The sequence below is a fragment of the Sediminicoccus rosea genome, assembly GCF_033547095.1.
Classification (GTDB): Bacteria; Pseudomonadota; Alphaproteobacteria; order Acetobacterales; family Acetobacteraceae; genus Roseococcus; species Roseococcus rosea.
In genome coordinates, this window is the sequence record NZ_CP137852.1 from 168,654 (window position 1) to 225,357 (window position 56,704).

49 protein-coding genes (2 of these 49 only partly in view) are annotated in these 56,704 nt (G+C 71.7%); 29 read left to right on the forward strand and 20 right to left on the reverse strand.

The genetic code is table 11. The annotated features are described in order from the left end of the window. Positions 1-161: the 5' end (the start) of an NAD(P)-dependent oxidoreductase gene (locus tag R9Z33_RS00760; RefSeq protein WP_318649386.1), read on the reverse strand. The gene continues 775 nt to the left of window position 1, outside the view; the window shows 161 of its 936 coding nt (coding positions 1-161); the start codon lies at positions 159-161; its stop codon lies off the left edge, out of view. Between the two features lie 227 nt (positions 162-388). Here R9Z33_RS00760 and R9Z33_RS00765 point away from each other — a divergent pair, with 227 nt between their 5' ends. Continuing rightward, positions 389-1,375: a Bug family tripartite tricarboxylate transporter substrate binding protein gene (locus R9Z33_RS00765; RefSeq protein WP_318649387.1), complete on the forward strand. Its 987-nt coding sequence runs from the start codon at positions 389-391 to the stop codon at positions 1,373-1,375. Between the two features lie 31 nt (positions 1,376-1,406). Here R9Z33_RS00765 and R9Z33_RS00770 read toward each other — a convergent pair whose 3' ends face one another. The 4 genes from R9Z33_RS00770 to R9Z33_RS00785 are packed head-to-tail and all read right to left on the reverse strand — an operon-like array spanning position 1,407 to position 5,249. After that, positions 1,407-2,681, reverse strand: a complete 1,275-nt coding sequence (locus tag R9Z33_RS00770; protein WP_318649388.1) for a leucine-rich repeat-containing protein kinase family protein — start codon at positions 2,679-2,681, stop codon at positions 1,407-1,409. A 38-nt stretch (positions 2,682-2,719) separates the two neighbouring features. After that, entirely contained in the window at positions 2,720-3,496 is a 777-nt protein-coding gene (locus tag R9Z33_RS00775; RefSeq protein WP_318649389.1) for an ABC transporter ATP-binding protein, read from the reverse strand. Continuing rightward, entirely contained in the window at positions 3,493-4,248 is a 756-nt protein-coding gene (locus tag R9Z33_RS00780; RefSeq protein WP_318649390.1) for an ABC transporter permease, read from the reverse strand. The genes R9Z33_RS00775 and R9Z33_RS00780 overlap by 4 nt, the downstream gene beginning before the upstream one ends. Next, entirely contained in the window at positions 4,245-5,249 is a 1,005-nt protein-coding gene (locus R9Z33_RS00785) for an ABC transporter substrate-binding protein (RefSeq protein ID WP_318649391.1), read from the reverse strand. The genes R9Z33_RS00780 and R9Z33_RS00785 overlap by 4 nt, the downstream gene beginning before the upstream one ends. 192 nt (positions 5,250-5,441) lie before the next feature. Here R9Z33_RS00785 and R9Z33_RS00790 point away from each other — a divergent pair, with 192 nt between their 5' ends. From R9Z33_RS00790 to R9Z33_RS00810, 5 genes are all read left to right on the forward strand, one after another. Then, positions 5,442-7,004: an AMP-binding protein gene (locus R9Z33_RS00790; RefSeq protein WP_318649392.1), complete on the forward strand. Its 1,563-nt coding sequence runs from the start codon at positions 5,442-5,444 to the stop codon at positions 7,002-7,004. Continuing rightward, positions 7,001-7,600 (forward strand): 2-hydroxychromene-2-carboxylate isomerase, encoded by a 600-nt coding sequence (locus tag R9Z33_RS00795; RefSeq protein WP_318649393.1) that lies wholly within the window; start codon positions 7,001-7,003, stop codon positions 7,598-7,600. Before R9Z33_RS00790 ends, R9Z33_RS00795 begins: the two co-directional genes overlap by 4 nt. Positions 7,601-7,691: 91 nt before the next feature. After that, positions 7,692-8,681 carry a TRAP transporter substrate-binding protein gene (locus tag R9Z33_RS00800; RefSeq protein ID WP_318649394.1) on the forward strand — a complete coding sequence of 330 codons (990 nt, stop codon included), beginning with the start codon at positions 7,692-7,694 and terminating at the stop codon, positions 8,679-8,681. 202 nt (positions 8,682-8,883) lie between these two features. Continuing rightward, complete coding sequence (locus R9Z33_RS00805) at positions 8,884-9,429, forward strand: TRAP transporter small permease (RefSeq protein WP_318649395.1); 546 nt, start codon at positions 8,884-8,886, stop codon at positions 9,427-9,429. 3 nt (positions 9,430-9,432) lie between these two features. Beyond that, positions 9,433-10,734 (forward strand): TRAP transporter large permease, encoded by a 1,302-nt coding sequence (locus tag R9Z33_RS00810; protein WP_318649396.1) that lies wholly within the window; start codon positions 9,433-9,435, stop codon positions 10,732-10,734. A 136-nt stretch (positions 10,735-10,870) separates the two neighbouring features. On the opposite strand, the gene R9Z33_RS00815 is transcribed toward R9Z33_RS00810, so the two are convergent. From R9Z33_RS00815 to R9Z33_RS00825, 3 genes are all read right to left on the reverse strand, one after another. Continuing rightward, the gene (locus R9Z33_RS00815; protein ID WP_318649397.1) at positions 10,871-11,410 is read right to left on the reverse strand and encodes a dihydrofolate reductase family protein; all 540 of its coding nucleotides are present in this window, start codon (positions 11,408-11,410) and stop codon (positions 10,871-10,873) included. Between the two features lie 17 nt (positions 11,411-11,427). Next, positions 11,428-11,751: an NIPSNAP family protein gene (locus R9Z33_RS00820; protein WP_318649398.1), complete on the reverse strand. Its 324-nt coding sequence runs from the start codon at positions 11,749-11,751 to the stop codon at positions 11,428-11,430. Positions 11,752-12,042: 291 nt separating this feature from the next. Continuing rightward, complete coding sequence (locus R9Z33_RS00825) at positions 12,043-12,849, reverse strand: ferredoxin--NADP reductase (RefSeq protein ID WP_318649399.1); 807 nt, start codon at positions 12,847-12,849, stop codon at positions 12,043-12,045. Positions 12,850-12,903: 54 nt separating this feature from the next. Between R9Z33_RS00825 and R9Z33_RS00830 the strand changes: the two genes are divergently transcribed. From R9Z33_RS00830 to R9Z33_RS00845, 4 genes are all read left to right on the forward strand, one after another. Next, the gene (locus tag R9Z33_RS00830; RefSeq protein ID WP_318649400.1) at positions 12,904-13,614 is read left to right on the forward strand and encodes a GNAT family N-acetyltransferase; all 711 of its coding nucleotides are present in this window, start codon (positions 12,904-12,906) and stop codon (positions 13,612-13,614) included. Positions 13,615-13,713: 99 nt separating this feature from the next. Then, positions 13,714-15,105, forward strand: a complete 1,392-nt coding sequence (locus R9Z33_RS00835; RefSeq protein WP_318649401.1) for an esterase-like activity of phytase family protein — start codon at positions 13,714-13,716, stop codon at positions 15,103-15,105. Positions 15,106-15,296: 191 nt separating this feature from the next. Further along, positions 15,297-16,499, forward strand: a complete 1,203-nt coding sequence (locus tag R9Z33_RS00840) for an amidase (protein ID WP_318649402.1) — start codon at positions 15,297-15,299, stop codon at positions 16,497-16,499. Further along, on the forward strand, positions 16,496-17,014 hold the full coding sequence (locus tag R9Z33_RS00845) for a GNAT family N-acetyltransferase (protein ID WP_318649403.1): 519 nt from the start codon (positions 16,496-16,498) through the stop codon (positions 17,012-17,014). The genes R9Z33_RS00840 and R9Z33_RS00845 overlap by 4 nt, the downstream gene beginning before the upstream one ends. Before the next feature lie 27 nt (positions 17,015-17,041). Here the strand turns inward: R9Z33_RS00845 and R9Z33_RS00850 are convergent, their stop codons facing one another. Both R9Z33_RS00850 and R9Z33_RS00855 read right to left on the reverse strand, forming a co-directional pair. After that, positions 17,042-18,109, reverse strand: a complete 1,068-nt coding sequence (locus tag R9Z33_RS00850) for a glycosyltransferase family 4 protein (protein WP_318649404.1) — start codon at positions 18,107-18,109, stop codon at positions 17,042-17,044. Positions 18,110-18,111: 2 nt separating this feature from the next. Continuing rightward, a complete protein-coding gene (locus tag R9Z33_RS00855) occupies positions 18,112-20,070 on the reverse strand; it encodes a glycosyltransferase family 2 protein (RefSeq protein ID WP_318649405.1) in 1,959 nt (652 codons plus the stop codon). A 199-nt stretch (positions 20,071-20,269) separates the two neighbouring features. Between R9Z33_RS00855 and R9Z33_RS00860 the strand changes: the two genes are divergently transcribed. Both R9Z33_RS00860 and R9Z33_RS00865 read left to right on the forward strand, forming a co-directional pair. Beyond that, positions 20,270-21,268 (forward strand): glycosyltransferase, encoded by a 999-nt coding sequence (locus tag R9Z33_RS00860; protein ID WP_318649406.1) that lies wholly within the window; start codon positions 20,270-20,272, stop codon positions 21,266-21,268. A 3-nt stretch (positions 21,269-21,271) separates the two neighbouring features. Further along, the gene (locus R9Z33_RS00865) at positions 21,272-23,323 is read left to right on the forward strand and encodes a glycosyltransferase family 2 protein (RefSeq protein WP_318649407.1); all 2,052 of its coding nucleotides are present in this window, start codon (positions 21,272-21,274) and stop codon (positions 23,321-23,323) included. Here the strand turns inward: R9Z33_RS00865 and R9Z33_RS00870 are convergent, their stop codons facing one another. Then, positions 23,324-24,565 (reverse strand): NAD(P)/FAD-dependent oxidoreductase, encoded by a 1,242-nt coding sequence (locus R9Z33_RS00870; RefSeq protein ID WP_318649408.1) that lies wholly within the window; start codon positions 24,563-24,565, stop codon positions 23,324-23,326. It abuts the gene before it with no gap. Positions 24,566-24,687: 122 nt separating this feature from the next. Between R9Z33_RS00870 and R9Z33_RS00875 the strand changes: the two genes are divergently transcribed. Beyond that, on the forward strand, positions 24,688-26,277 hold the full coding sequence (locus R9Z33_RS00875; protein ID WP_318649409.1) for an ABC transporter substrate-binding protein: 1,590 nt from the start codon (positions 24,688-24,690) through the stop codon (positions 26,275-26,277). Here the strand turns inward: R9Z33_RS00875 and R9Z33_RS00880 are convergent. The 3 genes from R9Z33_RS00880 to R9Z33_RS00890 are packed head-to-tail and all read right to left on the reverse strand — an operon-like array spanning position 26,250 to position 30,394. Beyond that, the gene (locus R9Z33_RS00880; protein ID WP_318649410.1) at positions 26,250-27,746 is read right to left on the reverse strand and encodes a M81 family metallopeptidase; all 1,497 of its coding nucleotides are present in this window, start codon (positions 27,744-27,746) and stop codon (positions 26,250-26,252) included. The genes R9Z33_RS00875 and R9Z33_RS00880 overlap by 28 nt on opposite strands. Positions 27,747-27,748: 2 nt before the next feature. After that, entirely contained in the window at positions 27,749-29,197 is a 1,449-nt protein-coding gene (locus R9Z33_RS00885; RefSeq protein WP_318649411.1) for an amidase, read from the reverse strand. A gap of 39 nt (positions 29,198-29,236) precedes the next feature. Then, on the reverse strand, positions 29,237-30,394 hold the full coding sequence (locus tag R9Z33_RS00890; RefSeq protein ID WP_318649412.1) for a PQQ-dependent sugar dehydrogenase: 1,158 nt from the start codon (positions 30,392-30,394) through the stop codon (positions 29,237-29,239). Between the two features lie 124 nt (positions 30,395-30,518). Between R9Z33_RS00890 and R9Z33_RS00895 the strand changes: the two genes are divergently transcribed. The 7 genes from R9Z33_RS00895 (at position 30,519) to R9Z33_RS00925 (ending at position 37,802) form a co-directional block, all read left to right on the forward strand. Continuing rightward, entirely contained in the window at positions 30,519-31,739 is a 1,221-nt protein-coding gene (locus R9Z33_RS00895; protein ID WP_318649413.1) for an energy transducer TonB, read from the forward strand. A 153-nt stretch (positions 31,740-31,892) separates the two neighbouring features. After that, positions 31,893-32,381, forward strand: a complete 489-nt coding sequence (locus R9Z33_RS00900) for a GcrA family cell cycle regulator (protein WP_318649414.1) — start codon at positions 31,893-31,895, stop codon at positions 32,379-32,381. A gap of 149 nt (positions 32,382-32,530) precedes the next feature. After that, entirely contained in the window at positions 32,531-33,391 is an 861-nt protein-coding gene (locus tag R9Z33_RS00905; protein WP_318649415.1) for a DMT family transporter, read from the forward strand. A 29-nt stretch (positions 33,392-33,420) separates the two neighbouring features. Further along, entirely contained in the window at positions 33,421-34,179 is a 759-nt protein-coding gene (locus tag R9Z33_RS00910) for a class I SAM-dependent methyltransferase (protein ID WP_318649417.1), read from the forward strand. Positions 34,180-34,357: 178 nt separating this feature from the next. After that, on the forward strand, positions 34,358-35,101 hold the full coding sequence (locus R9Z33_RS00915; protein ID WP_318649418.1) for an SURF1 family protein: 744 nt from the start codon (positions 34,358-34,360) through the stop codon (positions 35,099-35,101). Then, positions 35,098-36,594: a carboxypeptidase M32 gene (locus R9Z33_RS00920; protein ID WP_318649419.1), complete on the forward strand. Its 1,497-nt coding sequence runs from the start codon at positions 35,098-35,100 to the stop codon at positions 36,592-36,594. The genes R9Z33_RS00915 and R9Z33_RS00920 overlap by 4 nt, the downstream gene beginning before the upstream one ends. Further along, entirely contained in the window at positions 36,594-37,802 is a 1,209-nt protein-coding gene (locus tag R9Z33_RS00925) for a cation:proton antiporter domain-containing protein (protein ID WP_318649420.1), read from the forward strand. Before R9Z33_RS00920 ends, R9Z33_RS00925 begins: the two co-directional genes overlap by 1 nt. Positions 37,803-37,849: 47 nt before the next feature. Here R9Z33_RS00925 and R9Z33_RS00930 read toward each other — a convergent pair whose 3' ends face one another. Next, positions 37,850-39,076, reverse strand: coding sequence for a pyridoxal phosphate-dependent decarboxylase family protein (locus R9Z33_RS00930; RefSeq protein ID WP_318649421.1), 1,227 nt, complete (start codon positions 39,074-39,076; stop codon positions 37,850-37,852). A 60-nt stretch (positions 39,077-39,136) separates the two neighbouring features. On the opposite strand from R9Z33_RS00930, the gene gnd reads away from it, so the two are divergent. The 9 genes from gnd (at position 39,137) to R9Z33_RS00975 (ending at position 46,478) form a co-directional block, all read left to right on the forward strand. Next, positions 39,137-40,090, forward strand: a complete 954-nt coding sequence (gnd, locus tag R9Z33_RS00935) for a phosphogluconate dehydrogenase (NAD(+)-dependent, decarboxylating) (protein ID WP_318649422.1) — start codon at positions 39,137-39,139, stop codon at positions 40,088-40,090. Beyond that, entirely contained in the window at positions 40,087-40,590 is a 504-nt protein-coding gene (locus R9Z33_RS00940; protein WP_318649423.1) for a gluconokinase, read from the forward strand. The genes gnd and R9Z33_RS00940 overlap by 4 nt, the downstream gene beginning before the upstream one ends. Next, positions 40,584-42,230: an AMP-binding protein gene (locus R9Z33_RS00945; protein ID WP_318649424.1), complete on the forward strand. Its 1,647-nt coding sequence runs from the start codon at positions 40,584-40,586 to the stop codon at positions 42,228-42,230. Before R9Z33_RS00940 ends, R9Z33_RS00945 begins: the two co-directional genes overlap by 7 nt. Continuing rightward, the gene (locus R9Z33_RS00950) at positions 42,227-43,048 is read left to right on the forward strand and encodes a class I SAM-dependent methyltransferase (protein ID WP_318649425.1); all 822 of its coding nucleotides are present in this window, start codon (positions 42,227-42,229) and stop codon (positions 43,046-43,048) included. The genes R9Z33_RS00945 and R9Z33_RS00950 overlap by 4 nt, the downstream gene beginning before the upstream one ends. Before the next feature lie 8 nt (positions 43,049-43,056). Then, positions 43,057-44,394 carry an acetyl-CoA hydrolase/transferase family protein gene (locus tag R9Z33_RS00955; protein ID WP_318649426.1) on the forward strand — a complete coding sequence of 446 codons (1,338 nt, stop codon included), beginning with the start codon at positions 43,057-43,059 and terminating at the stop codon, positions 44,392-44,394. Positions 44,395-44,458: 64 nt separating this feature from the next. Beyond that, the gene (locus R9Z33_RS00960; protein ID WP_318649427.1) at positions 44,459-45,175 is read left to right on the forward strand and encodes a ribonuclease activity regulator RraA; all 717 of its coding nucleotides are present in this window, start codon (positions 44,459-44,461) and stop codon (positions 45,173-45,175) included. A 117-nt stretch (positions 45,176-45,292) separates the two neighbouring features. Then, positions 45,293-45,661 carry a hypothetical protein gene (locus tag R9Z33_RS00965; RefSeq protein WP_318649428.1) on the forward strand — a complete coding sequence of 123 codons (369 nt, stop codon included), beginning with the start codon at positions 45,293-45,295 and terminating at the stop codon, positions 45,659-45,661. A gap of 72 nt (positions 45,662-45,733) precedes the next feature. After that, complete coding sequence (locus R9Z33_RS00970) at positions 45,734-46,087, forward strand: hypothetical protein (protein ID WP_318649429.1); 354 nt, start codon at positions 45,734-45,736, stop codon at positions 46,085-46,087. Next, positions 46,077-46,478, forward strand: a complete 402-nt coding sequence (locus R9Z33_RS00975) for an acyl-CoA thioesterase (protein ID WP_318649430.1) — start codon at positions 46,077-46,079, stop codon at positions 46,476-46,478. Before R9Z33_RS00970 ends, R9Z33_RS00975 begins: the two co-directional genes overlap by 11 nt. An 86-nt stretch (positions 46,479-46,564) precedes the next feature. On the opposite strand, the gene R9Z33_RS00980 is transcribed toward R9Z33_RS00975, so the two are convergent. The 5 genes from R9Z33_RS00980 to R9Z33_RS01000 all read right to left on the reverse strand — a co-directional run. Next, positions 46,565-47,563, reverse strand: a complete 999-nt coding sequence (locus tag R9Z33_RS00980; RefSeq protein ID WP_318649431.1) for an asparaginase — start codon at positions 47,561-47,563, stop codon at positions 46,565-46,567. Beyond that, positions 47,560-47,994 carry a PaaI family thioesterase gene (locus R9Z33_RS00985; RefSeq protein ID WP_318649432.1) on the reverse strand — a complete coding sequence of 145 codons (435 nt, stop codon included), beginning with the start codon at positions 47,992-47,994 and terminating at the stop codon, positions 47,560-47,562. Before R9Z33_RS00985 ends, R9Z33_RS00980 begins: the two co-directional genes overlap by 4 nt. Further along, positions 47,991-48,701: a CDP-alcohol phosphatidyltransferase family protein gene (locus R9Z33_RS00990; RefSeq protein ID WP_318649433.1), complete on the reverse strand. Its 711-nt coding sequence runs from the start codon at positions 48,699-48,701 to the stop codon at positions 47,991-47,993. The genes R9Z33_RS00985 and R9Z33_RS00990 overlap by 4 nt, the downstream gene beginning before the upstream one ends. After that, entirely contained in the window at positions 48,698-50,041 is a 1,344-nt protein-coding gene (locus R9Z33_RS00995; protein WP_318649434.1) for an aminotransferase class I/II-fold pyridoxal phosphate-dependent enzyme, read from the reverse strand. Before R9Z33_RS00995 ends, R9Z33_RS00990 begins: the two co-directional genes overlap by 4 nt. 303 nt (positions 50,042-50,344) lie before the next feature. Next, positions 50,345-56,704, reverse strand: partial view of an SDR family NAD(P)-dependent oxidoreductase gene (locus R9Z33_RS01000; protein ID WP_318649435.1) — the 3' portion only. 945 nt of this gene lie beyond the right edge of the window; only the last 6,360 of its 7,305 coding nucleotides appear in the window; its start codon lies off the right edge, out of view; the stop codon is at positions 50,345-50,347.

Here is a 56,704-nt window from a genome sequence, read left to right on the forward strand (position 1 = left end):
GCCAGTTCCTGCGGGGTTTCCGCCCAGACGGCGCCGGCCGCGATGCGGTTGGCCCCCGCTTCGCGGCGGATGTCGTTGATCACGAGCTGATAGCCGGCCCGCTGGAGATTGGCGGCCATGAAGGCCCCCATGGTGCCGAGGCCGATGAACCCGACTTTCATGATGTCACTCCTCCCTGCTGTTGTCCTTGGCGGCGAAGCGGATGCGCGCGAGCGGCAGGATGCCGCCCTTCCGCCCCGGGCGCCATGTGGCGGGCCGCCACCGGGCATCCTCTCACCGGGCGGGATGCTTGCGACAAAACGTGATGCGGGGCGCACGCGAGTTCCCTAAGCTGCCCGCGTGAGAGCGTGGCGCGGATGAGACGCCACCCCGCAGGGAGAAACGATTCATGCTCAACCGCCGCGCGGCGCTGGCCGCCCCGCTTGCCCTGGCCGCAACCCCAGCCCTGGTCACGCCCGGCCTGGCCCAGCCCGCCTGGCGCCCGGACCGGCCCATCCGCGTCATCATCCCGCATGCGCCGGGCGGGGGCACGGATGTGGTCACGCGCGTCCTGGCCGAGGCGGTCGGCACGGCGCTCGGCCAGCCGCTGGTGATCGAGAACCGAACCGGCGGCGCGGCCGGGCTGGTCGGGACGGACCTCGTCGCGAAGTCGGCGCCGGATGGCTACACCATCCTGGTGAACAGCAGCGCGCAGGCCATCACCCCCGCGCTGGTCTCGCGCATGCCCTATCACGCGGTGAACGACTTCGCGGGCATCGGCATCATCGGCTTCGCGCCGCATGTGGTGGTGGTGAACCCGAATGTCCCGGCGCGCACCTTCCAGGAGCTGCTGGCCCTGCTGCGGGCCAATCCGGGCCGCTACAACCTGGCCTCGGGCGGCATCGGCAGCGCCATCCACCTGGCCGGCGAGATCCTGCGCGCCAGCGCGAATGTGGATTTCCAGATCGTGCAGTATCGCGGCGGCGGCCCCTCCATGCTGGCGGTGCTGAGCGGCGAGGCGCAGATGAGCACGCCCGACATCCCGGCCGCCTCCTCCGTCGTGCGCGCGGGCTCGGCCCGCCCGCTCGTCATCGCGGCCGCCGAGCGCAGCCCGGCGATGCCCGATGTGCCCACCTCGGCCGAGGCCGGGCTGCCGGAATTCATCGCCGAGATCTGGTTCCCGGTCCTCGCCCCGGCCCGCACACCGCCGGCCGTGCTGGCCACGCTGAGCGCCGCCTTCCAGACCGCGATCGAGCAGAACAAGCGCCGCCTGACCGAACTGGCCGTGCAGGTGCGCCCGAACTTCACCACCTCCGACCAGGTGATGAACTACATCCGCGCCCAGACGGAGCGCAGCGTGGCGCTCCTGCGCGCCGCCGGGGTGCAGCCCGAATAGGGCCCGATGGCCGGCGCGCCGCGCGCCGGCCTCACCGCAGCGCGGCCGCGACCTCCGCCATGCCGGGCCGTTCGGCCGGGCGTGGCGCCCGGCAGCGCCGCGCGATGGCGCGCAGCCGCGTGTCTTCGCCGCCGGCCAGCGCCGACAGCTCCTCCAGCAGGATTCCGAAGGCCCGCAGCTCGGTCCGCAGCAACGCCGCATGCCCGCCGCGCAGCAGGGCGGCCGCGCCGAAATCGCCCAGCACGGCCGCGCCCGTGGCCCCGTCCCACAGGATGTTGTGCGCGTAGAGATCGCCGTGCAGCACGCCCGCCGCATGCAGATGCGCGGCCGCCGCGGCGATCCCGCGCGCAAGGCGCAGCGCGGCGCCTGCCTCCAGCCGCAGGCCGGGCGCATAGGCATCCCGCGTGCAGCTCTCAAGGCTGGGCGGCCCGGCCAGCGCGCGCCATCCGGGCGGAATGAGCGGCATGAGCAGCGCGGCGCGGCCCTCCGGATGATCCGCCACCTCGCCCAGCGCGCCCACCAGGTTCGGATGCGCCCCGGCGGCACGGCAGGCGGCCATCTCATGCCGCGGCAGGCCGTCGCTGGTCATGGCGCCCTTGAAGAGCTTGAGCGCCACCTCGCGCGGCGGATCATCGCGCCACAGGGCATGATGCACATGGCCAGAGGCGCCTTCGCCCAGCAGCGCGCCGGGCATCAGCGCCGCCCAGGGCACCAGCCGCGCGGCCGGCGCAGGCCCCTCCAGCGCGGGATTTCCGGCCAGGCCGAGCCAGGCCAGGGTGGGGTGCTCCGCGAGCCAGCCCGGCAGCGCCTCGAAGCGGTTGGCGCCGATCCGCAGCAATTCCAGCGCGGGGGCCTGGGCCAGGCTCTCCGGCAGCGCGGCCAGCGCATTGCCGGCCAGCATCAGCTTCTGCAGCGCCGGCCGCTGGCCCAGCGCCGCGGGCAGGGCCGCGATGCGGTTGTCGGTCAGGGTCAGCCAGCGCAGGCGGGGCGGCAGCGCCTCCGCCGGCACCTCGCGCATCCCGGTGGCGCGGAAACCCACCTGGCTCAGCGCCGCGCAATCGCCGAGCGCGGGCGGCAGCACCGCGAAGCGGTTGGCCGAGCCGAAGAGCACGCGCAGCCGCGCGAGCCGCCCGAAATCCTCCGGCAGAGCGGTGAGCGCATTGCCGCCGAGGTCGAGGAATTCCAGCGTCTCCGCCAGGTCCAGGATCTCGCGCGGGAATTCCGTGAGACCGCAGCCGGCCAGACGCAATTCCCGCGCGCCGGCCAGGTCGCCGCGGCGCAGGGCATCGAGGGTGGCTTGGCTCATGCGCGAGCCATAGCCGAGATCGCGCGCCGCGCCACGCCTCAGCGCGGCGCGGCCTCGATCGGCTGGTCCAGGTCGCTCCAGATCGCGTCGAAATGCGCCTGGAATTCGGGCGTGCGCCGCGCCTCCACCGGATCGCGCACCGCATCGGGCAGCGCGATGACATGGGTGGACTTGATGGTGCCGGGCCGCCGGCTCAGCACCAGCACGCGGTCCGCCATGACGATCGCCTCGCCAATGTCATGCGTGACGAGGATGGCGCTCTTCGCGCGCTCGCGGATAATGGACTGCACCTCGCGCTGGAGCAGCAGCTTGGTCTGGAAGTCGAGCGCGGAGAAGGGTTCGTCCAGCAGCACCACCTCGGGGTCCGGGGCCAGGGTGCGCATGAAGGCGACGCGCTGGCGCATGCCGCCGGAAAGCGTGCCGGGCCGCGCATTCTCGAAGCCCTTGAGGCCATAGGCCTCGATCAGGCCGCGCGCCCGCGCCTCGGCCTCGGCGCGCTTCACGCCGCGGATCTCGAGGCCGAGCAGGACGTTATCGAGCACGCTGCGCCAGGGCAGCAGCAGATCCTTCTGCAGCATGTAGCCGACATGGCCAGTGGCGCCCGCCACAGGTTGGCCCAGCACCTCCACGCGCCCCTCGCTCGGCGCCTGGAGCCCCGCGATCACGTTGAACAGCGAGGACTTGCCGCAGCCTGAGGGGCCGACGATGGCCAGCACCTCGCGCCGGTGCAGGGCGAAGGAAATGCCGGTGAAGGCGAGGACACCGGGGAAGCTGAGCGAAAGCCCCTCGGCCCGCAGGACGACATTCTCGCTCATGCCCAGCGCGCCTTGTTCTCGATGAAGGTGACGCAGCGGTCCAGCACCAGGGCCAGCGCCATCAGCGCGAAGATGCCGGTCCAGACGGCATTGAGGTCGTAGAGCGTGCCGGAGAAGTACACGAGGTAGCCGAGCCCTTCCTTGGCCGAGATATACTCGCCCACCACCGCGCCGATCAGCGCGAAGCCGACATTGAGCCGCAGCGCGGAGACGATCCAGGGCAGCGTCGCGGGCGCCACCACCTTGCGCCAGGTCTGGAAGCGGGAAGCGCCGAGGCTGCGCATCAGCCGGATCAGGTCCTGGTCCACCTCGCGCGTGCCGGCAAAGGTGGCGATGAGGCTGACGATGAAGGTGAGGATGGCAGCGATGGCGATCTTCGCCTCCATCCCGATGCCGAACCAGACGATGATGAGCGGGGCCAACGCGATCTTCGGCACGCCGTTGATCGCGATCATCACCGGCCGCACCACGGCTGCGAAACCGGGCGAGAGCCAGAGCAGCAGCCCGCACAGGCTGCCGAGCGTGGAGCCGATGAGGAAGCCCGCCACCGCCTCCTGCGCCGTCACCCAGGTGTGCATCAGCAATTCGCCCGAGGCGATGAGGCCCTTCGCCTTGGCATAGATGCCGCTGGGCTGGCCATAGATGTAGGCGGCCATGAGGCCGGAGCGCACGCCCCATTCCCAGGCCGCCAGGATGCCCGCCACCAGCAGGACCTGCTTCGCCAGCAGGGCCGGGCTGAAACCGCGCGTCACGCGATGCCGGCCGCGCGCGCCGCCGCCTCGGCGAGCGAATTGTCCACGATGCGCTCATAGGGCAGCGCCTGGCGCATGGTGCCCGCCCCCAGCTCATGCGCGATGATCGCATCCCACTGCTCGCGCGTGACGACGGGCGAGACGGGCACCACGCCCGCCGTGCCGAGCAGCCGCGCGGCGCCGGCCTTCACCGCATCCGGCGGCACCTGCGCGAATTCCTCGCGGCTGACCTCCTCATAGACCGAGGCATCGGTGCGGATCAGGCGAAGCGCCTCGGCCAGGGCATTGCTGAAGGCCTGCGCCTGGCTGCGATTCGAAGCCAGCCAATCCTCGCGCACCATCGCCGTGCTGAAGGCGATGGGGCCGATCACGGGCGCGAGCGGCAGCGAGACGGCGAGGCCCTGGGCTTCCGCGATGGAGGCATCCCACTCGAACACGCAGCCGAGGTCGGCGCGGCCATCGCGCACGGCGGCGATGATCGAGCCCGGCGGGCCCTCGATGAAGCGCACGCCGGCCGCCGCCGGGTCCATGTTGGCGCGGGAGCGCATCGCATAGGTGGGGGAGGAGACGGTGTTGGAGGGGAAGCGCAGCGAGGCGATGCTCTTGCCGCGCAGATCGGCCAGGCTGTTCAGCGTGACGCCAGGCTTGTGGATGAACCAGAGGCCGATGGCGCCGGCCAGCAGGCCAATCACCTTGATGCTGGCACCTTCCACCGTCGCGTTCACGCTCATGCCGGTGCCAGTCAGCGCGATCTGCGCGCGGCGTGCATTGAGCACGGCCACCGGCTCGGCGATCGAGCCGGCCGGCTGGATTTCCACGCGCAGCCCATGCTTGGCGAAGAGGCCGCGCCGCTGCGCGACGAAGGCCGGCGTCCAGTTGGCGAGGCGCAGCGCGGTGACGATGGTGATGGGCGTGCCCGAGCCCTGGGCGCGCAGGGTGACGGGGGCGGCGAGCATGGCCGGCCCGGCGGCGAGGAGGGTGCGGCGGCTTGGGGCGTTCATGGGCGTCTCCGGTCAGGGGAAGGATGTTGAGGAAACAGGCACGACATTCGCCAGCCTGATGCCGGGATGGGCAACGGGCAAGGTGGCGCGACGCCAGGCCTGATCCGGTGGGGGATGGCGCCCCCCGCCTTTCAAGCCGCGTGCCAGAGATCGGGCTTGGCAGGCCGCGCATTGCATGCGAACGCGCAGGGCATGCACGCCCCCTACCCGACGCCCCTGGCCGCGCTCCGCGCCGCCGCCGCCACGCAAGGTGAGCGCGAGGCGCTGGCCTTTCCGCACCAGGGCCGCCGCCTCTCCTTCGCCGGCTGGCTCGCCGAGGCGGAAGCCGTGGCGCGCGGGCTTCTCGCCCTCGGCCTCAAGCCCGGGGCGCATGTCGCGCTGCTGGCCGAGAACCGGATCGAATGGCCCGTGGCGCAACTCGCGGTGGCGGCGGCGGGCATGGTGCTGGTGCCGCTCAACACGCATTACCGCGCGGAGGATCTGGGCGCCGCGCTGGCCACCAGCCGGGCCGAGGCGCTGCTGCTCAGCGCGCGCTTCCGCAGCAACGCCTATCTCGACATGGTGCGCGCGCTGCGCGCTGACCTGCCCGCGCTGCGCCACCTGATCCTGCTGGACGCGGTGGAGGGCGAGCGCCATTTCAACGACCTGCGCGCCGAAGGCATCGCCCTGCCCGAGGTCGCGCCCCGCGCGCCGGCCAGCCTGCAATTCACCTCCGGCACGACAGGCATTCCGAAAGGCGCGCTGCTCACGCACCAGGGCATGCTGATGAATGCCTGGGGCACGGCCCAGCGCCTGCGGCTGACGGAGCGGGATCGCCTCACCTCCATCATCCCGCTGTTCCATTGCGCGGGCTGCATCATGGGCATCCTCGCCTGCCTGCAATCGGGGGCGGCCTATGTCGGCGTGCCGGCCTTCGACGCAGAGGAGATGTGCCGCGTGATCGCGGCCGAGCGCTGCACCGCGCTCTCCGGCGTGCCCACCTCCTGGCTCGCCATGCGCGACCTGCCGGCCCGCAAGAACTACGACCTCACGAGCCTGCGCACCGGAACCTGCGGCGGCGCCGATGCCAACCCCGGGATCCTGGCCGATTGCGTGCGGGACTTCCCCATCCCCGGCCTGGTGCAGGTCTATGGCCAGACCGAGGCCAGCACCCTCATTTCCTGCGCCGATTGCGAGGACCCCGAGCGGCTGGAGACGGCGGGCGAACCCCTGCCGGGCATGGAGGTTCGCATCGTGGACCCGCAATCCGGCGCAGTGCTGCCGGCGGGCGAAATCGGCGAGATCCAGGCGCGCGGCCCCATGGTCATGCTCGGCTATTTCGAGCGGCCCGAGGCCAATGCCGAGACCATCACGCCCGAGGGATGGCTCCGCAGCGGCGACCTGGGCTGCATCACGCCCACGGGCCGCATCCGCATGGCGGGCGGCCGCCTGCGCGACATGCTGATCCGCGGCGGCGAGAACATCTATCCGGTCGAGATCGAGGCGGTGCTGGCGCAGCACCCGGCCGTGGCCGAGGTCGCGGTGTTCGGCATCGCGGATGCCTATTACGGCGAGATCCCCGCCGCCGCGCTGCGCCTGCGCCATGCGGTGCCGAGTGCCGATCTGGCCGCCTTCTGCGCCGCGCGCATCGCCCGGTTCAAGGTGCCCGCCGCCTGGTTCACCGTCACCGCCTATCCCCTCACCGCCTCGGGCAAGATCCGCAAGACGGAGCTGCGCGCCATGGCCGAGGGCGGCCGCCTGGAGCGCTTCGCATGAGCCCGCTGATCTTCCGCTACGACGTGCACAGCCCCTGGTGCTACCTCGCCGCGCTCCGCATCGAGGGCATCGCGGCGAAGCATGGGCGCAGCGTCGAGTGGCGGCCCGTCTACCTCGCACGGCTGATCGACGCGATTGATGGCCGCCGCCCGCTGGAGGCGAATGCCGCCTTCCTCGCCTGGTACCGGCAGGACCTGCAGGACTGGGCGGCGTTGGGCGGTGTGACGCTGCGCTATCACCCGCGCTACCCGCTGCGCCCGGCCCGCGCGCTGCGCGCCGCCTGCTTCGCCAGCGCCGAGGGCAAGGGCGGCGCCTTCGCCCGCGCTGTGCTGCGCGCCTATTGGAGCGAGGTGGGCGACATCGAGGACCTGGGGCTGCTGGGCCGCCTCGGCGCCGAGGCGGGGCTCGACCCAGAGGCCGTCATCGCCGCCACCGGCGACGAGCGCTGGAAGGCGCAACTCGCCGCCAATACCGAGGAAGCCATCGCCGAGGGCGTCTTCGGCCTGCCCATGGTCACGGCGGACGGAAAGCTCTTCTTCGGCAACGACCGGCTGGACCTGCTGGACCGTTTCCTGGGCGGCCCGCTGCGGCCCTGACCCGCCTGCAACAAATGCCGGGCTTGCGCCAAGTGCATGGCCCGGCCGATGATCCCACCCAGAGAGACACCCTTCCCGGAGAATCCCGCCCATGACCGTGACCCGCCGCACCCTGCTGGCCGCCGGCGCCGCCGCCCCCCTCGTGCCGAGCCTGGGTTCATCTCCCGCTGGCGCGCAGGCCCGCTGGCAGATGGCGACCCCCTATCCGGACGGGAACTTCCACACCCGCAACAACCGCGCCTTCATCGAGGCGGTGCAGACCGCGACCGGCGGCCGCGTGCAGGTGCAGATGCATTCCAACGCGTCGCTGCTGCCCATGGCGCAGATCAAGCGCGGCGTGCAGCAGGGCCAGGTGCAGCTGGGCGAGATCCTGCTCAGCGCCTATGGCAATGAGGATCCGTTCTTCGAGATCGACGGCGTGCCGATGCTGGCGCCGACCATCGCCCAGGCCCGCCGCCTGAACGAGCTGACCCGCCCCTTCATCGAGGCGCGCTTCCAGCGGCAGGGCCTCTCGCTGCTCTATACCGTCGCCTGGCCCAATTCGGGCTTCTACACCAACACCCCGGTGGACACGCTCGAGGCGCTGCGCGGTTCCCGCTTCCGCACCTTCAGCGTGATGACCAACCGCTTCGCCACGCTGATCGGCGCCAACCCCGCGCTGATCCAGGCGGCCGAAGTGCCGCAGGCCTTCGCCACCGGCGTGGTGAACGCGATGGTGACGAGTGCGGCGACCGGCGTGGACAGCAGCGCCTGGGATTTCAGCCGAATCTACACGCCCGTCGGCTTCACCCACACGCGCAACGCCGTCTTCGTGAACCGCCGCGCCTTCGAGGCGCTCTCGGCCGCCGACCAGGCCGCGATCCGCACCGCCGCCGCCGCCGCCGAGGCGTCCGGCTGGCGCCTGGCGGAGGAAGCCATCGCGGCGAGCGAGGCGACGCTGGCGCAGCGCGGCATGACCGTCGCCCGGCCCACGCCCGCCCTGCTGGAGGCGCTGGACCGCATCGGCCAGGAAATGACCCGCGAATGGGTGGCCCGCGCCGGCGAGGATGGCGCCCGCGTCATCGCCGCCTATCGCGGCTGAGCTGGGTGCAGCGCCCAAGCGCTGCCCACATGCAGGATCCGGTTGCGCAAGCGGCGTGCAGCGCCGCCGCGCACCGGGCTTGCCGCATCACGCGGCCCCTTGCGCCGGGGCCGCGCGCGACACGAACATCGCGTGACACCAGGCCGAGAGGCACCCCGCCCATGACCCCGACCCGCCGCGCCCCATCCGGCCGGACCCCCGCATGAGCGCCCTGCTGCGCCGCGCGCTGGACGGACTCTACCTGCTCAGCGCCGGGCTGGCCGCGCTGTCGCTCTTCGGCATCTTCTTCGTGATGATGGCGCAGGTCTTCCTCCGCCAGGGCAATATCCAGCTTCCCGGCGCCGATGACTTCACCGCCTATCTCTGCGTCGCCACCACCTTCTTCGCGCTGGCCTACACCTTCAAGCGCGGCGAACTGATCCGCGTCGGCCTCTTCATCGACAAGGCGGGCGCGGGGCTTCGCCGCGTGATCGAGCTGGCGGTGCTGACGCTGGCCGCGGCACTGGTCGGCTACATCGTCTACTGGACCTTCTCGGACGCCATGTTCTCGCGCGAGATCGAGGAGGTGGCGCAGGGCAGCGTGCCCTTCCTCATCTGGATCCCGAAGCTCGCCATCCCGCTGGGCTCGGGCATCCTGCTCATCGCCATCCTGGATGAGCTGCTGGTCGTGCTGCGCGGCCAGAAGCCGAGCTATGTGCGCGCGGCCGAAGAGCGTGCCGCGCGCGGCGATTTCTCGGCGGAGATGTAAGCCATGGACATGCTGAACATCGCCCTGCTGCTGCTCGTCCTGCTCTGCCTGCTGCTGGGCAGCGGGCTGTGGATCGCCCTCGCGCTGGCCGGAACCGGCTATGTGGCGATGTCGCTGGTGAACCCGACGCCCGGCCTCTTCCTCGCCTCGGCCTATTGGGAGAGCACCGGCTCCTGGACGCTCGCCGCGCTGCCCATGTTCATCTGGATGGGCGAGATCCTGTTCCGCACCAAGCTCTCGGAGGAGCTGTTCAACGGGCTCGCCCCCTGGGTGCGGCGCATCCCGGGGCGCCTGCTGCACGTCAACATCCTGGCCTGCGGCATCTTCGGCAGCGTCTCCGGCTCCTCCGCCGCCACCTGCGCCACGGTGAGCAAGATCGCGCTGCCGGAGCTGAAGCGCCGCGGCTATGACGAACGCGTGGCGATCGGCAGCCTCGCCACTGCGGGGACGCTCGGCATCATGATCCCGCCCTCGATCATCATGGTGGTCTATGCGGTGGCGGCCGAGGTCTCGATCGTGCGCGTCTTCATCGCCGGCATGATCCCGGGGGCGCTCGTGATGGGGCTGTTCAGCCTCTACATCATCATCTGGGCGCTGCTGAATCCGGCGAAGCAGCCGGCGGCCGGGCCGGGGATGAGCCTCTGGGCGAAGCTGAAGCAATCCGCGCAGCTCATTCCCTGCATCCTGCTGATCGTCACCGTCATGGGCTCGATGTTCCTGGGCTGGACCACGGCAACGGAGGCGGCCGCCTTCGGCGTGCTGGGCAGCCTGGTGCTGGCCGCCGTCACGCGCTGCCTCACCTGGCGCAGCTTCGTGGACAGCCTGGCCGGCGCCACGCGCCTCTCCTGCATGATCATGTTCATCCTGGCGGGTGCGGCCTTCCTGACCAAGGCGATGGCGCTGACCGGCATCCCGGCGGCCCTCGCCGCCGCGGTCGCCGCGGCCGAGCTTGGGCCCTTCGCCATCATCGGCATCCTCACCGTGGTCTACCTGATCCTCGGCACGGCGCTGGATGGCGTCTCGATGATCGTGCTGACCACCTCGGTCGTGGTACCGATGGTGCAGCTCGCGGGGTTCGACCTCGTCTGGTTCGGCATCTTCATCATCCTGCTGGTCGAGATCGCCGAGATCTCGCCACCCCTCGGCTTCAACCTCTTCGTCATGCAGACGATGACGGGCAAGGAGCAGACCGAGATCGCCTGGGCGGCGCTGCCCTTCTTCATGATGCTGGTGGTGACGGTGGTGCTGATCACGATCTTCCCCGGGATCGTGACCTGGCTGCCGGATTATCTTCTCCGCCAATAGGCGGAGAATTTCTTGGTGCCCTCAAGCGCCGGGCGCCGGCTCCGCCGGCTTGGCTTCGCGCCACCGCAGGTGCGCTGGGCGTGAAGTCAGCCTGGGCGCGCCGGCCGCTTTGCGGCCGGATTCTCAGTGCGCAGCGCTATGCCTTTGCTGGCGTCGCTGCGGCAATCGCGTAGCGCAGCCGCACCACACCGTTGGGCCAGGTCTGGGTGTCCAGCAAGGTGAGCTGTTGCGCGGGTGGATGGACGCCAGCGAAGAGGGGGATGCCGCGGCCCAGCAGCACCGGCATCACGAAGAGATCCAGCTCCGTGATCGCGCCCTCGGCCAGCAGCCCCGCGATGAGCTGCCCGCCGCCCACCACCCACACACGTTCCTTTGCCGCGCGCAGATGCGCGGCGAGCGAGGCGAGGTCACCCTTCCAGGCCTCCACGCCCGCGGGCGGATGGGCGATGCCGCGGCGGCTCAGCACCAGGCAGGGCTTGCCCGCATAGGGACAGGGGCCGAAGCGCAGCACCTGGTCATAGGTGGCGCGCCCCATGACCAGCATGCCGATGCCGCCGAAGAAATCGGCATAGCCGTAATCCGTCGCCTGGAAGGCTTCCAGCCAGGCGACGGAGCCATCCTCGGCGGCGATGAAGCCGTCCAGGCTTGCGGCGATATAGGCGACGCGGCCGGACATGCCCCCCCTCTGGCCGCTCAATCCTGCCACTTCACCTGCATGAAGGGCGCGGGGATCAGCAGCTTGCTCTCCTGCGTCGCGATGAAGGGGCGCACCTTGGCCAGGTAGTTCAGCCAGTCCTGGTTGGCGAAGAGCTTGGTGCGGCGCTCGGCGCGCTCGGCCAGGGTCTCATAGGCCCACATGTGGATCACCTGGTTCAGCGGGCCGAACTCGGTGGAGTAGTAGCCGACGAGGCGGCCCAGGATGGGCTTCTGGATCGCCAGGCCCTCGGCCGCATAGGCCTTGATGTAGTCCCCGATCTTGCCGGGGTGCATGGTGTAGATGCGCTCTTCGACGAACATTTTTGGGTCCTCAAACGCCGGCGCCGGCTCCGCCGGCTTGGCTTCGCGCCGCAGGGATGTGGCGCTGGTTGGCAGGGCGGTCGCGGCGCGCCGGCTGCCTTGCAGCCGGATTCTCGGTGTGCGTCGTTTCCCCTCGCAGCGTCGCGCGCGCCGGCAAGCCTGTCCAGCCTCGCCCACTGGCCGCCCCCCGGCGCCCTGTCGTGGCTCTGCCACGACAGGATGAGCCGAGCCACCAAGGTCAACGCCAAACCGGGGCCCCCGCGAAGACGCCGAAGGCGGGTTAGTGGGGAACTATTTCGTCACGAAGGCCTTCTCGAGGACGTAGCTGCCAGGGGCGTTGTTGGTGCCCTCGATGAAGCCGCGCGCTTCCAGCAGCGCCTTGCAGTCGGCGTTCATCGCCTCGCTGCCGCAGATCATCACGCGGTCATGCGCGGGGTCGAGGGGTGCCACGCCCGCCTGCTTCTCCGCCTCGCCGGTCTCGAGGCGCGTGGTGATGCGGCCCTGCACCGGGAAGGGCTCGCGCGTCACGGCCGGCAGGTAGATCAGCTTCTCCTGCACCATCTCGCCGAGCAGTTCGTGATCCCGCAGCTCGCCCGTGATGTAGTCGCGATAGGCGAGTTCCTTCACCTCGCGCACCGTGTGCGCCACGATGATCCGCTCGTAGCGGTCATAGACCTCGGGGTCGCGCATCAGGGACATGAAGGGCGCGAGGCCGGTACCGGTGGCGAGGAACCAGAGGTTGCGGCCGGGCAGCAGATTGTCGGGGATCAGCGTGCCCACGGGCTTGCGGCCGATCAGCACGCGCTCGCCCACCTTGATGTGCTGCAGGCGGGAGGTGAGGGGGCCGTTCTGCACCTTGATGGAGAGGAACTCCAGATGGTCCTCCCAGGCGGGGCTCACCATGGAATAGGCGCGGGTCAGCGGCTTGCCGTCCACCATCAGCCCGATCATCGCGAACTGGCCCGAGGTGAAGCGCAGCGTCGCGTCGCGCGTGCATTTGAAGCTGAACAGGCTCTCGGTCCAGTGATGCACCCAGGTGACCTCTTCGGCGAAGAAGCCCGGCGGCGCGGTGAGGATGGGTTGGGTGTTCGTGTCCATGGCAGGCGTTTTGCGGCCCGTGACAGGCGCGCGCAAGCGGGGAATGATGGGGGCATGGCTGATTTCATCCCTCCGCATGACCCCGAGACCAACCCGCCGGTCGGCCCCCGCGTGGACACCGTGCCCCGGCCCCTGCCCGCGCGCATCCCCCACAAGGGCCGCAGCGTGGACCTCGAGGTGCTGCACATGCGCCACGTGCCCGACCTCTGGCAGGCCGCGCAGAGCGATGCGACAGGGGCGGGCTGGGCCTATATGGGCTATGGCCCCTTCGCCTCCGAAGCGGCGCTCGGCCAGTTCGTCGGCGGCTTCGCCACCACGCACGACCCCATCGCCTGGGCCGTCCGGCAGCACCGCACCGGCACCGTGGACGGATGGCTGACGTTGATGGAGATCCAGCCGGCCAACGCGCATATCGAGCTCGGCAACATCTGGTTCTCGCCCCGCATGCAGCGCACCCGGGCGGCGACCGAGGCGATGTTCCTGCTGATGCGCCACGCCATGGAGGATCTCGGCTACCGGCGCCTGACCTGGAAGTGCAACGCGCTGAACGCCCCCTCCCGCCGCGCCGCCGCGCGCCTCGGCTTCACCTATGAGGGGACGCTGCGCGCGGTGCTGACGGTGAAGGGCCGCCGGCGGGACACCGCCTGGTTCTCCATCCTGGCCGAGGAATGGCCGGCGCGCGCCGCCGCCATCCAGGCCTGGCTGGATGATTCCAACTGGGATGCGGCGGGCCGACCGAAGCGCTCCCTCACCCAGGGGGGCTGAGGGGCGGCGCCGCCGTCTTGACGCGGCCGCAACATTTCCGTCGCGGGCGTGTCATCGGCGGTTGCTAGGCGGGGCCCTCCATTCCGGAGGGTCATCCGCATGCGCCGTTTCCTGCTCGCCACCACCGTCTCCCTGGGGGCCGCCCTGGGCCTGATCCAGCCGGCCGCCGCCGATACGCGCTTCGAGGCGCGGCTCGCCGGGCAGGCCATCCTGCCCGGCGCCACCTTCCTGGCCCCCCCGGCCGATGCGCCCGAGTATTTCCGCCTCTCCGGCCGCTTCGCCGGCCCGGGCAATGCGCGGACCGAGCAGGCCGGCAGCATCCCCGGCGTGACGCTGCCGGGCTATGGCCCCCGGCCCACCGGCCTCGCCATGCCCTTTCCCGGCCAGCCGCTGCAGGGCTTTTCCGGCATCAAGCCGGTGGGCGACGGCAGCTACTGGGTGACGGGCGACAATGGCTTCGGCAACCGCCGCAACAGCCCCGACGCGCTGCTGATGATCCATCGCGTGCGGCCGAACTGGCAGACCGGGCAGGTGGCGGTGGAAAACACCATCTTCCTCTCCGACCCCAACCGCGTCGCCAGCTTCGCCCTGCAGAACGAGGCGACGCCGACGCGCTACCTGACCGGCGCCGATTTCGACCTGGAGAGCATCCAGCCCCTGCCCGATGGCAGCTTCATGCTGGGCGAGGAATTCGGCCCCTTCCTGCTGCGCTTCGACGCCGCGGGCCGCCTGATGGCCGTGGTCGAGACGCAGATGGACGGCCAGCCGCTCCGCTCGCCCGACCACCCGGCCCAGGTGATTCCGGCGAACCCGACCGCAGGCGTCCCGCACCGCGTCCGCCGCTCGGGCGGGTATGAGGGCATGGCGATGACGCCGGATGGCCGCACCCTCTGGGCGCTGCTGGAACAGCCCCTCTTCGCCGCGGGCAGCAACCAGCCCGAGGGCGCCTTCCTCCGCCTGATCGAGTTCGACGTGGGCCGCATGGCCTGGACCGGCCGCAACCTGCGCTACCGGCTGGAGCCGGGGGCGACGGCCATCGGCGACTTCAACATGATCGACGAGCGCCGCGCCCTGGTGATCGAGCGCGACAATGGCGAGGGCGATCCCGGCCGTGCCTGCGCCCAGGGTGTGGAGAGCACCCACACCGCCCCATGCTTCGCCATGCCGGCGCGCCTGAAGCGCATCTACCTGGTGGATCTGGGCGCGCCGGATGCCGAGGGCTTCGTCCGCAAGATCGGCCATATCGACCTCATGGCCATCCAGGACCCCGAGCGGGTGGCGCGCCAGCGCGGCGACCGCGCGGCCGGCGCCAGCGACGCGGTCTTCACCTTCCCCTTCTTCACCATCGAGAACGTGGCGATGGTGGATGCCGATCACATCATCGTCGGCAATGACAACAACCTGCCCTTCTCGGCCGGCCGCCACCTGAGCCGCGCGGACGACAATGAGCTGATCCTGCTGCACGTGCCCGAGCTGCTGCGGGCGCGCTGAAGCGAGGACGGGCCCCCGCGCGACGCCGCAGCGGGGGCCGCAAAGGGGGCCGGGGCGGACTTGCGTGCCCCGGCCGCCCCTCTAGCATGGGAAGGCTTGGAACCCGGCCACGACCACGGCCGGGACCGGGCGGCGAGGATGCGCCACCGCAGCGGGGGCGCCTTCGCGGACCAGGCGCGAGGACGACGACCATGCCGATCTCCGATGATGTGAAGGCCTTCATCCCGGGCGAGCGGGTGACGCATGCGCCCCTCGGCTCCGGCGTGCTGGACGGCCTCACCTTCGCCGTGAAGGACCTGTTCGACGTGGCGGGCGCCATCACCACCTATGGCAACCCGGACTGGGGCCGCACCCACCCCGTGGCCGCCGCCACCGCGCCCGCCGTCATGGCGCTGCTGGAGGCGGGCGGCGAACTGGTCGGCAAGACCAAGACGGTCGAGCTCGCCTACGGCTTGACGGGCGAGAATGTCTGGCACGGCACGCCGATCAACCCGAATGCGCCCGATCGCTTCCCCGGCGGCTCCTCCTGCGGCTCGGCCGCTGCCGTCGGCGCGGGGCTGGTGGATTTCGCGCTCGGCTCGGACACCGGGGGCAGCGTGCGCATCCCGGCCAGCTATTGCGGCGTCTTCGGCATCCGGCCGAGCTGGGGGGCGGTCAGCCTCGCCGGCGCCTGCGGCCTGGGGCCGAGCTTCGACACCTGCGGCTGGTTCGCGCGAAAGGCCAGCGTGCTGCAGGCGGTGGGCGATGCCCTGCTGCCCGAGGATGCGTTGCCCAACGCCACCCAGCTGGGCCCGCTGCTGAAGCTCCAGGGCGTCTGGATGAACGCCGACCCGGCGACCGCCAATGCCCTGCTGCCGGCGCTGGAGGCGGTGGAGCGCGTGCTCGGCTCGGGGCCCGCCGCGCGCGTCGAGGGACCGACCGACATCCTCGCCCAGGCCTACGAGAATTTCCGCTGCGCCCAGGCGCAGGAGGCCTGGGCCACGCTGGGCAGCTGGGTCACCGCGACCAACCCGAAATTCGGCCCGGGCGTGAGGGAACGCTTCGAGGCGGCGCGCGACATGGACCCGGCCAAGGCCGCCGCCGGCCGCGCCTTCCGGAAGCGCTTCTCGGCGCGCGTGCGCTCGCTGCTCGCGGGCGGCGCGGTCTTCGCCTTCCCCACCTCGCCCTTCCCGGCGCCACTGCTCACCGCCTCGCTGGCCGAGCAGAACGCGGTGCGCGAGCGCAGCATGGGCGTCACCGCCATCTCCGGCCTCGCCGGGCTTTGCGAGGTGAGCATCCCGGCGGGGCGGGTGGATGGCGCGCCGGTCGGCCTCTCGCTCGCCGCCGCCCCGGGGCGGGACCGCGCGCTGCTCGACCTCGCCACGCGCGTCGCGGCGGAGCTCGGCCTCGCATGATCATCCGCGACGCGACCCCGGCCGACCTGGACGCCATCACCGCGATCTACGCGCATCACGTGCTCACCGGCACGGGCACCTTCGAGGAGACGCCGCCCGATGCGGCGGAGATCGGCCAGCGCATGGCCAAGGTGCAGGACGCGGGCTGCGCCTGGCTGGTCGCGGAGAATGAGGGCTGGATCGTGGGCTATGGCTACTACGCCCAGATCCGCGACCGCAGCGCCTATCGCTTCACGGCGGAGGACAGCATCTATGTGCGCGACGACGTGCGCGGCATGGGCGTCGGCAAGGCGCTGGTGCAGGCGCTGATCGAGCACGCGACGGCGAGGGGCTTCCGCCAGATGATCGCCGTGATCGGCGACAGCGAGAATGTCGGCTCCATCGGCCTGCATTCCTCGCTCGGCTTCCGCCAGGTGGGCACCATGAAGGCCGTCGGCCTGAAATTCGGCCAATGGGTGGATGTGGTCACCATGCAGCGCCCGCTGGGCGAGGGCGAGCGCACCCTGCCCGACTGAGCATGATGCGCTGAGGCGGCCAGGCGCTCAGCCGAGGCCCAGCGCCCGCAATTCCGAGATCGCCGCCCGCACCGGCGTGAAGCCCGAGACGGCCTCCAGCGCGGCGAGGCGCATGCGTCGCTGCTCCGCCTCGGAAAGGGAGAGCATGCGGCGGATCGTCTCGGCCACCGCCGCGTCATCCGTGGTGTTGGCGAGGAAGCCGCTCTCGCCATCGGTGATGAAGTCCGACGCGCCGCCGAGCCGGGGCGCCAGGACGACGGCGCCGCAGGCCATCGCCTCCGCCGCCGTCCGGCCGAAGCCCTGGTAGTCGGAGAGGTCGAGGAAGACGTCGGTCGCGCGCAGCAGTTCGGCCACCTCCTGCTGCCGCAGCCGGCCGAGCAGGGTGACGCCGTCGGGCAGGGCCAGGCCGGCGGCCGCCAGATCCTCCTCCGTGCAGCCGAAGGCGGTGAGCGCCACGGGGCCGAACTCGCCCGCGGCCAGGCGGGCCAGCATGCGAAGGGTGCGGCGTGGCGCGCGGCGCGGCGTGGCGGGGCGCACCATGGCCACCACCTGCCGGAGCGCGCCCGGCGCTCGCCGGACCGGACGGTAGAGGCCGTGGTCCACGCTGGGCACCACCAGCGCCGTCGCATGGCCGTGCGTCGCCTCGACCATCCCGGCCAGCCAGCGCGTCTTGGAGAAATAGGTGCAGTCGCGCAGCACCGAATAGCTGGCGACGGCGAGCGCGTGCTCGGTGCTGCCGGCGCGGTAGAAGAGCGGCTCGTAGTCCTGCACGTAGTAGGCATGGCGGAAGCCCAGGCCGCGCATGGATTTGTGCGTGTCCGCGATGGCATGGGCCGAGGTGTTGGTGGTCGCGACCGCCACGTCCGAATCGGCGAGCAGGGAGGCGAGGTGGCGGTTGCCGTCGAAGGCCTCCATGCCGCCCTCCGCCACCCAGGGGAAGCGGTCATAGGCGGCGCGGAAATACTCGGCATTGGCCTGGTTCACCAGGATGCGCGCCTCGACGCCGAGGTCGCGCATGGCATCCACCTCCTGCACCACGGAATGCGCGCCGCCGCCGCCGCCACCCACCGGAAGAACGAAGGAAACGCGCGCCATCTTCAATCCAGCTCCGCCGCGAGGTTGCTCAGCCGGGCGCGCAGCCGCCCCAGGGGGGCGCAATCCTGCATGATCCGCTCCAGCGCCGGCACGATGACGCCGGAATGCTTGTTCGTCATCTCGAGCCCGCCCTGGCGGGAGAGACGCGTGCGCTCGGCCTGGCCGAAGGTGACGCTCTTGTGGTGATAGACGAAGCAGTCATCGGCCAGGGTCAGCCGAAAGCCGGCCTGGCGGGCGCGCAGGCAAAGGTCGGTCTCCTCGCCATAGCCGGTCGGGAAGGCATCCTCGTCATAGAGGCCGACGCGGTCGAAGACCTCGCGCGCGATGAGGGTGCAGAAGCCGTTGAGCACCGGGAATTCCGGGTAGGCGCGCTCGGACACCTCATCGAGGATGGCCTGCATCCGCGCCAGGTGCCGCGGCTGGATCACGGCGTTGGTGGACCAGCTGCCATCCGGCCGCTTCGCCGCCGGCACGCTCTGCCAGGTCGCGGCGTTGGAGAGCGGGCCCACCATGCCGGTGCCGGGCCGCGCCAGCGCGGCGGCGTGCAGCCGGTCGAGCCAGCCCTTCGAGACCAGCGTGTCGGAGTTCAGCACCACCACCCAGTCGGCGCCGGTCAGCAGCACGCCCTCGTTGATGGATTTGGTGTAGCCGCGGTTGTTGTCGCGCCGGTGCAGGATGAAGCGCGGGTCGGCCATGGCTTCGGCGCGCAGCATCTCGGCCGTGAAGTCGCGGCTGCCGTCATCCACCATCACCACCTGCATGGGCCCGGTGGCGGCGGCGCGCAGCGCGTGCAGGCAGGCCCGCACCTCGTCATGGCCGTTGTAGACGGGCAGGATCACCTGGGTGAAGGGATGCGCCTGACCTGCCGGCCGTGCGGTGGCGCGGGCGGGCGGCGGCGGCTCCCAGAGCCCGGGCAGCAGGGGATGCGCCTCCCGTCGGGCCTCGCCATGCACCCGCACGAAGCCGACGGCATGGGCAAAGGCCTCATCCAGCCGCGCATCCTCGAAGCGCGCCGCCTCCGGCAGGGGCGCCGGCCCCAGGCTGGGCAGCCAGGCGGAGAGGCCCTTGGCCGAACGGGCGATGAGCCCGATCCAGACCCCGTCCTCGGCCAGCAGCGCGGCCTCCTCCGGCGCGAGGGTGATCTCGAAGGCATGATCCGAGGGCCGGCGGAACAGCGTGCCGCGCCGCAGCCGCCGGAGCGTGTGGAAGACCGGCCCCTCGCGCCGCTCCAGCGTGATGTCGAAGCGCGCCTTCACATGCGCCTCCGTGGCCTCGGGCAGCCAGGCAGTCACCTCCCAGGCCATGGGCTGGTCGGCCACCGCCTCCCCCAGCCGGAAATGGAGGCAGACGACGGGCGCCACCGCATCCGCCACCAAGCGGATGCCGCGGCGGGGCGCCTGCGGCCCCTCCGGCGCCTCGGCCAGAAGCTGGAAGCGGAGGTAGCCGCCCGGGGCGTCGGTCTCGCCCAGCACGCCCTCGGCGATCGGCGTCACGCCGCCGGCGGGGCGCATGCCGGCCAGCCCCTCGGGCCAGCGCAGCCCCATCGCATGGGCCCCATCCGCCGCCGCATCCGGCGTGGCGGCGGGTGGCGCGGCGGGCAGGGGCGGCGCGGCGAGGGTGAGGGGGGAGCCGTCCAGCTCCTGCCCGGAGAGCATGTGGAAGGCGCGGACCCGCCGCGCCACGCCGTCGCGCAGCAGGGGCGGCAGGGGCCAGCTCAGGCGGAAGCGGCCCTGCGGGTCGCGCTGCGGCTCGGCGGTGACGATGCTGGTGGAGACACCCTCGACATCCAGGCCGATCTCGGGCGGTTCATCCGGCGTCAGCGGGTCGGGCGCGGCCCAGCCGGTGAGGCCGGCGGCCTCCGCCATCGGCCGGACCTCGCCGCCCGGCACGGCGACGGGGGGGATGCCCTCCGGGCTGGCCTCTCGGGTTTCGGCGCTGCCATCCATCGGCTCTGGTGCCACCTTTGCGTGCATGTCGGCCCGGCGCGCATAGCATCGGCGCCGCGGCCGAGGAAGCATGCCCCAGCCCTGGGCGGTGGGCCAGCGGGCCGCTTGAGCCGCATCCGGGGCAGGGATACACCAGCAGGATCGCACCGCCGAGAAGAGGGGGTTTCTCCTGGACCAGGACGCGCCTGCCGGCCCCGCGCCGCTCCGCCTGCTGGTGGTGGCCGCCCGCCATGACCCGGATGCCGCCCCCGCGCGCCTGCTGGCCGCCGCCCAGGCCGCCGGCCTCGACGCCCGGCTGCTCTGCGGCGCGGCCGGGCAGGCGCCGCCGCCCGGCACGCGCCTGTTCCAGCCCTTCGCCGATGGCGCTTTCCTGGCGGAGGCCGAGCCCGGCCATGACGCCGGGGAGCTGAGCCAGAACGACGCCGACCTGCTGCGCCACCTCGCGCGCTGGCTTGGCGATTGGCCGCCCGACATCGTCCACCTGCATGATCTCTCGCCCTTCGGGATGGAGTTCATCGGCCTCACGCGCCGCACCTGCCCTGAAGCGCGGCTGCTGCTCTCCCTCACGCCGGAGCTGGCGGGGCGGCTCGGCATCACCGGCCCGGCGCGCGGCTTCATCCACCAGGCGCCGCTGCGCCGCTTCCTGGCGGAGGCGACGCTGCTGCTGCCCTGCGCGAGCCTGATCGCCCCCTGCCTCGCCTTCGGGCTCGATCCGGCGCGGCTGGTGGTGGAGCCGGGCCTGCCGCCGGAGGTCGCGCCCTGCCCCCTGCCGCCCACCGGGCGCTTCCTCGTCGTCGCCTGCTTCCCGGCGGATGAGGCGCAGCGCGCGCTGCTCACCGCCACGGGCGGGCTGATGACCGGCTTCCCCCGCGCGCCCATCCTCGACATCCGCACCCCGAGCGAGGCCGCCGCCGCGCTGCCCGGCGCGCATCTCGCCTTGCTGCCCGATGCGGCCGGCGCCGACCCGGAAGGGGTGGGCCGCCTCGCCCGGGCGATGGGCCGGCCGGTGCTCGCGGCCGGGCAGGTTGAGATGAACCCGACCGCGCTGGCGCATCTGCTGCTCGACCTCGCCGAGGCGCCGGAGCGCGTCACCGCCCTGGCGTCGGCGCTGGTCCCGCCCCCCGGCCCGGAGGAGGCCGCCGCCGCGCTCTTCGCCCGCTACCGGGAATGGGCGGCGGATCCCGCGCGCATCGCGCGGCCAGGGAGGGTCTGAGCCATGCCGGAGACGCTCCATCCGCCGCTCGCGCAATCGCTGCGCTTCAGCCCGCGCGCGGTCGCGCGCTCGGAGAGCGCCAATTACCACCAGGGCGAGGATATCCGGCTGCACCTCGTGGTGCGCGGCCATGAGGGGCGGCCCTGCCTCATCGTGAATGATTGCCTGGGCGGCCAATGGGGTGAGGAGCTGCGCCTGCCGCTGACGCCCGAGGAAGCGCTCTCGCCCACGGTGGAGGTCGCCTTCACCGGCGCCGGCATCCTGATCCGCATCCTGGGCGAGGCGCCGGTTGCCTTCCGGCCGGGCAATGGGCCGCCGCAATCCCTGCTGCCGCGCCACGGGCCGGACATCACGGTGGGCCCGGCGGAATTGCCGGCGGAGAGCGCCGCCGCCCCCGCGCCCGTCCTGGGCGACGGCGTGATCGAAGCAGCGGCGAGCCTGCCCGGCACGGGCCACCGGCTGCTGGTGATCCGGCTGGCGGATGCGGCGCTGGAGGCCGCGCTGGTGCAGGCCCCCGCGCCGATGCGGCTGCGCGATGCGGGCGGCGCGGGCACCGCCGCCCCCGCCTCCTTCTGCGCCCTGCCCGGGGGCGGGCTGCTGGCCGCCATCGCGAGCGCGGGCGAGGGCGCGGTGACCGGCGCGGAGCTGCTGCCGGCCGGCCGGCCGCCGCTGCACCTGGCCCCCGCGCGCGACCAGGCCGAGGCGCCGCGGCCCATGCCGGCGGAATTCGTCACCCGCCTCGCCACCGCGCAGGGCCCGGCAAAGCGCGAGATGGAGCGGCTGCTGGCACGCGGCTTCACCGGACGGGACACGCTGTCCTGGCTTTCGGCACCGGTCCGCATGCGCGTCGCGCGCTGCCTGCGCACGCCCGAGGGACTGCTGCTGCAAGGCTGGCTGCACGACCCGCAGGGCGCCGTCACCACCATCCGGCTGCGCGCGGGCGAGCAGGCCTGGCCCCTCAAGCCCGGCGCCTGGCTCGACACCATGGCCTGGGATGGCGAGGGCGGGCGCGGCTTCCTCGCGCGGGCACCGGTGCCGGTGAAGTTGGGCGAAGCCTGGCTCGACATCACGCTGGCGAACGGCGAGAGCGGCACCTTGCCGCTGCCCCCGCCGGAAGCGGCCGACCTCGCGGCGCTGCGCGCCATCCTGGCCGAGGCGGGGGCGATCCCGGAGGCGGCGCTGGACCATGCCTTCGGCAGCGTGCTCGGCCAGCCGCTGGTCGCGCTGAACCGCCACCGGCTGGCGCGGCCCATGGCGGTGGAGGAACACGCCTTCGGCACGCCCCCCGCCGCGCCGCGCGCCAGCCTCGTCATCCCGCTGCATGGGCGGCTCGACATGATGGCGGCACAGATGGCGCTCTTCACCGCCTGCGGCATGGAGCGGGACGAGGTGATCTTCGTGCTGGACGATCCGCCGCGGCGCGCGGCGGCGCTCGGCCTCGCGCAATCCGCCTTCGACCGCTTCGGCCTGCCGCTGCGGCTGGTCGTGCCGGCCGCGGCGCGCGGCTTCGGCCCGGCCAGCAATCTCGGGATGCGGCACGCGAAGGGCGAGGTGGTGGTCTTCCTCAACGCCGACGCCTTCCCGCAGGGCACCGACTGGCTGGACCTCCTGGTCGGCGCCGTCGCGGAGCCTTCCGTGGGCGCAGCCGGGGCGCGGCTGCTCTACCCCGATGGCAGCCTGCAGCATGGCGGCATGCAAATGGAGCCCGGCCCTGGCGGCTGGCTCTTCCCCGAGCATCCCGGCAAGGGCCTGCGCCCGCCGCCCGCGGCAGCGGGCCTGCGCGATGTGGAGGCGCTGACGGGCGCCTGCCTCGCGCTGCGGCGCGCGGTGGCGGAACGCTTCGGCGGCTTCGACGAGGATTACGTCATCGGCGATTTCGAGGATGCCGACCTCTCGGCGCGCCTCGCGGAAGCCGGTCTGCGCCGCGTCATGGTGGATGCGGCGACGCTCGTGCATCTCGAGCGCCAATCCCAGGGCCGCGCCGATGAGCAGGCCGGGCGCTGGAACCTGACGCTGCTCAACGCCTGGACCTACAACCACCGCTGGAAGCGGTGATCAGAACCTTTCGGCGCGATAGGGCGCGGGGTCGAGGAAGGGCGCCTCGCCCGTCATCATCTCGGCCAGCAGGCGGCCGGTGGTGGGGCCGAGGGTGAGGCCCTGATGGGCATGGCCGAAGGCGCACCAGGCGCCCTTCTGGCCAGGCAGCGGTCCGATGATGGGCAGCATGTCCGGCGTGCAGGGGCGCACGCCCATCCAGGGCGTGTTCTCCACGCGATCGGCCAGCGGCAGCAGGCCGCGCGCCACGGGCTCGGCGCGTTCGAGCTGCACGGGGGTGGGCGGCGCGTCGTTCGCCGCGAATTCGGCACCCGTGGTGAGGCGCACGCCGACGCGCATGGGCGCCAGCAGGAAGCGGCTTTCCGTGTCGAGGAAGGGGCGGTTCAGCGTGGCATTGCCACGCAGCCGGTAATGCATGTGGTAGCCGCGCTTGCCGAAATAGGGCGGCGCATAGCCCAGGCGCCGCGTGAGGGTCACGGCGGCGGCGCCGAGCGCGACCACGACCTCCTCCGCCTCCACCGGCCCATCCGCGCCCTGCACGCGCCAGCCTGAACCGGCGCGCGTGAGCGTCATGGCGTCGCCGCGCAGGATGCGGCCGCCGGCCGCCTCGAACTGATGCGCGTAGGACAGGGTGAGCGCATGCGGGTCGCTCACGGAATAGGGGTCGGTGAAGTGGATGGCGCCGAGGCGGCTGACCTGGAGATGCGGCTCCGCCGCCGCCAGCGCCGCGCTGTCCAGCACGTTGAAGTTCACGCCATGCTGCTCATGCGCGATGCGCGCCTGGGTCAGCGCCGCGTCGAAGGTGGCGGCGTCGCTGTAGAGCTTCATCCAGCCGATCGGCCGCAGCAGTGCCATCGCCTCCGTGCCCTCGGCCAGCGCGCGATGCTCATCGAGGCAGGTGGTGATCAGCGCGGCGAAGGCGCGGGCGGCATGTGCGTAGCGCTGCGGCTCGGAATGCCACCAGTATTGCAGCAGGGGCGAGGCGAAGCCGGGCAGCGCCATGGGGTGGTAATGCACGTCCAGCGCGTTGTTGCCGGCGATGCGGCGCAATTCGGAGAAGCTGCGCGGGAAGGGGTGCGGGTGCACCGCCTCCCGCTGGATCAGGCCCCCATTGCCGAAGGAGGCGCCCTCGCCTGGCGCCTCGCGGTCGAGCAGCGCCACCTGCCGCCCGCGCCGCTGCAGATGCAGCGCGACCGAGACGCCCACCATCCCCGCGCCGAGCACGATCACCGAAGCCGCCATGCCATCCCCACCTGCCTCACGCCGCGCAGGATGGCCGAGGATTCCCGCATGCGTCCATGCATGCCCGGATGACTCGCAGGCAAGGAAGGGCCTAGGCTCACGCCAACACGCTGGAGAACGCCATGACCCTGAGCCGCCGCGATGCGCTGCTTTTGCCCCCCGCCCTGGCGCTGGCCGCGCCAGCCCTCGCGCAGGACATGCGGGCGCGCACGCTGCGCCTCGTCCCCTCGACGGATCTCGTCTCGCTCGACCCCGTGATCTCGACGGCGCTGGTCGCCGTGCAGCACGGCTATCACGTCTTCGACACGCTCTATGGCGTGGACGGGCAGATGCGCGCGCAGCCGCAGATGGCCGAGGGCCACCAGGTCAGCGCCGATGGCCGCGCCTGGACCATCCGCCTGCGCGAGGGGCTGCGCTTCCATGATGGGGAGCCGGTGCGCGCGCGCGACTGCGCCGCGAGCCTGGAGCGCTGGTCCCGGCGCGACACCTTCGGCCGCGTCTATGCGACGGCGGTCGAGGCCTATGAGACGCCGGATGACCGCACGCTGGTGATCCGCCTGAAGCGCCCCTTCCCGCTGCTGCTGGACGCCATCGCCAAGCCGCATTCGCAGCCCGCCTTCATCATGCCCGAGCGCATCATCCGCGCCGCGCCGGATTCGCCGATCACGGAGGTGGTGGGCTCCGGCCCCTATCGCTTCCTGCGCGAGGAATGGTCCTCCGGCCATCTCATCGCCTATGGCCGCTTCGACGGCTATCGCCCGCGCAGCGAGGCGCCGGAATGGACCTCGGGCGGCAAGGTCGCGCATTTCGAGCGCGTGGAGTGGCGTGTCATCGCCGACAAATCCACCGCCGTCTCGGCGCTGATCCAGGGCGAGGTGGACTGGATGGAATCCGTCCCGCACGACCTGCAGCCGCTGGTCGCGCGCAACCGGCGCATCCGCACGCAGAATGCCGACCCGCTCGGCTCCGTCGTCGTCATGCGCTTCAACCATCTGGTGCCGCCCTTCGATAATGCGGCGCTGCGCCGCTTCGTGCTGCAGGTGGCGCGCCAGAGCGACTACCTCACCACCGTCGCCGGCACCGATCCGGGCGCCTTCCAGGAATGCCGGGCGATGTTCCCCTGCACCATTCCGGGCGTCACGGAGATCGGGCGCGACACCTTCGGCCGCCTCGCTGCCGGCGGGCCGGCCATGGCGGAGGCGCTGCGCGCCACCGGCTACAAGGGCGAGAAGGTCGTCATCCTCAACCCGGCCGACAACGCGACGCTGGCCCCCCTCGGCCCCATCACGGCGGAGCTGCTGCGGCGCGCGGGGCTCAATGTCGAACTGCTGGACATGGACTGGGGCACGCTGCTGCAACGGCGCAACAATCGCGGCCCGGTGGAGCGCGGCGGCTGGAGCCTGTTCCACACCACCTGGCCCAGCATCGCCATCGCCAACCCCGTGCTGAACACCACGGTGCGCGGCGAGGGCGCGACCGGCTGGCCCGGCTGGTTCGAGAGTGCCGAGATGGAGCGCCTGACCAACCAGTGGCTCGACGCGACCGACCCGGCGCAGCAGGCGCGGCTGATGGGCGAGATCCATGCGCTGGCGCTGCGCGAGGTGCCGACCGTGCCGCTCGGCATCTACTACCCCAAGACCGCCTATCGCGCCGAGCTGACCGGCGTGCTGGGCGGTTCGGTGCGCTATCCCTGGAATGTGCGGCGGGGCTGAATCTTCGCCTCGGGCGTGAAGGCGATGTCGTCCACCGGGTAGAAGGGGCGCGCGACGGTGAAGGGCATCTCCGCCACGCGGTAGGAGGAGAGGCCGGGCGTGTCCACCGTCACGCATTCGCCGAGGGCGGCGAAGTTCAGCGTGAAATGATAGCCGGAGCGGACCACCACCACGGCGTGGTCCGCGGGCTCCAGCCCCATGGCGCGGAAATAGCCGGGGTCGAGATAGGAATAGGGGAAGGCGGTCAGCGCCAGGTGCAGCGGGCCGACCCGCAGCACGGCGTAGGGGCCGATCAGCGCGCGCTGTCCGGCTTCGGCGGGGCCCGCATAGGTGAAGGCGGCGCCTTCGGCGGCCGCGATCACTTCGCCGGTGAGCGTGACGGGCGGCATCATGGTGGAGATGCGGCCGCCGACGCTCAGCGTGAGGGTGGCGCCGATGCCGGCCGCGCGGCAGGCGGCGACGGCGTCCGGGTCGGTCAGGGGCAGGATGGCGGGCAAACCATTTCCGCGCTCCAGCAGCGCATGCAGGATCACGGTGCTGTCGCCCGGCGCGCCGGCGGCAACGCGGTCCCCCTGGTCGCCCAGGATCAGCGTGCGGCCGGGGGTGGCGCGGGCGAGTGTTTCCTCCAGGCCCGGGTATTGGATGATGGTCTCGGCGCGGGCCGCCCAGAGCGCCTCGGCCAGTTCCTGCACCAGGGCGCGGGCCGCCTCCGCCTCGCCATTGCCATAGGCCATGACCACCTGGCCGAGGCCGGGCACATCGAGGAATTGCTGCGCGTTGAAGATCGAGGCGTCCGCCACCGCGCCGGAGGCGACGGCTGCCGCCGCGCGGGCATGCAGGCCGATCAGCGGCGGCTCATCCGTGCGGTCCCGCCCGAGCGTGAGCATGGGCAGGTGGGCATGCGCCAGGACCGGCTTGAGATGGCCCTCCAGCATGGCCAGCGCGGCGCGGCCGGCGCGTTCGCCCGTGGCGCCCTGGTCGGCATGCGGGTTGGTGAGATAGCCGGCCAGCAGGTCGCAATCGCCCAGGATCCCGGGCGTCACATGCGCGTGCAGGTCGAAGGCGGCGGTGATCGGAACCTCCGGGCCCACGATCCCGCGCAGCGCGGCGATCAGCACGCCCTCCGGATCATGCCGTGAGGGCGTAAGCATGCCGCCATGCAGCGGCAGTGCGATGGCGTCGAAATCGCCGCGCCGGGCGGCGTCGCACATGAGGCCCAGCACCTCCTCGAAGACGCCCTCCTCCACCGGGCCGCCGGATTGCGCGCGGAACAGGGTGGGCACGATCACCTCCGCGCCCACGGTATCGGCCGCGGCGATGATGCCGCCCAGCGTGGAGTTGGTGCCGCGCGCCTTGGCCAGCGCATCGGCGCCGGCGGTGATGGTGAAGCTCTCCCGCCCCGTCCGCACGGGGGTGAAGCTGTGGGATTCCTGCGAGATGCCGCCCGCGAGGATGCGCCTGCGCGCCAAGGTCAGCCGAGCCCCGGCGGGCGGTGCTGCGCCCAGGGCCGCGCCTGTTCCAGGATGGCAGCGAGGCGCAGCACATCCGCCTCGGCCCGCCAGCGGCCGACGATCTGCAGGCCGAAGGGCAGCCCATCCGCGCCGAAGCCCGAGGGCAGGGTCAGCGCCGGATGGCCGGTGAGGTTGAAGGGGTATTGCGGCGAGGTCCAACCCTGGCGGGTGATGCCGCAGGGCACGCCATCCACCACGACCTCCTCATTCGCGGCGTCGAACACCGCCGGCAGCGCGGTGCGCGACATGGTGGGCATCATCAGCACGTCGTAGCGTTCCAGCAGCGCCTGGATCTGGCGGAAGAGGCGCGTGCGGGCGAATTGCGCCTCGCGGAACTGGGCGAGCGAGAAGCCCTCGCCACGTCGCATGAATTCCAGCGTCACCGGATCCATCGCATTCTGCCAGCGCGGCAATTGCGCGGCGAGGAGGACGGTGAAATTGGCCTGGTAGAGGACACGGCCCTCGAACTCGATCCAGTCGATCTCGTCCGTGACCTCCTCCAGCTCGGCGCCGAGATCAGCATAGGCGGCGAGGGCCGCGCGGGTGCCCGCCTCCACCTCGGCGGCCACGCGCGGATTGGCGCAGCGCATCATGTAGCCGATCCGCAACCCGCCGAGATCGCCGCCGATCAGGCCGGGCGAGAGCGGCGCATCCGGCCCAGCCCCGGCGGACCAGGGGTCGCGTGCCAGCGGGTCGGCGTCGGCGGGGCCGCGCAGCACGCCATACATCAGCGCGGCATCGGTCACGCTGCGCGTCATCGGGCCGGAATAGCTGTTGTTGCCGAAGCCATCCTTGGCGCCCTCCAGCGGAATGGCACCCAGCGTGGGCTTGAGGCCGACCAGCCCGCAGCAGGCGGCAGGCCCACGGATCGAACCCGCGCCATCGGTGCCGAGCGCGATGGGCCCGAGCCCCGCCGCCACGGCGGCCGCGCTCCCGCCCGAGGAACCGCCCGCGGTGCGATCGAGATTCCAGGGATTGCGCGTGATGCCGAAGGCCGGGCCGTCGGTCAGGCCCTTCACGCCATATTCGGGCGTGGTGGTCTTGCCGAAGAGGATGGCGCCCGCCGCGCGCAGCCGCGCCACGGGAACGGCATCGGCCTTGGCGGGGGCGGCGGCGTCGAAGATGCGGCTGCCCATGCGCGTCGGCGCGCCCTTCACGTCCAGCAGATCCTTCACGCCGATCGGGATGCCGTGCAGCGGGCCGAGCGGGCCGCCCGCCATCACCGCCGCCTCGGCCGCCTTCGCCGCCGCGCGGGCTTCCTCGGCCATCACGGTGACGAAGCAGTTGAGCCGCGGCTGCTGGCCCTCCACCGCCGCCAGCACCGCGTCCAGGTATTCGACGGGCGAGAGGCGCTTGCCGCGGATCAGCGCGGCGGCGCGATGGGCGGGGAGAAAGAGCAGATCGGACACGGGCGGGCCTCGGTGGTGGCCCGCCAGCTTCGCACCAATTCAGGCGGCGTCCAGTCGCAGCACCCGCCCGCGCGATTCATCCGTCAGCAGCAGGAGGCCGCCATCCGGCGCGAAGAGCACCTGGCGCATGCGGGCGCGGCCCCAGAGCAGGCGCTCCTCCGCCACCACCGCATCGCCCTCCATCTGCAGGCGTAGCAGGCCGGGCGTGTTGAGGCAGGCGATGTAGAGCGCGCCCCGCCAGAGCGGCTGGGCATGGGCCGGCGCGAAATTGATGCCCGAGGGGCTGACCGAGGGCGCCCAATGCCGCACCGGCTCGGTGATGCCGGGGGCCGAGGTACGGCCGCCGGCGATCTGCCGGCCGGAATACTCGCGGCCATAGGAGACGTCCGGCCAGCCGAAATTCAGCCCGGGGCGGATCAGGTTCAGCTCATCCCCGCCGCGCGGGCCGAATTCGGCCAGGAAGAGGCTGCCGGTGGCCGGGTTGAAGGCGATGCCCTGCGGGTTGCGGTGGCCATAGCTGAAGATTTCGCCGCGCAGCCCGGGGCGGCCGGCGAAGGGATTGTCATGCGGGATCTCGCCCTGGCGGGTCAGGCGGATCACCTTGCCGGCCAGGTCGTTCAGCTTCTGCGCCCGCTCCCGGCTGTTGTTGCGGTCGCCCGTCGTCAGGAAGAGATGCGCGCCATCGGGCGAGAAGGCGAGGCGGCCGCCATAATGCAGCCGGCCGCTGGGCTGGGCCGGGGTGGCATCCAGCACCGGCCGCACCGCCTCGAAGCCGCGCGGCGTGAGGCGGGCGCGGGAGAGGCGGGTCAGCACGCCGCCTTCGACGAGGGTGGCCGAGGCGAAGAAGACCTCGGCGGTGGTGGCGAAATCCGGCGCCGGCTGCATGTCGAGCAGGCCGCCCTGGCCCTCGGCCACCACCTCCGGCAGGCCGGCGAGCGGGGCTGAAAGGGTGCCGTCCGGCGCCATCAGCCGGGCGCGGCCGGGGCGCTCGCTCAGCAGCAGGCGGCCATCGGGCAGGAAGCCGCCGCCCCAGGGGTTTTCCAGGCCGGAGGCGAGGACGCGCCAGCGGAAGGGGCCGCGCTCGCTGCGCTCGGGTTCGGCCGGGTTCGACGTGGGGGCCTGGGCGCGGGCGAGGCCGGGCGCGATCGCAGGGGCGGCGAGCAGCGCGGCGAGCAGGGGGCGGCGAGAGCTGGACATGCGGGCTCCGTCTTGGCTGGTGCAGAGGAGGGTCTGCCTGACAGATGGGGATGATTTGTTACGTGCCAGCGTTTCCCGACGCGGCGCTCTTGGTTTATGGCGGGCGCATGTCCGGCCCTGCCTCGTGACGCGCGCGAACACCACACCGCCCCGCCTCCGCACCCACACGCGCTTCGGCGCGCGGCGGCGCGTGACGACGCGCCGTGAGCCGCAGCCGCCGAGCTGGCGCCCCGCCCCGCCTCGCGCCCGCTGGCGCCCGCCGGAGCCGCCGCGCCCGGTGCTGGGCTTCCCGCTCTACTGGCTCGGCTCCATCGCGGCCCACCTGCTGGTGGCGGCACTGATCCTGTTCTGGCCGGAGCCGCGGCAGCGCCCCTCCAACGAGATGCCGCCGCCCAGCTTCGACATCGTCTTCGAGGGCGGGCAGGTGGAAAGCCCAATGGCGGACCCGGTGGAGGGGGTGGAGACGCCGCCCGCCACCCCCGCGCCACCCAGCCAGGCGCCGGTGCCGCCACCGCCCGACGCGCCGCCCCTGCCCTCGCAGCCCGCGCTGCCGCCGATCCAGCAGGCGCTGCCCCTGCCGCCGCCGCCACCACCCCCGCCGGTGCCCCAGGCGCAACCGGCGCCGCCGCCGCCCGTCCCGCAGCCGCCCGTTCCACAGCCCCCCCAGCCGCGGCCTCCGGTCCTGGCCGAGGCGCCGCCGCCGCCGCTCCCGCCACTGCCCGGCGCGGTGGAGCTCTTCGCGCCGCCGACGGAGCTGCGCCTGCCGGACCGGCTCTCCGAGACGCTGCCCCTGCCGCCGCCGCCCACGCCGCCGGCGCCCCCGCAGCGCCAGCCCCCGCAGCAGCAGGCGCAGCGCGCCCAGCCGGCGCAGCCAAGTCAGCCGGCGCAGCCCAACCTGCCGGGCATCTGGGTGCCCGGCGGCGTCCAGCTCGGCCGCCCCGCCGCCCCGCCCGCCGGGCGGCCCCAGGCGCGCGGCACCGACACCACCGTGGACCCGCGCTTCCTGGAAGGCCGCCCGCGCACCGACCCCTCGGTGCGCGTCACCGGGGCGCAGGTGGGGGCCGATTGGCGCGCCGCCTTCCGCCGCTGGCTGGACCAGAATCTGAGCTACCCCGAGCGCGCGGTCGCGCTGGGCGAGGATGGCGTGGTGCGGGTGGTGGTGACGGCGGCGCCGGACGGCACGGTGCGGAATGTGCGGCTGGTCGGCCCCTCCACCTCGCCCTCGCTGAATTTCGGGACGACCTTCCCCTTCCAGGGGGCCAGGCTGCCGGCTTTTCCGCCCGGCGCGGACCCCAATGGGGTGACGATCGAGCTCACGGTGAACTATGTGCTGATCCGGCGCTGATTCGGCGGATTCACAACCCTCTGTTTCTGAATCCGAAACCCAGCCGCCAAGGCTTTTCCACAAGTTTCTGGCGAATCGGAATTATCCACACCTTGTATGTCAATCCTCCAATTTGCTACTCTATTTAGTATCAGGGACGGGGGATTGCATCCTATGGACTGGACGAACGAAGCCATTGACCGCCTGCGCGCCCTCTGGGCCGAGGGGCATTCAACCGCCGAGATCGGTCGCCGCATGGGCATTTCGAAGAATGCCGTGGTGGGCAAGGCGCATCGCCTGGACCTGCCCGCGCGCCCGAGCCCGATCCGCCGCGATCCCGCCACGCCGCGCCCCGTCGCGACCGGCCGCCGGCCCACCCTGCCGCCGCTGCGCGCCGCGATGCCCATCGCCGCCGCCCCGCGCCGCGAGGAGCCGAAGCCGGTGGCGCCGACCATCCTGGCCCTGCCGCCCAAGCCGGCCAGCAGCGTCGTGCGCGCCTTCCCGCGCGTCAGCAGCAAGGCCTGCTGCTGGCCGATCGGCGAGCCGGGCACCAAGGGCTTCCGCTTCTGCTCGGAGCCCGCGATGAGCGGCAAGCCCTATTGCGCCGAGCACGCGGCCCTCGCCTATGTCCGCGTGAAGGACCGCCGCGAAGACGCCGCCTGACCAAGGCCGGGGCCTCGCCAAGTGGTCAGGCCCCACCAAAGCAGCGGCCGCCTCCCGAGAATGCGAGGCGAATAGCCGAGCCGGATCGCTTCAGCGATTCGAAGCCAAGCGCGCGGGTGCGCGCGCCCGGCGTCTGAGGGCATCAAAATATGCTTGGTGTCTTCCTGCAGCTTTGCGCCCTCATGATCTTCGTCATGATGGACACGCTGCTGAAGGTGATGGCGGCGGAATTTCCCGTGCTCCAGATCATCTGGGCGCGCTTCCTCTTCTCTTCGCTCACCGTCGCCATCGCGCTGCGCATCGCCATGGGGCGCTTGCCCTGGCGCTCCCGCGCGCCGGGGCTGCAGGCGCTGCGCTCGCTGCTGCTGGGCGCGTGCAGCGTGCTCTTCACCGCCGCGCTGGCGCGCATCCCGCTGGCCGATGCGACCGCGGTGGGCTTCGCCTCGCCGCTCATCACCGTGGCGCTGGCCGCGCTGCTGCTGGGGGAGAAGGTCAGCCTCCGGCGCTGGTGCGGCGTGGCGCTGGGCTTTGCGGGTGTCCTGGTGGCGCTCAGGCCGCCCTTCCTGACGGGCGCGCCGCTGCACTGGGCCTATCTGCTGCCGCTCGGCACCGCCATCATGTTCGCCTTCTACCAGATCCTCACCCGGCGCCTGGCCGCGCTGGACGACAGCCGCGTCACCATCTTCCACACCGGCCTCGCCGCCGCCCTGGCCACCAGCCTGGCGCAGCCCTTCGTCTTCGTGGCGCCCGCCGCACTGGACTGGGGCATCCTGGTCGCGGTGGGGGTGCTGGGGGCGCTGAGCCATGGGCTGCTGGTGCTGGCCTATGCCCGGGCGCCGGCCAGCCTGCTGGCGCCGCTCTCCTACACGCAGCTGGTCTGGGCGAGCCTCGCCGGCATCCTGGTCTTTGGCGACTGGCCGGACGCGATCACCCTGCTGGGCGCGGTCATCATCGCCGCCGGCGGCGTGCTGACCGCCCTGCCGCAACGGGCCCGGGCCGCCCCGCCGTGACCTCCTGGCGCAAGCGGGCCATGCCGCCCATGCAACGTGATTCCCACAATGCCGCTTGCACGCCCCCCAAGGCCGCGCTAACCCCTGAGCCCGATCGAACAGGGGATCGTCACATTCCAACCTTTGGGCTTTCCGAGGGCGAGCGCGCCCATCCCCGTGCCGCGCTCGACGCTGCCTCGGTCCGCAACGCCTATCGGCGCTGGGCGGGCGTCTATGACCTGGTCTTCGGCGGCGTCTCGGCCTTCGGCCGACGCTCGGCCGTGGCCGCCGTCAACCGCATCTCGCAGACCGCGGGCCGCCGCATCCTGGAGGTGGGCGTGGGCACCGGCCTCGCCCTGCCGCATTACCGGCCGGACCTGGACGTGGTGGGCATCGACCTCTCGCGCGAGATGCTCCTGAAAGCGCAGGAGCGCGTGGCGGCCGAGCGGATCACCGCCTGCCACGGCCTCCTCGAGATGGACGCCGAGAACACCGCCTTCGCCGATGACAGCTTCGACATCGCGGTGGCGATGTTCACCGCCTCCGTCGTGCCGGATGCGCGCAAGCTCTACGCCGAGATGTCGCGCGTGGTGCGCCCGGGCGGCCACCTGCTCTTCGTCAACCATTTCGCGGCGGATGACGGCTTCCGCTGGTGGCTGGAGCGGACCACGGCGCCGCTGGCCCGCATCCTGGGCTGGCACCCGGACTTCAAGCTCAGCGACCTGCTGGGCGAGGGCGAGGCCGAGATCGAGCGCATGGAAGCCTGCCCGCCGCTCGCGCTCTTCACGCTGGTCGAAGTGAAGAACTGACATCGGCGAACGAGAATACGCCCAGGCTAGAGGGCGCAATAACGAAGTTTGCGAGCCGAACAGGCGAGCCGGAACGCTTCAGCGTTCCGAAGCCAAGCCGGCGCAGCCGGCGCCCGGCGTTTGAGGGCGAGAAAACCCCGCCTGACAAGGCGGGCAAGTTGCGCCACATGAGGGGGTGATGACCCCTTCCGAACAACGCCCGGTCCCTTGGCAACGCCTGATCCTGCCGAGCTTCCTGGCCCTGCCCGTGCTCGCCCTGCTGCTCGGCCTCGGCACCTGGCAATTGCAGCGCCTCGCCTGGAAGAACGGCCTGCTGGCCGAGCTCGCCGCCGCCCAGGCGCGCGGCCCGGTCGAGGCCACGGCCAACCCGGCCCCCTTCGCCCATATCACCGCCACCGGCCGCTTCCGCCCGGGCGCCGAGGCCATGCTGGGCCTTGAGGTGCGCGGGCCGGTGCTGGGCGGCAGCCTCGTTACCGTGCTGGACCGGCCGGGCCAGCCGCCCTTGCTGGTGGAGCGCGGCTGGGCGCCGCTGGAGGGGGGCGACCAGATCCAGCGCCCGGGCGGTGACGTGACAGTCAGCGGCTATGCCCGCTATGCCGACCGCCGCAGCCTCTTCGCCGCGAAGGACGACCCGGCCAATCGCCGCTTCTACAGCTTCGACCCGCGCGCGCTGGCCGCGGCGCTGGGCGCGCCGGACGCGCCCCCCTATGCGCTGACGGTGGTGGTGCCGGGTGCCGCGCCCCTGCCCTCCGGCCTCGGCAGCGCGCCAGCGCCGCAGCGCGGGCCGGTGCCCGATGCCGCGCATGGCTTCCCTTCCCCCGGCAACCCGCATCTGGGCTATGCCGTGACATGGTTCGGCCTCGCCCTGGCCTGGATCGCCATCTTCCTCCTCTGGGCCCGACGACGGATCCGCGACGCATGAGCCACCCCGCCTATCTCCGCCTGACGCAGCGCGCCGCCCGGCTGGGCGCCCTGGGGGAAGCCGCCGCCATCCTGCATTGGGATGCGAGCACCATGATGCCGCGCGGCGGGGGTGCCGCGCGGGGCGAGCAACTGGCCACCCTGGCCGGCCTCGCGCATGACATGATGACCGCGCCCGAGGTGGCCGACGACCTGCAGGCCGCCGAGGCGAGCGGCGAATGGGAGGCGGCGAACCTCGCCCTCATGCGCCGCGCCCATGCCCGCGCGACCGCGCTGCCCACCGCCCTGGTCGAGGCCACGGCGCGCGCCAATTCCGCCTGCGAGAAGATCTGGCGCGAGGCCAAGGCGAAATCCGACTTCGCCATGGTCCGCCCTGCCTTGGAGGAGGTGCTGCGCCTGCAGCGCGAGACCGCCCAGGCGCTCTCCGCCGCCACCGGCCTCGCCCCCTATGACGCGCTGATGGAAAGCTACCAGCGCGGCGTGACCGCGGCCGAGGTGGAGCCCGTGTTCAACGCCTATGAAGCCTGGCTGCGCGAGGCGCTGCCCCGCGCCGAGGAGATCCAGGCCCGGCGCGGCGCGGCCGTCCCGCTCCCCGGCCCCTTCCCGGTGGAGAAGCAGCGCGAGCTGTGCCGCAGCCTCTCGCTGCGCCTGGGCCTCGAGGCCGATCACTCGCGGCTGGATGAGAGCGTGCACCCCTTCTGCGGCGGCACGCCCACCGATGTGCGGATCACCACCTTCTACAGCGCCAACGACCCCGCCAAGGCGCTGCTCGGCGTGCTGCACGAGACCGGCCATGCCCTCTATGAGCGCGGCCTGCCCGCGGGTTTCGCCCGCCAACCCGTGGGGGAATCCGCCGGCATGGCGGCGCATGAATCGCAGAGCCTCATCATCGAGATGCAAGCCTGCCGCAGCGACGCCTTCCTGAGCTTCCTGGGGCCCGAGCTGCACCGCCTCTACGGCGGCGACCCCGCGCCCTATGCGCCGGCCAACCTCGCCAGGCTCTGGCGCCGCGTCTCGCGCGGCTTCATCCGCGTGGATGCGGATGAGCTGACCTATCCCGCCCATGTGATCCTGCGCTTCCGGCTGGAGCGCGCGATGATCGAGGGGCGGCTCGCCATCGCCGACCTCCCGGGCGCCTGGGCCGAGGGGCTGCGATCCCTGCTCGGCATCACGCCGCCGGATGATGCGCGCGGCTGCCTGCAGGACATCCATTGGCATGATGGCGGCTTCGGCTATTTCCCCAGCTATACGCTGGGCGCCATGGCCGCCGCGCAGCTCATGAAGGCGGCGCGCGCCGCCACGCCCGGGCTGGATGCGGCGCTGGCTGAGGGGGATCTCGCGCCGCTGGTAGGCTGGCTGCGGGTGAATGTGCATGCGCATGGCGCCAGCCTCGGCTTCCAGGACCTGTTGCGCGCCGCCACCGGAAAGCCGCTCGATCCGATGGATTTCCAGGCTCATCTCGCCGCGCGCTACCTCGACGGGGCGCCCGCCTGATGCCGCATGAGACGGGGCTGATCGCCACCATCGCGCTGGGCCTGACCTTCGCGCTCTTCCTGGGCCTGGCCGCCCGCGCGGTGCGGCTGCCGACCATCGTGGGCTATCTCGCGGCCGGCATCGTCATCGGGCCGGCCACGCCAGGCTTCGTGGCCGATCTGGAAGCGGCGCAGCAGCTCGCCGAGATCGGCGTGATTTTGCTCATGTTCGGCGTGGGGCTTCATTTCTCACCGCGCGAACTGGCCGATGCGCGGGGTGTCGCCGTGCCCGGCGCGCTGCTCCAGATGGCCTGCGCCACGCTGATGGGCTGGGGGCTGGCGCGCCTGATGGGCTGGAGCGATGCGGCGGGGATCATCTTCGGCTTCTGCCTTTCCGTCGCCTCCACCGTCGTGCTGCTGCGCGCGCTGACCGAGCGCGGCGAACTCGCCACCACCCAGGGCCACACCGCGGTGGGCTGGCTGGTGGTGGAGGACATGGCGATGGTGGTCGCGCTGGTGCTGGTGCCGGTTCTGGCCGCCGTCACGCAGGACCGGCCGGCGGCGGGCCTCGTCATCGGCATGGGTGGCGCGGAGGGTGTCGCGCTCATGCTGCTGATCACGCTCGGCAAGGTCGCGATCTTCGTGGCGCTGATGCTGGTGGTGGGGGCGCGCGTGCTGCCCTGGGCGCTTTCCTGGGTGGGGCGGCTGCGCTCGCGCGAGCTGTTCTCGCTGGCCGCGCTCGTCACCGCGCTGGGCATCGCCTACCTCGCCTATGTGCTGTTCGGCGTCTCCTTCGCGCTGGGCGCCTTCCTGGCGGGGCTGGTGCTGGGGCAGTCGGCGCTCTCGCAGAAAGCGGCGGAACAGACGCTGCCGCTGCGCGATGCCTTCGCCGTGCTGTTCTTCGTCGCCGTCGGCATGCTGTTCGACCCGCTGATCGTCCTGCACCAGCCGCTCGCGCTGCTGGGCACGGTGCTGGTGGTGCTGATCGGCAAGACCGTCGCGGCCTATGGCATCGCGCGGCTGCGCGGGCTGGAGACCAAGGCCGCGCTCTCCATCGCCGCCGCGCTGGCCCAGGTGGGGGAGTTCAGCTTCATCCTGGCCGGGCTGGCGGTGACGGAGGGCGTGCTTCCCGAGGCGGGGCGGGACCTGATCCTGGCCGCCGCGATCATCTCGATCGCGGTCAATCCCTTCATGTTCCGCGTGGCGGATTGGATCGGCAGGCGCGCCTGATCGCCTTCGGTGTTTCACCGAAGGCGTGAATCAGCCGCGCAGCATGCCTAATAGGCCCGCCCCGCCGCCATGGCGGGCGCCGCGCCGGCCCGTGCCTCGGCGACGGCGTCGCGCAGATCCGCGAGGTACTCCTCGGCCACCTCGGCATGCAGCGGGTTCAGGTGCAGGTGGATGCCATCCGGCTCCTGCTGGCGGCTGACCAGCCAGCCGCGCGCATCCAGCGCGGTCGCGACGCGGCCGATCTCCAGCGCCGGGTCCGTGCTGCGATAGACCAGGATGGCGTGGTTGCCGGGCAGCACCTCGAGCCCCGGCAGCGCCACCACGCCGGCGGCGATGGTGGCGCGCGCCTGCATGATCCGCCGCGCGCAGTCGAGATAGCCCGCCTGGCCCAGATGGTTCATCACCGCCCAGGCCGCCGCCACGGCACCCCCCGGGCGCGTGCCCTGCGCGGTGTGCGCCACATACATCCCGCGCGCCCAGGCCTTGCTCTCGAAGCGGTGATGCGCCTTCAGCGCCGCATCGCGCAGCAGCAGCAGCGAGGCCCCTTTCGGCGCCATCCCGTGCTTGTGGATGTCGGCGCTGATGGAGGTGACGCCGGGCACGCTGAAATCCCAGGCCGGCAGCGGGACGCCCAGGCGTGACAGGAAGGGCGAGAGGAAGCCGCCGACGCAGGCATCCACATGCAGCCAGACGCCGCGCTCCGTCGCCAGCGCGCCGAGTTCCGCGATGCGGTCAATGCCACCGAAGGGGTAGTTGGGCGCGGAGCCGACCAGCGCCACCGTGTTCGCATCCATCGCCGCCGCCATGGCCGCCACGTCGCTCCGGCGGTCGGCCGCGACGGGCACGCGCCGCACCTCCATCCCGAGATACCAGGCCGCGCGGTCGAAGGTGAGGTGCGCGGTGTCGGGGATCACGATGTTCGCCTGGGCCACGCGCGCCTTTTCGCGCGCGGCCAGCATCGCCAGGAAGATGCTTTCGCTGCCGCCGGAGGTGAAGGTGCCGCCGGCACCCTCCGGCGCCTGCATGAGCGAGAGGCCCATCTGCACCACCTCGCCCTCCAGCCGCGCGAGGGAAGGGAAGGCCCGCTGGCCGAGATTGTTCTCGGTCCAGAAGGTCATGTAGGCCTCCTGCTGGATGCGCTCCAGCGCCTCATCCAGGTAGTAGAAGAAGACCGCCATGCGGCCGCGCTTCCAGGAATAGTCGCGCGCCTTGGCCTCCAGCAGGGCCTGCTTCAGGGCGGGCCAATCCTGGCCTTGCTCGGGAATTGCGATCATGATTTTCCTCGGACGGCGTTTGGGTCATCTGAACACGCCGTCATAAAAGGGGGAAGCGAGATGCAGCTGGGCATGGTGGGCCTCGGCCGGATGGGCGGGAACATCCTGCGCCGCGTGATGCAGGCGGGGCATGAGGGTGTCGCCTTCGACCGCGACGATGCGGCCGTCGCGACCCTGGTGGCCGAGGGTGCCGCGGGCGCCACCAGCCTGAAGGAACTGGTCGGCCTGCTGCGCGCGCCGCGCACCGTCTGGGTCATGCTGCCGGCGGGCGAGATCACCGAGGCCGCGCTGACGGAGCTGCACGGCCTGCTGAGCCCGGGCGACACCATCATCGAGGGCGGCAATTCCTTCTGGAAGGATTCCGCCCGCCGTGGGGCCGAAGCCGAAGCGCGCGGCCTGCATTACCTCGACATCGGCACCTCGGGCGGCGTCTGGGGCCTGAAACGCGGCTATTGCCTGATGATCGGCGGCCCGGCCGAGGTGGTGCAGCGGCTGGACCCGATCCTTGCCGCGCTGGTCCCCGGCGCGGGCACCGCGCTGCCGACCGAAGGGCGCGAGGCGCGCGACCCCCGCCCCGCCCAGGGCTATGTGCATTGCGGGCCGAATGGCGCGGGGCACTACGCCAAGATGGTCCATAACGGGATCGAATACGGGATGATGCAGGCCATGGCCGAGGGGCTCGATTTGATGCGCGCCGCGCCCTTCGATCTCGACCTGCCCGACATCACCGAGGCCTGGCGGCGGGGTTCCGTCGTCTCCTCCTGGCTGTTGGACCTGACGGCCCAGGCGCTGGCCTATGACCCGGACCTCGCCGAATACAGCGGCCATGTGAGCGACAGCGGCGAGGGGCGCTGGACGGTGGACACGGCGGTGGAGCAGGCGGTGCCTGTGCCCGTGCTGGCGGCGGCGCTCTTCGCGCGCTTCCGCTCGCGGCAGGAGGCGAGCTTCGCGGACAAGGCCTTGAGCGCGATGCGGAAGGGCTTCGGCGGGCATCTGGAGCCAAAGAAGGGATGACCCTGCACCTCCTCGTCATGGGCGTCTCGGGTTCAGGCAAATCCACCATCGGCGCGCAGCTGGCGCGCGCCCTGGCGCTGCCCTTCGGCGATGCGGACGCCTTCCACCCCGCCAGCAACGTGCAGAAGATGTCAGCCGGGATTCCGCTGACGGATGAGGATCGCTGGCCCTGGCTCGATGCGCTGGGCGCCTGGCTCGCGGCGCAGAAGGGGGGCGGCGTCATCGCCTGCTCGGCGCTCAAGCGCGCCTATCGGGACCGGCTGCGCGCGGCCGTGCCGGGGCTGCGAATCCTGCATCTCTCGGGCCAGGCCGCGATGATCACGGCGCGCCAGGCCGCGCGCGAGGGGCATTTCATGCCGCCCTCGCTCATGGCGAGCCAATTCGCCACACTGGAACCGCCCGCGCCGGATGAAGCGGCGCTGGTGCTCGACATCACCGCCCCGCCGGAGGTCCTCATCCTCCAGGCGACGGCGCAATTGCGGAGGATCGCTGCATGTTGAGTTACGTCCATGGTGCCTCGGCGACGCCGCTGCTGGGCGAGACGATCGGCGCCAATTTCCGCAACACCGTCGCCCGCTTCCCGGATCGCCTGGCGCTCATCGCGCGGCAGCAGGGCGTGCGCTGGACCTATGCCGAGATGCTGGCCCATGCGGAGAATGTCGCGGCCAATTTCCTCGCCGCCGGGCTCGAGCCGGGCGAGCGTGTCGGCATCTGGTCGCCCAACAACGCCGAATGGGCGCTGACGCAATATGCCACGGCGCTGGCGGGGCTGGTGCTGGTGAACATCAACCCCTCCTACCGCCTGTCGGAGCTGGAATACGCGGTGAACAAGGTGGGCTGCGCCGCCATCGTCACCGCCACGCGCTTCAAGACCAGCGAATATGTGACCATGCTGGACATCCTCGGCGCCGAAAAACTGCCCACGCTGCGCCACCGCTTCCAGATCGGCCCCGAGACGCAGAAGGGCTACCGCAACTTTGCCGAGCTCATGCAGCCCGCGCCCGCGGAAGCACGCGCGAAGCTGCACGCGATCGAGGCGACGCTGCAGATGGATGACCCCATCAACATCCAGTTCACCAGCGGCACCACCGGCGCGCCGAAGGGTGCGACGCTGACGCACCACAACATCCTCAACAACGGCTACTTCGTCGCCGAGGCGCAGCGCATCACGCATGAGGACCGCATCTGCATCCCCGTCCCGCTCTATCACTGCTTCGGGATGGTGATGGGCAATCTCGGCTGCACCACGCATGGCGCCACCATCGTCTATCCGGGCGAGGGCTTCGATCCGCTCGCGACACTGGAAGCGGTGGCGGCGGAGCGCTGCACCTCGCTCTATGGCGTGCCCACCATGTTCATCGCGCAGCTGAACCACCCTGACTTCGCGAAGTTCGATCTGAGCAGCCTGCGCACCGGCATCATGGCGGGCTCGCCCTGCCCCATCGAGGTGATGCGCCGTTGCATCGCCGACATGAACATGGCGGAAGTCACCATCGCCTATGGCATGACGGAAACCAGCCCGGTCAGCTTCCAGTCCTCCACCACGGATTCCGTCGAGCGCCGCGTCTCCACCGTGGGCCGCGTGCAGCCGCATATCGAGGTGAAGATCGTGGATGGCGAAGGCCGCGTCGTGCCGCGCGGCCAGCCGGGCGAGCTCTGCACGCGCGGCTATTCCGTGATGCTCGGCTATTGGGGCGATGAGGCGCGCACCAGGGAAGCCATTGATCCCGCCGGGTGGATGCACACCGGCGACCTCGCGGTGATTGACGAGGAGGGCTTCTGCAACATCGTCGGCCGCATCAAGGACCTGGTGATCCGCGGCGGCGAGAATGTCTATCCGCGCGAGGTGGAGGAGTTCCTCTTCCGCCACCCGAAGGTGGCGGAGGTGCAGGTGATCGGCGTGCCCGATCCGCGCTTCGTGGAAGAAATCTGCGCCTGGATCCGCCTCAAGCCCGGCGAGAGTGCCACGCCGGAGGAGATCCGCGATTTCTGCCAGGGCCAGATCGCGCATTACAAGGTTCCGCGCCACATCCGCTTCGTCGAGGAATTCCCGATGACGGTCACCGGCAAGGTGCAGAAATACCTGATGCGCGAGGCGATGATCGCGGAACTCGGGCTCGCCGAGCAGAAGACGGCGTGAGAGAGGATTGGCGCAGCCTGAACAGGGCGAATTGGGATGAGCGCGTGCCGCTGCATCTCGGCACGGCGATGTATGATCGCGCGCATCTGCGCAACGGGGCCGGCCGGCTGGACGCCATCGCCGAAGCGGGGCTCGGCGATGTGACCGGGCTGCGCGTGGCTCATCTGCAGTGCCACATGGGGGATGATACGCTGTGCCTCGCCCAGCGCGGGGCAGCCGCGGTGGCGGGCCTCGATTTCAGCGCTCCGGCCATCGCCTCCGCGCGGGAATTCGCGGGCGAGCTGGGCCTCACGAATGCCAGCTTCGTGCAGGCGGATGTCTATGATGCACCAGCCGCGCTCGGTGGTGGGCATGACCTCGTCTTCAGCAGTTGGGGGACGATTTGCTGGTTGCCCGATATCGAAGGCTGGGCGCGGGTGATCGCGGAATTGCTGCGCCCCGGTGGCGCCTTCTTCTTTGCCGAGGCACATCCCTTGGCGCTGGTCTTCGACGACGCGGCGCCAGCTGATGCACAGGGTCGGCCGGGCTGGGACGTGCCGTATTTCGGCGCGGGGCCGCTCGAGATCCAGGAGTTGCGCGACTATGCCAATCCGGAAGCCGAGCTGCGCAACAGCCACACCATCCAGTGGCTGCACAGCCTCTCCGCCATTCTCGAAGCCTTGCATGGAGCCGGCCTGCGCCTGGAATGGCTGCGGGAGCATCCTGGTTGCCCCTGGCGCATGTTCCGTTCGCTGGTGCGCGGGCCGGATGGCCTCTGGACCTGGCCCGGCCCCGCCTGGCTGCCGCTCGGCATGAGTTTGCGCGCCGTGAAATCCTGAAGGGAGACATGATGATCAACCGCAGCGGCGGCCGCGCGTGCCGCGAGATCACGCCCGAGGCGGCGGCGGCCCTGGTGAAGTCCGGTGACTGGCTGGACTATGGGGCCACCTTCAACCAGCCCGACGCCTTCGACCGCGCATTGGCCGCACGCAAGGACGCGCTGTACGACGTCAGCATCCGCAACTGCCTCAGCATGCGCCCGCGCGCCACGCTGGAAGCCGACCCCGAGCGCAGGCACTTCGCCTTCTACAACTGGCATTTCTCCGGCTATGACCGGAAGAAGCACGATGCCGGCCTCTGCCACTACATCCCCTGCCATCTGGGCGAGATCCCCGACTACTACCGCCGCTTCATCGAGCGCGTGGACATCGCCATCCTCAAGGCCGCGCCCATGGATGCGGAGGGGTATTTCAACCTCGGCCCCGTCAGCATCTGGCACCCGGCGGTGGTGGAGCGTGCAACGACGCTCATCCTCGAGATCACGCCCGACATGCCGCCCGTGGTAGGCACGCATGTGCGCGTGCATCGCGACCAGGTGGACTACCTGATCCAGGGCGACGACACGCCCATGCCGGAACTGCCCAACGCCGAGGCGAGCGAGGTGGATCGCGCGGTCGCGCGCCTCATCGCCACCGAGATCGAGGATGGCGCCTGCCTCCAGGTCGGCATCGGCGGCATGCCCAATGCGGTGACCACGCTGCTGCTGGAATCCAACGTGAAGGACCTCGGCGTCCATACCGAGATGCTGAATGACGGGCTGATCGAACTCTATCGCGCGGGGCGCGTCAGCGGCGGGCGCAAGGCGACGGACCAGGGCCTCGTCACCTACAGCTTCTGCCTGGGCAGCCGCGCCAGCTACGACACGCTCCGGCACAATGACGACTTCCTGTGCCGCCCGGTGGATGACACCAACATGCCCGACATCATCGCCCGCAATGACCGGGTGGTGGCGATCAACAACACCACCCAGCTCGACCTCCAGGGCCAGGCGGCGTCGGAATCCGATGGGCACCGGCACATCAGCGGCACGGGCGGGCAGTCGCAATTCGTGCGCGGCGCCTATGCGTCGAAGGGCGGGAAATCCTTCATCTGCCTCGCCTCCACCTATGAGCGGCACGGAAGCCGCCGCAGCCGCATCGTGCTGGACCTGACGCCCGGCAACATCGTCACCACGCCGCGCTCGGACCAGATGTTCGTCGTCACCGAATACGGGATGGTGAACCTGAAGGGCCGCTCGGTGCCGGAGCGTGCCAGGGCCATCATCGGCCTCGCGCACCCCGACTACCGGGAGGAGCTGGCGCGCGAGGCGCGGGCGCGGCGGATCGTGCCGGCCCATTTCCTATGAAGGGGGCCGATTGACGCTCAGCCCCGGCGGGCGGAAAAGCGCGCCATCGTTCAGGAGAACCACCATGGCGCTTTCCGCCGAGACCAAGGCCAAGCTCGAGAAGATCACCACCGCGACGCTGACGACGGTGCTGCTGAAGAAGGGTCTGCGCAACGTCTGGATGCGCAAGGCCGCCCCCTTCACGCCGGCCGCGCAGAATGTCCGCCTGGTGGGCGAGGCCTTCACGCTGCGCTTCGTCCCCGCCCGCGAGGACCTCGCCACCCCCGCCTCCTGGTCCAGCCCGATCAGCACGCGCGCGGCCATCGAGGCGATGCCCGAGGGCGTGATCGCCGTCGCCGACGCCATGGGTGTCAGCGATGCCGGCATCTTCGGCGACATCCTCTGCGCGCGGCTGGCCAAGCGCGGCGTGACGGCGCTGGTCACCGATGGCGCGGTGCGTGACGTGGCGGGCGTGAACGGCACGGGCCTGCCGGTCTGGTGCGCCGGCGGCGCGGCGCCCCCCTCCGTCGCCGGCCTCACCTTCGTCTCCTGGCAGGAGCCGATCGGCTGCGGCGGCGTCGCCGTCTTCCCCGGCGATGTCGTGGTCTGCGACGCCGATGGCTGCGTGCTCATCCCGAAGGACATGGTGGACGCCGTGACCGAGGAGAGCGTGGAGCAGGAGCGCCTGGAAGGCTGGATCATGAAGCAGGTGGATGCCGGCATGGCGCTGCCTGGCCTCTACCCGGCCAATGCCGAGAACAAGGCGCGCTACGAGGCCGACAAGGCCGCCGGCCGCGCCTGAGACGGGCAGGACGCGGGCCCGGCGGGGGCCCGCGTCACCCCCCCTGTTTGGGGGTCTTGCGGAGCGGTGCCGCCGTTTTACAGTCGCGTTGCAACCCCGTCAGGAACGGACTTTGTGATGCGCTTCCTTCTGGCCCCCGCCCTGCTCGCCACCGGCCTCCTGCTCGGGGCCTGCACGCCCGATGCGCGCCAGCCCGTCACCACGGGGTCGGCCGTGTGCGACACGAGCATGCGCTTCGTGAACAACTCCTCCAACACGGTGCTGAGCCTCTACTACAGTCCCTCCTCCACCAGCGGCTGGGGGCCGGACCGGCTGGGCGCGAATGTGATGCGCCCGGGGCAGACCTCCGCGGTGCGCCTCGCCAATCCGGGGAATTATGATTTCCGCGTGGTCTGGGACAATGGGCGCTCGGCCGAGGTCCGGCAGGTGAATGTGTGCCGCGCGGCGCGGATCACCGTCACCAATGCGGGGCTGCGCGTCAGCTGAGCAAGCCGCAAGGCCTTGCCGGTCCAGCGTGAATCATCTCAAATCGCGAGACGATTCACGAATGGAAATGCCATGTTCTCGCGCGCTGCGCTGCTTGCCCTTACCGCCGCCCTTCCCCTCCTGGCGGTGGCTTCCCCAGCCGCGCAGGCGCAGCGCTGCGACACCAACATCCGTGTCACGAACGAGTCGTCGAGCATCGTGACCGGGATCTACTACAACCCGACCGGCAACCGGAGCTGGGGCACGAACCGGCTCGGCACCGCCGAGGTGTTCCCGCGGCGGAGCGTGCGTTTCCGCCTGGCCAATGAAGTGCCCTATGATTTCCGCATCGTTTGGATCACCTCGGCAACGGACGAGCTGCGCAACGTGGATATCTGCCGGATCAGCGAGGTCGTCATCACGGACCGGGGCATGCGTGTCCGCTGATTTCCCCTTCTGGACGGAAGAGAAGCTCCGCATCCAGGACACCGACCTGAACGGTCATGTGAACAACGCCTCCATCGCGGCGCTGTGCGAGGCCGGGCGCGGCGAAATCATCAGCGCCGTCGCCGGCATCCCGCGCGAACGGCCGCTCGCTTCCGCGCTGCGCCGCGTCACGATCGACTACCTGGCGGAGGTGCATTACCCGGGCGTGGTCCGCATCGGCTGCCGGATCGCGAAGGTGGGCAACACTTCCATCACCATCGCGCAGTCGCTCTTCGAGGGCGGCCGCTGCTTCGCGACGGCCGAGAGTGTGATCGTCTTCACCGACCGCACGACGCGGCGCCCCGCTCCGATGCCGGAGGCGTGGCGCGAAGGATTCGCGCGGCTGGGTTAGACCACGCTGCGGTCACGCCGCATGGTGCAGCCCTGGCTGAGAGGATGATGCAGCGTTGCGGCGACCCCGCCTCAACGCATCATGCCCTAGTATTCCGCGAAGATCCGGTTCAGCTCCGCGCGGTCCTTCGTCACGGTCAGGCCCAGCATCAGCAGGATGCGCGCCTTCTGCGGGTTCAGGTTGTCGGCGTTGAGGAACCCCGCCTCCTGCATCCGCGTCGTGTAGAACATGCGGCCCGAACCCGCGCGCGTGCTGGCGGCGATGGGCGTGCCGGCGGCCATCGCGGCCGTCATCGCCTCACCCAGGGCCGGAGTCACGAAGCTCGGCGCGAAGCCGGCGGAGACGAGGCCCTGCGCGCCGGCGGCGATGAAGGCCTCGACGGCCGCGCCATCGGCGCCGGCGTAGCAATAGACGATGTCCACGCGCGGCAGGGTGGCCAGGCCGCGCACATCGAACTCCGTCTCGCGGCCGAGCTTGCGCAGCGGGCGGCGATACCAGGCGATGGCATCGGCATCGGCGTGGCCGAGGCAGCCGAAATCCGGGCTGCGGAAGGTCTGCAGGCGGGAGGTGCTGGTCTTCGTCACCTCGCGCGCCGCATGGATCTCGTCATTCAGCAGGACCAGCGCGCCGAGGCCGCGCGCCCGCTTGTCACCCGCCACGCGGCAGGCATTGGCGAGGTTCATGCCCGCGTCTGAGGACAGGCCCGAGGAAGGCCGCTGCGCGCCGACCAGCACGACCGGCACCTCCACCTTCACCGTCAGCGAGAGGAAATAGGCCGTCTCCTCCAGCGTCGCGGTGCCATGGGTGATCACGATGCCGTCGAGGTTCGGGATCTCGGCCACCACCTGGTCGCAGAGGCGCACCAGTTCCAGCCATTCCTTGGGGCCGAGCGCGGTGGAGGGCACGGCCGCGTATTTCACCGCGACCACCTCGGCCACCTCATGCACCTGCGGCCAATAGGCCAGCAGCTGCTCGGCATCCATCACCTTGCCCAGCGTCGCGTAGTCCGCGATGTCGAAGGGCCCGCGGCCGAGCGAGCCGATGGTGCCGCCGGTGCCGATCAGCGCGATTTTGGGCTTGGTCACTTGGCGGGCTTCCTCTCGATGATGGAGGTGGTGAGGCGGGAGACGCAGAACAGCTCGCCATCGTCGCGGCGCAGCTCGATGTTCCAGACATGCACGCTGCGGCCGATCCGCACCGGCGTGCAGAGGCCGAAGGCGCGGCCGCCCTTGGGCAGCGGGCGCAGGTGGTTGGCGTTGATCTCGAGGCCGACGGCCATGAAGCCCGGCTCGCAGGCCATCATGGAGGCGACGCTGCCCAGCGTCTCGGCCAGCACGACGGAGACGCCGCCATGGATGATGCCGAAGGGCTGCACATGGCGCTCATCCACCGGCATCTCGCCGCGCAGGAAGTCCGGGCCGATCTCGGTGATGCGGATGTCGAGCAGGCCGTTGACCGAGCCATGGGCGCGGCTGTGGATTTCCTCGGGCGTGGTGTGCTGGCGCCAGATGCTCAATCTTCCGTCCTTTCCGCTTCGGCCCCGCTGCGCGCCTGGCGCGCGTGCCGCTGGTCGGCCAGGCCGGCGCTGCGGATGTCGCGACGCAGGACGAAGCCGAAATTCACCAGCATGATGCCGGCCCACAACAGCGAAAGGCAATCCAGCACGGACAGGCCGATGCCGGGCACCACCGCCAGGAAGACCCCCGGCAGCAGGTAGAGGAGCACGGCGAGTCCCATGAAGCAGACGCGCAGTTCGGTCGTGCCCACCGCGTCCAGCGCCAGGCTGTGCACGCCGCTGATCAGCATGCGCGCGAGCGCGAGGTTGCTCAGCAGCATGTAGAGCGAGAGCAGGATGAAGGGGATGGGCAGCGAGACGAGGCCGGAGGCGGCGAAGCCCAGCGCCACCAGCGTATAGGCGATGAGGTCCACGCCATTGTCGAGGACGAAGCCCTGCACCTTCCGCTCGATCCGGCGGTGGCGGGCTACCTTGCCGTCCAGCGAATCCCCCAGCCAGTTCAGCCCGAAGCCGAGGAAGACGAGGAAGACCGAGAACAGGCTGGACAGGCCGAGCGCGAATCCCACCGCGACCAGGACGGCGCCGAAGATGCCGAGGCCGGTGAGGGTGTCGGGCCCGATGCTGGCCGGCACGCGATGCACCATCGCGTCGAGCAGGCGCGCCTCAGGCTTGGCAAGCCAGCCGCCATTCACGCGACGGGGAATCACGACCGATCGAGGATCGTCGTGACAGCGTCGAGGGCGGTGTCGATCTGGGCACGCTCATGCGCCGCCGAGAGGAAGAAGCGCAGCCGCGAGGTGCCCTTGGGCACGCCGGGGGAGGTGACGGGGAAACTGTAGACCCCCATCCGCTCCAGCTCCTGCGCCATGGCGAAGGTGCGGATATCGGTGCCGAGGATGATGGGGGTCACGCCAAAGCCCCAGCTCGGCCCCACATCCAGGCCGCGGGCGCGGGCGCCAGCAACGAAATAGGCGCCATTGGCCTGCAGCGCGGCCACGCGCTCCGGCTCGCGCCGCATGATCTCGAGCGCCTTGAGCGAGGCGGCGGCGACCGGGGCGGGCATGCCCACGCTGTAGACCATGCCGGGGGCGCGGGCCTTGAGGATGTCGATCAGCACCTGGCTGCCGCAGACATACCCGCCGCAGCCGACGAGCGCCTTCGAGAGCGTGCCGAACCAGATGTCCACCCGGTTCGGATCAATGCCGCTGTGCTCGGCGATGCCGCGCCCGGTGGCGCCGATCACGCCCAGCGAATGCGCCTCATCCACCATCAGCCAGGCCTGGAAGCGCTCCTTGATCTCGACGAGGCGGAACATGTCCGGCCCGTCGCCATCCATGGAGAAGAGGCCCTCGGTCACGATCAGCACGCGCTCGAAGAGGTGGCGCGTCAGCGTCAGGTAGTTCTCGAGGTCATCCAGGTCATTGTGGCGGAAGGATTTGCGCTGGCAGCGCGCACCCTGGGCACCGACCACCACGCAATTGTGGATCAGCGCGTCATGGATGATGAGGTCCTTGGGGCCGAGGATCGTCTCGATGACGGAGGCCGCAGTGGCATGGCCGCTGACGAAGAGCGCGCCGGCCTCGGCCTCATAGACCTCGGCCAGGGCGGCTTCGAGGGCGCGATGCACCGGCCGCTCGCCCGAGGTGATGCGGCTGGCCGAGACGCTGGTCCCGTAGCGGCGCGCGGCCTCCTCATGGGCGGCGAGGACTTCCGGGTGGCCGTTCAGCGCCAGGTAGTCATAGCTCGAGAAATTCAGCAATTCCCGCCCGTTGATCGAGGTCCGGGTGGCGGCGCGGCCGTCATGCACGCGGTAATAGGGATTGGTGAAGCCGAGCGCGGGGCCGACCTGCCGCTCCATCAGGATCTCGCGATAGGCGGGCAGGCTCTCGAAGGAGAGATCATGCTTGGGTGCGTCTTGGCGCAGGGCCCGGGCGCGCGGCTGCCGGCGGTCAGCGACCAGATTGGACGGAATCTCGGCGGCAGGGACGGGCGTCGCGGCCTCGCGGCCAAGGCCCGCCACATCCAGTTCCGTCGGAGTCAGCCTCAAATTCATCGGCCCGCCATCTCGTCACACGTGTTTACTATATCGGAGCTGTTCTGAACCGGAAGTGAACCGTGCTTCCGCCAGGGTAATGAAATTGTCAAAGCACTTCCTGAACTTACACAAGATTTATCCGCTTTCCGAGATTCCGCCAAGGTCTTGAGGAGCCGCCTTATCCAAGGATCCAGCCGATTCTGCACAACGATGCTGCAGAGCAATACAAAAGGATGGGCAGCCCCCCAGCTGAGCCGCGCACCTGAAAAACATCGCGTGTGCGCTTTTTTGGAGCGGTCTGACGAGCGGTCTCTATTATTGCGACCGCTGCGCCGAGATCGTCCCGACGATCCGGCCGACCAGGTCCCGGATCGAGCGGTTGCCGCCCATGGTGGTCAGCGGCAGTTCCACCCCCGTCCGCTTCTCGACGCCGAGGCGCAGTTCCAGCGCCATCAGGGAGTCCAGGCCGATGTCGATCAGTGGTCGGTCGGGCTCCACCGCCTCGGGCGGCAAGCGGAGGATGCGGGCCACCTCCTCCCGCACCAGGCCCAGCAGCGCCTCGGTCGCCGCCTCGGGCGAGAGGGCGGAGAGGTCGAGCACCTCCTCGCCGCCCTGCGTGCCGGTCTGGCCCTGCTCCGCGAAGACATCGGCGAAATACGGGGACCGCAGCACGGCGAGCTTGTTCGCCGCGGGGGACCAGCGGATCACGGAATAGGCGCTGACGGCCGGCGCCGCCGCCGGGTCGGCCAGCAGGGTGCCCAGATGCGCCAGCGCCTCGGCCGAGGTGACGCCCGAGACGCCGGTGGCGGCGCGCAGCCGCTCGGCCAGCCCACGCGTGCGGGCAATGACGCCGACATCCGAGATCGCGCCCCAGCAGACCGCCAGCGCCGGCACGCCCCGCGCCCGCAGCCCCAGCATCGCCCCCTCCAGGAAGGCATTGCCCACCACATAGGCAGATTGGCCCGGACTGCCGACGAAGGTCGTCGAGGAGGAATAGGCGACGAGGTATTGCAGCGCATCCCCCGCGATCGCCGCCTCCACCGCGCGCATGCCGGTCACCTTGGGCCCCAGCACGCGCGCGATCTTCTCGGGCGCGAGGCCGAGGATCATCCCGTCCTCCAGCACCATCGCGCAGTGGATGACGCCGGCGATGGGGCCGAGTTCGGCGCGCCAGCGGCCAAAGGCGGCCGCGACCGCCGCGGCGTCGGTGATGTCCAGCGCCTCGGTCCGGAGGTCGGTGCCGGCGGCGCGGGCCTGCGCCACGCGTGCGGCCATCGCCTCGTCCACCGCGCCGCGGCGGGAGACGGCGACGACCGTTCCCGCCCCCTGCGCGGCGAGCCAGAGCGCGGTCTCCAAGCCGAAGCCGCCGGTCCCGCCCAGCACCACATGCACGCCGGGCGCGGGCTGGAAGCGCGCCGGTGCCGGCGCCGGCGGAACCGCGGTCATGCTTGGCCGCACCAGGATCTTGCCCAGGTGGCCGGAGGCCTGCATCAGCCGGAACGCATCCGCCACGCGCCCGCCCTCGAAGGCGAGGTAGGGAATGGGCCGCAGCCGCCCCGTCTCGAACAGCACCATGATGACGCTGACCATGCGCCGCACCGCCGCCGGGTCATGCGCCAGAAGCTGGTCGATGTCGGCGCCGATATAGGTGATGTTCTTCACGAAGGGCCGCAGGCCCAGGCGCGTGTTGTCGTAGAAGTCCCGCTTGCCGAGCTCGACGAAGCGGCCGAAGGGACGGACGAGGCGCAGTGCCGCGCGCATCGCATCGCCCGCGACCGAGTTCAGCACCACGTCCACGCCGCCCACCGCCGCGCGGATGCGGTCCTCGACATCCGGCGCGCGGGAATCCACCACGTGGTCGGCGCCCAGATGCCGCAGCAGGGCGCGCTTCTCCGCCGTGCCGGCCGCGGCGACGACGATCGCGCCGTGCGCCTTGGCGATCTGCACCGCCGCCATGCCGACGCCGCCCGCGGCCCCCTCGATCAGCACCGTCTCGCCGCGCTTCAGCGCCGCGCGCTCGATCAGGCCGAACCAGGCGGTGACGAAGGCGACCGGCACGGCGGCCGCCGCCTCCTCCGGCAGCACCTGGCCCAGCGGGAACAGGCGGTCCGCCGGGAGCGTCAGGTGGGAGGCGAAGGCCTGGGCGCCGAAGCCCATCACGGGATCACCGGGCTGGAAGCCTTGCACCCCCTCGCCCACGCGCAGGACATGGCCGGCGAATTCGAAGCCGAGCGAGCCGCTGGTCAGCCCCTCGCCCAGGATCTCGGAATCCAGCACGCCGAGGCCCAGCATCACGTCGCGGAAATTCAGGCCGGTCGCGGTGACCGCCAGCTCCACCTCGCCCGCGCCGGGGGCAAGGCGCGGGGCCAGGGCCCAGGCGAAATCCTCCAGCCCGCGCGGGCCGATGCCGAGCAGGCTGCGCTCCTCCGCCGCCAGGGCACGGGCGCGCGCCTCCATCCGGCGCGCGGCGCGCGGCACCAGGGCGCCCTCGGCGGTGAGGCGCAACTCGCGCTCCAGCAGCGGCTCGGCGAGGTGGCGGCGCAGCGCCGCCGCCATCACGGCGGGCGGGGCATCGGGCGTCCAGGCCAGGAGGCAGGTCTCGACGGCCGGGAACTCGTTCATCAGGCAGCGCGCATAGCCCGCCATGGCCTGCGCCATGGGCGTGGGCATGCCGTCCGCCCCCTGTTCCAGCGCCACGTAGAGGCGGGCGGTCGCCTCGCCCTCGCTGAGCGCGATGGCCAGCTCGCGCAGGCGCAGCATGCGCTCGCCCAGGGCCGCCGCCTCATCCATCGCCACCGCGGGGGCGGACTCGATCAGGGCGGGCAGGCCCTCGCCCGGCACGGCTTCCGCGACCCAGGCGGCCGCCTCGGCCGGGGTCTGGACGGGCTGGGGCATGAGGCCGGCCAGACGGGCGGCGAGGCCATCGCCCTCGCCGCCGAGCAGGGCGAAGGTGTGGCGCCGCGCGCCCTCGGCCTCCGCCGGGCGGCGCGGCGGCTGCGCGAAGACCAGCCGCTCGCCCGAGGCCGGCAGGCTCGCCTGGCGCAGGGCGACGAAGCCGCGCTGCACCAGCGCCTCATCCGCCTCGGAGGGATAGGGCCAGGCGCCCACCGGCTGCTCCGGCGAGGGCGAGAAGCGGAACCAGCCGGGCGTCGCGGCATGCAGCACGTCGATCGCCGGGTGGTGCGGCGGGATCGCGACCAGCAGCGGCGGCGCCGCATCGCCCAGGCCCGCCAGCAGGTCGAGTGGGCTTGGCTGCCCGCCATCCAGCGGCGTGACGGCGGCGCAGAGGGCAAGGTCGAACACCGCCCCGCTCCGCTGGGCATCCGGGCCCAGCACGGGGACGGCCCGGGCGGCGCCGGCGCGGGCCAGCAGGCGCTCGGCCGCCTCCACATCGGCGGCGAGGATGGCGAGCGAGATCTCGCCCGCGCGGGCCCGCGGCAGCAGGCGCGGCAGCAGCCCGCCCAGGCCCGGCTCCAGCAGCACGAGGCGCAGCCGCCCGCCCTCGCCGGGCGCGGCGAGGCGGTCCACCACCGTCGCCAGCGCGTCCAGGCTGGGCGCGGCGAAGACGGAGGCGCTCATCACCGCGTCGAGCATGTCGGCATTGGGGGGCGCATCCTGCCCTGTGGCGAGGATGGCGGGCAGCGCCTCCAGCGTGTGCAGGGCAAGGCGGAGATCGGCGCTCGCCTCCGGATGGCGCGCGGCGAAACCGGCCAGGGCCGCGCCCGGATCGGCCAGGCCCTGGGTGAGCACGGGGATGGCCTGCGTCGCGGCGAGCTGCTCGGCCTCCTGCCGGGCATCCGTCAGGGCGCGCCAGATGACGCGGGCGGGCGGAGCGATGGGTCCGGCGAGGCCGGGGCTGCGCTCGGGCGCGCGGCCTTCGGCCACCATGTTCACCACATGCCCCGCGATGTCGAGCGCGAGGCCGATCAGCCCCGCGCGCGCCGCCGTATCGGCCGCCGGCAGCGGCCGGGCGAGCGCCTCCGCCATGGCGGCGGTGAGGTCGGCCGGGCCGGCGCGCCAGGGCTGGAGGCGCTGCTCGATGATGCGGTCCGCCTCGCGCCAGGCGGCGAAGGTCACGCGGCGCATCACCACGCCCTCGCCCCGGCCGACGAGGCGGCCATCGGCCGAGAGCAGCTCGATGTCGAAGACTCGCGCATCGGCGGTCTGGCGCGTGAGGCGCGCCACGGAACGCACCACGGGCTCGCCCGGCACATAGAGCGAGAGGCGGCCGATCCGCACCGGCAGCTCGCCCAGCACCTGCCCTGGCTTCTGCGGGATGCCGAGGAAGATGCCGTGGAAGGCGGCGTCATAGCTGGCCGGCTCGATCACCAGGGTGTCGGTGAAGAAGCCGAGATCGGGGGCGGTGCCGGAGATCTCGGTGATGACCGTGTTACCGGCGGCGCGGGCGGAGCGCGCCGCGCGGAAGGCCCCGCCATAGCCCAGGCGGCAGGCGGCGGTGGCGGCGTAGATCGCCGCCGCGTCATGCGCCTCGCCGCCCGCCGGAACGGGCTGCGGCTGCGGCTGGGCAGCGGGCTCGGGCAGCAGGATGGCGCGCGCATGCAGGGTGAAGCCGGCGCCCGCATCCAGCCGGGGCCGCGCGCGGATCTCCACCACGCGCTCCGCCTCGTGCCAGAGGATGCTGAGTTCCTGCGCCTGTTCCAGGCTCAGGGCGCGCAGGATGTCGAGGTCAAGGATGCGCAGGCGGCTCGTGCCATGCACCTCGCGGCCCACGGCCAGCATCATTTCCATGTAGGCGGTGGCAGGGACGATGACCTGCCCATCCACCTTGTGCCCGGCCAGGAAGGGCTGCGTCGGCACGCTCAGCATATGGCGCCATTCCGGACCGCCGGGGGCGAGGCGCGCGCCGATCAGCGCATGCAGCGGCGCGCCGCCATGGCTCGGGCCATAGATGCCATAGGCCTCGGGCGTCGCGCCGATCACGTATTCCTGGCGGTCCCAGCGCATCAGCGGCAGGTCCCGCACGCCCGGCGCCGGGCCGGTGGCCAAGGGGGCGCCCGCGAGGGGAGCGCCCTTCACCACCGCCTCGAGCAGGATGCGGGCGATCGGGTCCGCCTCCTCCGCGCCGCGGCCCTGGGTGAGCGTCGCGATCGCGGCGGCGCGCACCCCGGCATGGCGCGCGACATCGGCCACCAGCGAGCCCAGGATCGGGCGCGGGCCGATCTCGATGAACAGCTCCGCCCGGCCCAGCGCCGTCGTCACCGCATCCTGGAAGAGCACGGGCGCGCGGATGTTGGACCACCAATAGGCGCCATCCAGCGCCGCGCCCGCCACCTCCGCCCCGGTGACGGAGGAGATCATCGGCACGCGCGTCGGCCCGGGACGCAGCCCGGCCAGCGCCGCCACCGTCGCCTCCCGTCCCGGATCGAGGATGCGGCTGTGGAAGGGGTAGGCCACGTCGAGCGTGACGGAGGCGATGCGCGCGCGCCGCGCCGTCCGCAGCACCTCCGCCAGGGCCTGGCTGGTGCCGGAGAGGGTGGTGGAGCCGGGCGCGTTGCGCGCGGCGATCTCGACCTCGTCCGTGCCGGCCTCGGCGATGATCTCGGCCGCGCGCGTGGCGTCGCAGGCCAGCACAGCCATGCCGCCCAGGCCCTGCACCACCTCCTGCCCCGCGCTGCGGACCACGATGAGCCGCGCCGCATCCTCGGGCGAGAGCGCGCCGGAGGCGGCGGCCGCCGCCACCTCGCCCACCGAATGGCCGAGCACCACGTCGGGCCGCAGGCCTTCCGCCGCCAACGCGGCGCAGAGCGAGAGCTGGATCGCCATCAGCAGCGGCTGCATGGCGCTGGTGGCGGCGATGCGCTGCGCCACATCCTCGGCCAGCATGGTCTCCAGCGGGCAGATGCCGCCGGCGGCGCGGATGCGTGCGGCCCATTCGTCGAAGGCGGCACGGAAGACGGCATTGCCGTGATAGGCGGCGCGGCCCATGCCCGGCCATTGCGTGCCATTGCCGGAGAAGACGAAGGCGATGCGCGCCTGACGGGCGATGGCCTCGCCCACCGCCAGGTCGGGGCGGGCGAGATCCGGCTCCATCAGCGCCGGCGGCACGACGCCGCCCTGCGCCAGGTCCAGCACCAGGCGATGCGGCAGCCGGTCCCGCCCGGCCTGGGCGGCCGCGGCCACGGCAGCGGCGCCGAGCCGCTCGACCGGTTCCAGATAGGCGGCGGCCAGCTCCCGCAGGGCCGCCTTGCTGTGCGCGGAGATGACGAGGTAGCGGGCCGCGGCGCCCGCGGCTTCCCCCGTGGCGGGGGCCGGGCGCTCCGGCGCGGTGCCGATCACGGCATGGGCGTTGGTGCCGCCGAAGCCGTAGTTGCACAGACCGGCCAGCAGCGGACCCTCGGCCGCCAGCTCGACCGCCTGCGCCGCGGGGGCGAGGCCGAGGCCGGCCACGTCGATGTCGGGGTTCAGCTCCTCCAGGTAGAGCGTCGCGGGGTAGCGCCGGCGCTCCAGCGCGAGGACGAGCTTCGCGAGGCCGGCCATGCCGGAGGCGGATTCCAGGTGGCCGATATTGGACTTCACCGAACCCACCGGCAGCGGCGCGCGGCGATGCCGGCCAAGGGATTCCCCGATGGCGCGTGCCTCGATCGGGTCGCCCACGCGGGTGCCGGTGCCATGCGCCTCGACGAAGGCCAGCGCATCGGGCGAGATGCCGGACTG

Bases quoted from the DNA above. Each gene is read 5' to 3' on its own strand.
- R9Z33_RS00765 (WP_318649387.1), top strand. From the start codon at position 389: ATGCTCAACCGCCGCGCGGCGCTGGCCGCCCCGCTTGCCCTGGCCGCA.
- R9Z33_RS00770 (WP_318649388.1), bottom strand. From the start codon at position 2,681: ATGAGCCAAGCCACCCTCGATGCCCTGCGCCGCGGCGACCTGGCCGGC.
- R9Z33_RS00775 (WP_318649389.1), bottom strand. From the start codon at position 3,496: ATGAGCGAGAATGTCGTCCTGCGGGCCGAGGGGCTTTCGCTCAGCTTC.
- R9Z33_RS00785 (WP_318649391.1), bottom strand. From the start codon at position 5,249: ATGAACGCCCCAAGCCGCCGCACCCTCCTCGCCGCCGGGCCGGCCATG.
- R9Z33_RS00790 (WP_318649392.1), top strand. From the start codon at position 5,442: ATGCACGCCCCCTACCCGACGCCCCTGGCCGCGCTCCGCGCCGCCGCC.
- R9Z33_RS00795 (WP_318649393.1), top strand. From the start codon at position 7,001: ATGAGCCCGCTGATCTTCCGCTACGACGTGCACAGCCCCTGGTGCTAC.
- R9Z33_RS00800 (WP_318649394.1), top strand. From the start codon at position 7,692: ATGACCGTGACCCGCCGCACCCTGCTGGCCGCCGGCGCCGCCGCCCCC.
- R9Z33_RS00805 (WP_318649395.1), top strand. From the start codon at position 8,884: ATGAGCGCCCTGCTGCGCCGCGCGCTGGACGGACTCTACCTGCTCAGC.
- R9Z33_RS00810 (WP_318649396.1), top strand. From the start codon at position 9,433: ATGGACATGCTGAACATCGCCCTGCTGCTGCTCGTCCTGCTCTGCCTG.
- R9Z33_RS00815 (WP_318649397.1), bottom strand. From the start codon at position 11,410: ATGTCCGGCCGCGTCGCCTATATCGCCGCAAGCCTGGACGGCTTCATC.
- R9Z33_RS00820 (WP_318649398.1), bottom strand. From the start codon at position 11,751: ATGTTCGTCGAAGAGCGCATCTACACCATGCACCCCGGCAAGATCGGG.
- R9Z33_RS00825 (WP_318649399.1), bottom strand. From the start codon at position 12,849: ATGGACACGAACACCCAACCCATCCTCACCGCGCCGCCGGGCTTCTTC.
- R9Z33_RS00830 (WP_318649400.1), top strand. From the start codon at position 12,904: ATGGCTGATTTCATCCCTCCGCATGACCCCGAGACCAACCCGCCGGTC.
- R9Z33_RS00835 (WP_318649401.1), top strand. From the start codon at position 13,714: ATGCGCCGTTTCCTGCTCGCCACCACCGTCTCCCTGGGGGCCGCCCTG.
- R9Z33_RS00840 (WP_318649402.1), top strand. From the start codon at position 15,297: ATGCCGATCTCCGATGATGTGAAGGCCTTCATCCCGGGCGAGCGGGTG.
- R9Z33_RS00845 (WP_318649403.1), top strand. From the start codon at position 16,496: ATGATCATCCGCGACGCGACCCCGGCCGACCTGGACGCCATCACCGCG.
- R9Z33_RS00850 (WP_318649404.1), bottom strand. From the start codon at position 18,109: ATGGCGCGCGTTTCCTTCGTTCTTCCGGTGGGTGGCGGCGGCGGCGGC.
- R9Z33_RS00865 (WP_318649407.1), top strand. From the start codon at position 21,272: ATGCCGGAGACGCTCCATCCGCCGCTCGCGCAATCGCTGCGCTTCAGC.
- R9Z33_RS00870 (WP_318649408.1), bottom strand. From the start codon at position 24,565: ATGGCGGCTTCGGTGATCGTGCTCGGCGCGGGGATGGTGGGCGTCTCG.
- R9Z33_RS00875 (WP_318649409.1), top strand. From the start codon at position 24,688: ATGACCCTGAGCCGCCGCGATGCGCTGCTTTTGCCCCCCGCCCTGGCG.
- R9Z33_RS00890 (WP_318649412.1), bottom strand. From the start codon at position 30,394: ATGTCCAGCTCTCGCCGCCCCCTGCTCGCCGCGCTGCTCGCCGCCCCT.
- R9Z33_RS00900 (WP_318649414.1), top strand. From the start codon at position 31,893: ATGGACTGGACGAACGAAGCCATTGACCGCCTGCGCGCCCTCTGGGCC.
- R9Z33_RS00905 (WP_318649415.1), top strand. From the start codon at position 32,531: ATGCTTGGTGTCTTCCTGCAGCTTTGCGCCCTCATGATCTTCGTCATG.
- R9Z33_RS00910 (WP_318649417.1), top strand. From the start codon at position 33,421: ATGCAACGTGATTCCCACAATGCCGCTTGCACGCCCCCCAAGGCCGCG.
- R9Z33_RS00915 (WP_318649418.1), top strand. From the start codon at position 34,358: ATGACCCCTTCCGAACAACGCCCGGTCCCTTGGCAACGCCTGATCCTG.
- R9Z33_RS00920 (WP_318649419.1), top strand. From the start codon at position 35,098: ATGAGCCACCCCGCCTATCTCCGCCTGACGCAGCGCGCCGCCCGGCTG.
- R9Z33_RS00925 (WP_318649420.1), top strand. From the start codon at position 36,594: ATGCCGCATGAGACGGGGCTGATCGCCACCATCGCGCTGGGCCTGACC.
- R9Z33_RS00930 (WP_318649421.1), bottom strand. From the start codon at position 39,076: ATGATCGCAATTCCCGAGCAAGGCCAGGATTGGCCCGCCCTGAAGCAG.
- gnd (WP_318649422.1), top strand. From the start codon at position 39,137: ATGCAGCTGGGCATGGTGGGCCTCGGCCGGATGGGCGGGAACATCCTG.
- R9Z33_RS00940 (WP_318649423.1), top strand. From the start codon at position 40,087: ATGACCCTGCACCTCCTCGTCATGGGCGTCTCGGGTTCAGGCAAATCC.
- R9Z33_RS00945 (WP_318649424.1), top strand. From the start codon at position 40,584: ATGTTGAGTTACGTCCATGGTGCCTCGGCGACGCCGCTGCTGGGCGAG.
- R9Z33_RS00955 (WP_318649426.1), top strand. From the start codon at position 43,057: ATGATGATCAACCGCAGCGGCGGCCGCGCGTGCCGCGAGATCACGCCC.
- R9Z33_RS00960 (WP_318649427.1), top strand. From the start codon at position 44,459: ATGGCGCTTTCCGCCGAGACCAAGGCCAAGCTCGAGAAGATCACCACC.
- R9Z33_RS00965 (WP_318649428.1), top strand. From the start codon at position 45,293: ATGCGCTTCCTTCTGGCCCCCGCCCTGCTCGCCACCGGCCTCCTGCTC.
- R9Z33_RS00970 (WP_318649429.1), top strand. From the start codon at position 45,734: ATGTTCTCGCGCGCTGCGCTGCTTGCCCTTACCGCCGCCCTTCCCCTC.